Source organism: Pasteurella canis, assembly GCF_900454865.1.
Lineage (GTDB): Bacteria > Pseudomonadota > Gammaproteobacteria > Enterobacterales > Pasteurellaceae > Pasteurella > Pasteurella canis.
The window spans coordinates 230,686-288,356 of sequence record NZ_UGTV01000015.1; the positions used below are offsets into that span (position 1 = coordinate 230,686).

Annotated in this window: 54 protein-coding genes and 5 tRNA genes (2 of these 59 only partly in view); 34 read left to right on the forward strand and 25 right to left on the reverse strand. The window is 35.8% G+C overall.

The features are described 5' to 3' along the window. The 10 genes from tolB to recC all read left to right on the forward strand — a co-directional run. On the forward strand, positions 1 to 163 hold the 3' portion of the coding sequence (gene tolB, locus DYE19_RS01780) for a Tol-Pal system beta propeller repeat protein TolB (protein WP_115322407.1). It extends 1,133 nt beyond the left edge of the window; 163 of the gene's 1,296 nt are visible here — the last part of the coding sequence; the start codon falls outside the window, past its left edge; its stop codon occupies positions 161 to 163. A gap of 20 nt (positions 164 to 183) precedes the next feature. Continuing rightward, complete coding sequence (gene pal / locus DYE19_RS01785) at positions 184 to 636, forward strand: peptidoglycan-associated lipoprotein Pal (RefSeq protein WP_115322408.1); 453 nt, start codon at positions 184 to 186, stop codon at positions 634 to 636. Positions 637 to 846: 210 nt separating this feature from the next. Next, positions 847 to 922: transfer RNA gene (locus DYE19_RS01790), tRNA-Lys, on the forward strand. Positions 923 to 964: 42 nt separating this feature from the next. Further along, positions 965 to 1,040: transfer RNA gene (locus DYE19_RS01795), tRNA-Lys, on the forward strand. 42 nt (positions 1,041 to 1,082) lie between these two features. Next, a tRNA-Lys gene (locus tag DYE19_RS01800) sits at positions 1,083 to 1,158 on the forward strand. Positions 1,159 to 1,341: 183 nt separating this feature from the next. Continuing rightward, positions 1,342 to 1,866 (forward strand): pilus assembly FimT family protein, encoded by a 525-nt coding sequence (locus tag DYE19_RS01805; RefSeq protein WP_049216398.1) that lies wholly within the window; start codon positions 1,342 to 1,344, stop codon positions 1,864 to 1,866. 4 nt (positions 1,867 to 1,870) lie between these two features. Further along, positions 1,871 to 2,578 carry a hypothetical protein gene (locus DYE19_RS01810; protein WP_115322409.1) on the forward strand — a complete coding sequence of 236 codons (708 nt, stop codon included), beginning with the start codon at positions 1,871 to 1,873 and terminating at the stop codon, positions 2,576 to 2,578. Between the two features lie 59 nt (positions 2,579 to 2,637). Continuing rightward, positions 2,638 to 3,240 (forward strand): DUF2572 family protein, encoded by a 603-nt coding sequence (locus tag DYE19_RS01815; RefSeq protein ID WP_049216396.1) that lies wholly within the window; start codon positions 2,638 to 2,640, stop codon positions 3,238 to 3,240. Continuing rightward, positions 3,221 to 3,511 carry a DUF5374 domain-containing protein gene (locus DYE19_RS01820; RefSeq protein WP_049216395.1) on the forward strand — a complete coding sequence of 97 codons (291 nt, stop codon included), beginning with the start codon at positions 3,221 to 3,223 and terminating at the stop codon, positions 3,509 to 3,511. The genes DYE19_RS01815 and DYE19_RS01820 overlap by 20 nt, the downstream gene beginning before the upstream one ends. 70 nt (positions 3,512 to 3,581) lie before the next feature. Further along, entirely contained in the window at positions 3,582 to 6,962 is a 3,381-nt protein-coding gene (recC, locus tag DYE19_RS01825) for an exodeoxyribonuclease V subunit gamma (RefSeq protein WP_115322411.1), read from the forward strand. Positions 6,963 to 7,037: 75 nt separating this feature from the next. On the opposite strand, the gene rimI is transcribed toward recC, so the two are convergent. Together rimI and DYE19_RS01835 are read right to left on the reverse strand one after the other, a co-directional pair. Further along, on the reverse strand, positions 7,038 to 7,478 hold the full coding sequence (gene rimI, locus DYE19_RS01830) for a ribosomal protein S18-alanine N-acetyltransferase (protein ID WP_255313060.1): 441 nt from the start codon (positions 7,476 to 7,478) through the stop codon (positions 7,038 to 7,040). Beyond that, a complete protein-coding gene (locus DYE19_RS01835; RefSeq protein WP_049216392.1) occupies positions 7,478 to 7,888 on the reverse strand; it encodes a DNA polymerase III subunit psi in 411 nt (136 codons plus the stop codon). Before DYE19_RS01835 ends, rimI begins: the two co-directional genes overlap by 1 nt. Before the next feature lie 75 nt (positions 7,889 to 7,963). On the opposite strand from DYE19_RS01835, the gene rsmC reads away from it, so the two are divergent. Beyond that, on the forward strand, positions 7,964 to 8,950 hold the full coding sequence (gene rsmC, locus DYE19_RS01840; protein ID WP_115322413.1) for a 16S rRNA (guanine(1207)-N(2))-methyltransferase RsmC: 987 nt from the start codon (positions 7,964 to 7,966) through the stop codon (positions 8,948 to 8,950). A gap of 63 nt (positions 8,951 to 9,013) precedes the next feature. On the opposite strand, the gene fbpC is transcribed toward rsmC, so the two are convergent. The 5 genes from fbpC to DYE19_RS01865 form a co-directional block, all read right to left on the reverse strand. Further along, positions 9,014 to 10,063, reverse strand: coding sequence for a ferric ABC transporter ATP-binding protein (gene fbpC / locus DYE19_RS01845; protein WP_049216390.1), 1,050 nt, complete (start codon positions 10,061 to 10,063; stop codon positions 9,014 to 9,016). Positions 10,064 to 10,081: 18 nt separating this feature from the next. Further along, a complete protein-coding gene (locus tag DYE19_RS01850) occupies positions 10,082 to 12,139 on the reverse strand; it encodes an ABC transporter permease (RefSeq protein ID WP_115322414.1) in 2,058 nt (685 codons plus the stop codon). Positions 12,140 to 12,301: 162 nt separating this feature from the next. Continuing rightward, a complete protein-coding gene (locus DYE19_RS01855; protein WP_049216388.1) occupies positions 12,302 to 13,336 on the reverse strand; it encodes an ABC transporter substrate-binding protein in 1,035 nt (344 codons plus the stop codon). Positions 13,337 to 13,344: 8 nt separating this feature from the next. Beyond that, entirely contained in the window at positions 13,345 to 14,367 is a 1,023-nt protein-coding gene (locus DYE19_RS01860; RefSeq protein ID WP_115322415.1) for an ABC transporter substrate-binding protein, read from the reverse strand. A 22-nt stretch (positions 14,368 to 14,389) separates the two neighbouring features. Further along, entirely contained in the window at positions 14,390 to 15,427 is a 1,038-nt protein-coding gene (locus tag DYE19_RS01865) for an ABC transporter substrate-binding protein (protein ID WP_049216386.1), read from the reverse strand. Between the two features lie 249 nt (positions 15,428 to 15,676). Here DYE19_RS01865 and udk point away from each other — a divergent pair, with 249 nt between their 5' ends. From udk to DYE19_RS01885, 4 genes are read left to right on the forward strand one after another with little or no spacing between them, the layout of a single operon-like run. Continuing rightward, complete coding sequence (gene udk / locus DYE19_RS01870) at positions 15,677 to 16,327, forward strand: uridine kinase (RefSeq protein WP_049216385.1); 651 nt, start codon at positions 15,677 to 15,679, stop codon at positions 16,325 to 16,327. Between the two features lie 17 nt (positions 16,328 to 16,344). Continuing rightward, positions 16,345 to 16,929, forward strand: a complete 585-nt coding sequence (dcd, locus tag DYE19_RS01875) for a dCTP deaminase (protein ID WP_049216384.1) — start codon at positions 16,345 to 16,347, stop codon at positions 16,927 to 16,929. Between the two features lies 1 nt (position 16,930). Beyond that, complete coding sequence (locus tag DYE19_RS01880) at positions 16,931 to 18,142, forward strand: hypothetical protein (RefSeq protein ID WP_115322416.1); 1,212 nt, start codon at positions 16,931 to 16,933, stop codon at positions 18,140 to 18,142. Between the two features lie 3 nt (positions 18,143 to 18,145). Further along, positions 18,146 to 19,327: a sugar transporter gene (locus DYE19_RS01885; protein ID WP_115322417.1), complete on the forward strand. Its 1,182-nt coding sequence runs from the start codon at positions 18,146 to 18,148 to the stop codon at positions 19,325 to 19,327. Between the two features lie 45 nt (positions 19,328 to 19,372). On the opposite strand, the gene DYE19_RS01890 is transcribed toward DYE19_RS01885, so the two are convergent. After that, positions 19,373 to 19,462 (reverse strand) — tRNA-Ser (locus DYE19_RS01890). 134 nt (positions 19,463 to 19,596) lie between these two features. Between DYE19_RS01890 and dauA the strand changes: the two genes are divergently transcribed. The 3 genes from dauA (at position 19,597) to epmA (ending at position 23,450) form a co-directional block, all read left to right on the forward strand. Continuing rightward, positions 19,597 to 21,336: a C4-dicarboxylic acid transporter DauA gene (gene dauA / locus DYE19_RS01895; RefSeq protein WP_115322418.1), complete on the forward strand. Its 1,740-nt coding sequence runs from the start codon at positions 19,597 to 19,599 to the stop codon at positions 21,334 to 21,336. A 15-nt stretch (positions 21,337 to 21,351) separates the two neighbouring features. Continuing rightward, on the forward strand, positions 21,352 to 21,990 hold the full coding sequence (locus DYE19_RS01900) for a bifunctional 4-hydroxy-2-oxoglutarate aldolase/2-dehydro-3-deoxy-phosphogluconate aldolase (protein WP_115322419.1): 639 nt from the start codon (positions 21,352 to 21,354) through the stop codon (positions 21,988 to 21,990). 488 nt (positions 21,991 to 22,478) lie between these two features. After that, positions 22,479 to 23,450 carry an elongation factor P--(R)-beta-lysine ligase gene (gene epmA / locus DYE19_RS01905; RefSeq protein ID WP_115322420.1) on the forward strand — a complete coding sequence of 324 codons (972 nt, stop codon included), beginning with the start codon at positions 22,479 to 22,481 and terminating at the stop codon, positions 23,448 to 23,450. A gap of 62 nt (positions 23,451 to 23,512) precedes the next feature. Here epmA and DYE19_RS01910 read toward each other — a convergent pair whose 3' ends face one another. The 3 genes from DYE19_RS01910 to acnB form a co-directional block, all read right to left on the reverse strand. Next, entirely contained in the window at positions 23,513 to 24,541 is a 1,029-nt protein-coding gene (locus tag DYE19_RS01910) for an ABC transporter substrate-binding protein (protein ID WP_049216378.1), read from the reverse strand. Positions 24,542 to 24,564: 23 nt separating this feature from the next. Next, positions 24,565 to 25,650 carry a metallophosphoesterase gene (locus DYE19_RS01915; RefSeq protein WP_115322421.1) on the reverse strand — a complete coding sequence of 362 codons (1,086 nt, stop codon included), beginning with the start codon at positions 25,648 to 25,650 and terminating at the stop codon, positions 24,565 to 24,567. Between the two features lie 94 nt (positions 25,651 to 25,744). Further along, the gene (acnB, locus tag DYE19_RS01920; RefSeq protein WP_115322422.1) at positions 25,745 to 28,351 is read right to left on the reverse strand and encodes a bifunctional aconitate hydratase 2/2-methylisocitrate dehydratase; all 2,607 of its coding nucleotides are present in this window, start codon (positions 28,349 to 28,351) and stop codon (positions 25,745 to 25,747) included. Positions 28,352 to 28,574: 223 nt separating this feature from the next. Here acnB and DYE19_RS01925 point away from each other — a divergent pair, with 223 nt between their 5' ends. The 7 genes from DYE19_RS01925 (at position 28,575) to DYE19_RS01955 (ending at position 33,695) form a co-directional block, all read left to right on the forward strand. Then, positions 28,575 to 28,904, forward strand: coding sequence for a YbaB/EbfC family nucleoid-associated protein (locus tag DYE19_RS01925; RefSeq protein WP_049216375.1), 330 nt, complete (start codon positions 28,575 to 28,577; stop codon positions 28,902 to 28,904). A 446-nt stretch (positions 28,905 to 29,350) separates the two neighbouring features. Further along, entirely contained in the window at positions 29,351 to 29,953 is a 603-nt protein-coding gene (recR, locus tag DYE19_RS01930) for a recombination mediator RecR (protein ID WP_115322423.1), read from the forward strand. A 9-nt stretch (positions 29,954 to 29,962) separates the two neighbouring features. Continuing rightward, positions 29,963 to 31,933 carry a DNA topoisomerase III gene (locus tag DYE19_RS01935; RefSeq protein ID WP_115322424.1) on the forward strand — a complete coding sequence of 657 codons (1,971 nt, stop codon included), beginning with the start codon at positions 29,963 to 29,965 and terminating at the stop codon, positions 31,931 to 31,933. A 112-nt stretch (positions 31,934 to 32,045) separates the two neighbouring features. Further along, positions 32,046 to 32,390 (forward strand): preprotein translocase subunit SecG, encoded by a 345-nt coding sequence (gene secG, locus DYE19_RS01940; protein ID WP_115322425.1) that lies wholly within the window; start codon positions 32,046 to 32,048, stop codon positions 32,388 to 32,390. Positions 32,391 to 32,407: 17 nt separating this feature from the next. Continuing rightward, a tRNA-Leu gene (locus DYE19_RS01945) sits at positions 32,408 to 32,493 on the forward strand. Between the two features lie 455 nt (positions 32,494 to 32,948). Then, positions 32,949 to 33,500, forward strand: coding sequence for a sigma-70 family RNA polymerase sigma factor (locus tag DYE19_RS01950; RefSeq protein ID WP_049216371.1), 552 nt, complete (start codon positions 32,949 to 32,951; stop codon positions 33,498 to 33,500). Further along, positions 33,501 to 33,695: an anti-sigma factor family protein gene (locus DYE19_RS01955; RefSeq protein ID WP_049216370.1), complete on the forward strand. Its 195-nt coding sequence runs from the start codon at positions 33,501 to 33,503 to the stop codon at positions 33,693 to 33,695. 90 nt (positions 33,696 to 33,785) lie between these two features. Here DYE19_RS01955 and DYE19_RS01960 read toward each other — a convergent pair whose 3' ends face one another. The 4 genes from DYE19_RS01960 to DYE19_RS01975 all read right to left on the reverse strand — a co-directional run bounded on the left by DYE19_RS01960 (position 33,786) and on the right by DYE19_RS01975 (position 36,324). Further along, entirely contained in the window at positions 33,786 to 34,502 is a 717-nt protein-coding gene (locus DYE19_RS01960) for an HvfC family RiPP maturation protein (RefSeq protein WP_115322426.1), read from the reverse strand. After that, on the reverse strand, positions 34,492 to 35,412 hold the full coding sequence (locus DYE19_RS01965) for an HvfB family MNIO-type RiPP peptide maturase (protein WP_115322427.1): 921 nt from the start codon (positions 35,410 to 35,412) through the stop codon (positions 34,492 to 34,494). The genes DYE19_RS01960 and DYE19_RS01965 overlap by 11 nt, the downstream gene beginning before the upstream one ends. Before the next feature lie 63 nt (positions 35,413 to 35,475). Next, on the reverse strand, positions 35,476 to 35,817 hold the full coding sequence (hvfA, locus tag DYE19_RS01970; protein WP_115322428.1) for an oxazolone/thioamide-modified RiPP metallophore HvfA: 342 nt from the start codon (positions 35,815 to 35,817) through the stop codon (positions 35,476 to 35,478). A 45-nt stretch (positions 35,818 to 35,862) separates the two neighbouring features. Then, the gene (locus tag DYE19_RS01975) at positions 35,863 to 36,324 is read right to left on the reverse strand and encodes an HvfX family Cu-binding RiPP maturation protein (protein WP_049216367.1); all 462 of its coding nucleotides are present in this window, start codon (positions 36,322 to 36,324) and stop codon (positions 35,863 to 35,865) included. A gap of 350 nt (positions 36,325 to 36,674) precedes the next feature. Here DYE19_RS01975 and DYE19_RS01980 point away from each other — a divergent pair, with 350 nt between their 5' ends. The 3 genes from DYE19_RS01980 to DYE19_RS01990 all read left to right on the forward strand — a co-directional run bounded on the left by DYE19_RS01980 (position 36,675) and on the right by DYE19_RS01990 (position 39,032). Continuing rightward, a complete protein-coding gene (locus DYE19_RS01980) occupies positions 36,675 to 37,346 on the forward strand; it encodes a response regulator (protein ID WP_115322429.1) in 672 nt (223 codons plus the stop codon). Continuing rightward, positions 37,330 to 38,730, forward strand: a complete 1,401-nt coding sequence (gene qseC / locus DYE19_RS01985) for a quorum sensing histidine kinase QseC (RefSeq protein WP_115322430.1) — start codon at positions 37,330 to 37,332, stop codon at positions 38,728 to 38,730. Before DYE19_RS01980 ends, qseC begins: the two co-directional genes overlap by 17 nt. A 92-nt stretch (positions 38,731 to 38,822) precedes the next feature. Further along, positions 38,823 to 39,032 (forward strand): TOBE domain-containing protein, encoded by a 210-nt coding sequence (locus DYE19_RS01990; RefSeq protein ID WP_115322431.1) that lies wholly within the window; start codon positions 38,823 to 38,825, stop codon positions 39,030 to 39,032. Between the two features lie 61 nt (positions 39,033 to 39,093). Here the strand turns inward: DYE19_RS01990 and smpB are convergent, their stop codons facing one another. Then, on the reverse strand, positions 39,094 to 39,576 hold the full coding sequence (smpB, locus tag DYE19_RS01995) for an SsrA-binding protein SmpB (protein ID WP_115322432.1): 483 nt from the start codon (positions 39,574 to 39,576) through the stop codon (positions 39,094 to 39,096). Positions 39,577 to 39,794: 218 nt separating this feature from the next. On the opposite strand from smpB, the gene ubiD reads away from it, so the two are divergent. Then, positions 39,795 to 41,267, forward strand: coding sequence for a 4-hydroxy-3-polyprenylbenzoate decarboxylase (gene ubiD, locus DYE19_RS02000; protein WP_115322433.1), 1,473 nt, complete (start codon positions 39,795 to 39,797; stop codon positions 41,265 to 41,267). Positions 41,268 to 41,353: 86 nt separating this feature from the next. Here ubiD and arcA read toward each other — a convergent pair whose 3' ends face one another. Further along, positions 41,354 to 42,064, reverse strand: coding sequence for a two-component system response regulator ArcA (gene arcA, locus DYE19_RS02005; RefSeq protein ID WP_049216361.1), 711 nt, complete (start codon positions 42,062 to 42,064; stop codon positions 41,354 to 41,356). Between the two features lie 471 nt (positions 42,065 to 42,535). On the opposite strand from arcA, the gene DYE19_RS02010 reads away from it, so the two are divergent. The 5 genes from DYE19_RS02010 (at position 42,536) to glyA (ending at position 49,343) form a co-directional block, all read left to right on the forward strand. Next, positions 42,536 to 44,257 carry a protein-disulfide reductase DsbD gene (locus DYE19_RS02010; RefSeq protein ID WP_115322434.1) on the forward strand — a complete coding sequence of 574 codons (1,722 nt, stop codon included), beginning with the start codon at positions 42,536 to 42,538 and terminating at the stop codon, positions 44,255 to 44,257. A gap of 140 nt (positions 44,258 to 44,397) precedes the next feature. Then, positions 44,398 to 44,790, forward strand: coding sequence for a DoxX family protein (locus tag DYE19_RS02015; protein WP_115322435.1), 393 nt, complete (start codon positions 44,398 to 44,400; stop codon positions 44,788 to 44,790). Positions 44,791 to 44,971: 181 nt separating this feature from the next. Further along, positions 44,972 to 46,576, forward strand: a complete 1,605-nt coding sequence (purH, locus tag DYE19_RS02020; protein WP_049216358.1) for a bifunctional phosphoribosylaminoimidazolecarboxamide formyltransferase/IMP cyclohydrolase — start codon at positions 44,972 to 44,974, stop codon at positions 46,574 to 46,576. A 72-nt stretch (positions 46,577 to 46,648) separates the two neighbouring features. Continuing rightward, the gene (gene purD / locus DYE19_RS02025; protein ID WP_115322436.1) at positions 46,649 to 47,932 is read left to right on the forward strand and encodes a phosphoribosylamine--glycine ligase; all 1,284 of its coding nucleotides are present in this window, start codon (positions 46,649 to 46,651) and stop codon (positions 47,930 to 47,932) included. Between the two features lie 148 nt (positions 47,933 to 48,080). After that, positions 48,081 to 49,343 (forward strand): serine hydroxymethyltransferase, encoded by a 1,263-nt coding sequence (gene glyA / locus DYE19_RS02030; RefSeq protein ID WP_115322437.1) that lies wholly within the window; start codon positions 48,081 to 48,083, stop codon positions 49,341 to 49,343. 448 nt (positions 49,344 to 49,791) lie between these two features. Here glyA and secF read toward each other — a convergent pair whose 3' ends face one another. The 8 genes from secF to trhP all read right to left on the reverse strand — a co-directional run. Then, positions 49,792 to 50,763, reverse strand: coding sequence for a protein translocase subunit SecF (gene secF, locus DYE19_RS02035; protein WP_115322438.1), 972 nt, complete (start codon positions 50,761 to 50,763; stop codon positions 49,792 to 49,794). A 10-nt stretch (positions 50,764 to 50,773) separates the two neighbouring features. Next, positions 50,774 to 52,624 (reverse strand): protein translocase subunit SecD, encoded by a 1,851-nt coding sequence (gene secD / locus DYE19_RS02040; protein WP_115322439.1) that lies wholly within the window; start codon positions 52,622 to 52,624, stop codon positions 50,774 to 50,776. A 24-nt stretch (positions 52,625 to 52,648) separates the two neighbouring features. Continuing rightward, a complete protein-coding gene (gene yajC / locus DYE19_RS02045; RefSeq protein WP_115322440.1) occupies positions 52,649 to 52,945 on the reverse strand; it encodes a preprotein translocase subunit YajC in 297 nt (98 codons plus the stop codon). Positions 52,946 to 53,046: 101 nt separating this feature from the next. Then, the gene (locus tag DYE19_RS02050; protein ID WP_115322441.1) at positions 53,047 to 53,268 is read right to left on the reverse strand and encodes a sulfurtransferase TusA family protein; all 222 of its coding nucleotides are present in this window, start codon (positions 53,266 to 53,268) and stop codon (positions 53,047 to 53,049) included. A 17-nt stretch (positions 53,269 to 53,285) separates the two neighbouring features. Continuing rightward, entirely contained in the window at positions 53,286 to 53,801 is a 516-nt protein-coding gene (locus DYE19_RS02055; protein WP_115322442.1) for a hemerythrin domain-containing protein, read from the reverse strand. Further along, complete coding sequence (gene tgt, locus DYE19_RS02060; protein ID WP_115322443.1) at positions 53,794 to 54,945, reverse strand: tRNA guanosine(34) transglycosylase Tgt; 1,152 nt, start codon at positions 54,943 to 54,945, stop codon at positions 53,794 to 53,796. The genes DYE19_RS02055 and tgt overlap by 8 nt, the downstream gene beginning before the upstream one ends. 387 nt (positions 54,946 to 55,332) lie before the next feature. Then, positions 55,333 to 56,424 (reverse strand): tRNA preQ1(34) S-adenosylmethionine ribosyltransferase-isomerase QueA, encoded by a 1,092-nt coding sequence (gene queA, locus DYE19_RS02065; protein ID WP_049216349.1) that lies wholly within the window; start codon positions 56,422 to 56,424, stop codon positions 55,333 to 55,335. A 262-nt stretch (positions 56,425 to 56,686) separates the two neighbouring features. Further along, positions 56,687 to 57,671, reverse strand: the 3' portion of a protein-coding gene (trhP, locus tag DYE19_RS02070; protein ID WP_115322444.1) for a prephenate-dependent tRNA uridine(34) hydroxylase TrhP. It continues 386 nt past the right edge of the window; 985 of the gene's 1,371 nt are visible here — the last part of the coding sequence; the start codon falls outside the window, past its right edge; its stop codon occupies positions 56,687 to 56,689.

Here is a 57,671-nt window from a genome sequence, read left to right on the forward strand (position 1 = left end):
TCCGAGTATTTCGCCAAATGGTATTATGATCATTTACAGTTCTACCCAAGGGCTAGGAAAAGTGCTACAATTGGTATCCGCTGATGGTCGTTTTAAAGCACGGTTACCAGGAAATGATGGACAAGTTAAATTCCCTGCTTGGTCACCATATTTAACTAAATAAAAAACTCTGAGGAGAAAACAATGAAAAAATTAACTAAAGTATTATTAGTTGCTGGTTCTGTTGCTATGTTAGCTGCTTGTGGCTCATCTAAAAAAGATGAAAGCGCAGGTCAAATGTTCGGTGGCTATTCAGTACAAGATTTACAACAACGTTATAATACGGTTTATTTCGGTTTTGATAAATATAATATCGAAGGCGAATATGTTCAGATCTTAGATGCTCATGCGGCATTTTTAAATGCAACTCCAGCAACTAAAGTTGTTGTTGAAGGAAACACAGATGAGCGTGGTACGCCAGAGTATAATATTGCATTAGGTCAACGTCGTGCTGATGCAGTACATAGCTATTTATCATCTAAAGGTGTTCAAGCTGGCCAAGTTTCAACAGTATCTTATGGTGAAGAGAAGCCAGCTGTGTTAGGTCATGATGAAGCAGCATATTCTAAAAATCGTCGTGCAGTGTTAGCATACTAATCCTGATATTCTCGTTTACTAATAGGGGCTGGTTTAAGCCCCTATTTTTTATCATATATTTTTTATTGATTATTGAATTGCCAATAAAATATAGCTGAGTTCTTCTTTTTTGTTGGTTATTCACACAAACGAATAAAAAAATGAAAATTTTTATTGATTATTGAAATAAAATCAGTATTATAAGCCTCCGTTACGCAGTAATATGTAATTGGGTCGTTAGCTCAGTCGGTAGAGCAGCGGACTTTTAATCCGTTGGTCGAAGGTTCGAATCCTTCACGACCCACCACTTAAATTATTCGTAATAAATCCTCAGCAGTAAAATGCAAATGGGTCGTTAGCTCAGTCGGTAGAGCAGCGGACTTTTAATCCGTTGGTCGAAGGTTCGAATCCTTCACGACCCACCACTTAAACTATTCGTAATAAATCCCCAGCAGTAAAATGCAAATGGGTCGTTAGCTCAGTCGGTAGAGCAGCGGACTTTTAATCCGTTGGTCGAAGGTTCGAATCCTTCACGACCCACCACTTAATATTTCTCTTCATCTATTTTGTTATTCTTCATTTATTCTAATATCTTTCATGTTTTCAACATATTTTATTAGTTTTTTCGTCGGTATAGTTTATTTTTGCGATCCACATTCCAATATCGTACTAGTTTTTTTCATCATAACTACGACAAAAACTAAAGTAAGTTAAAAAAGAGGAAATATGAAGAAAGGCTTTACTTTATTAGAAATGTTAGTCGTTTTATTTTTATTAAGTAGTGTTTTAGTTATTACTTTACCTAAGTGGCGCTATCTGTATGATGAGCACCGCTTTGACCAAGAGTTGAATAAATTATATGCATTTTTACGTCTGGCACAGTCACGTGTGGCGAACTCACAAGAAGTTTGGTTATTAGTGGCTAATCGTGATTTAGCTCACAAGCGTTGGTGTCTAAGCGTGCAAAGAAAATTTGAACGTATTTGTGATTGTTTAGATTCAAAGTCCTGTTCGCAAAATGCCTTGGCATTGTTTTATTATCCTCAATTTGCTGATCGAATTATGTTAGTCAGTAAATTTTATTATCCGAGGGAAATGAGTCGTTTAAGTGGAATTAGAGATACATTGGAAACAACTTGTTTTGTTTTGCAAATGGGGAATCAAAGAAGAGTATTCTCGTTATTCAATGTAGGGAGTATTAAGCTGAAAATGCATCAATCGCTAAGTGCCTGTGAAAATAAGGGGAACTAATATAATGTTATATCGTGGTTACACATTATTTAGTTTACTTTTATCTTTATCACTTTCTTCATTTTTATTATTAATATTTATTTCTTTTTATGTACATAGTCAACGTCAGAATCAGCCTCTTTTTTTACAGTTACAGCTGCAATCAGAGTTACAACATGTAGCTAGGTTAATCGCTAAAGATATTCGGAGAGCTGGATTTCGTGCTTTTTCTACTAAAATACAACAAACAAATTTTTCATTATTTGAACAAGACCAGAGCAGTTTACAGTTATTTTCAATAAATGGATCAAATAAAAAAGATTGTGTTTTGTTTTTTTATGATCTAGATGCTAATGGATGTTTAGGCGGTAAATTTAAAGGTAACAGCTGTGTGGTTGGCGGTCGTAATAATACTGCTCATCTTGAGCGAGAACTATTTGGTTATCGGTTAAACAAAGGGATGGTTGAAACACGTCTTACTTATAAAAATGCAGTTAATTCTCGTTGTAAACTAGAAGAGTGTCAGACTTTATTACAAAAGCATGCTTGTACTAAAGGTGGCTGGGTAGATTTATTAGATAAACAAGAATATGTTATTGATCAATTGCAGTTTAGTTGGTTATCTGATAAGCGAGGGATAGAAGTATTTTTAGCTGGTTATAGGCGATCTAAACCAACAATTTTTTATGAAACTTCTGTTGTTGTTCCATTATTGAATAATCATTCATCATGAAAGCTCAATCAGGTATCGTGACATTAAGTATACTGCTATTGTTGAGTGGTATATTAATCATGTTTTTATTTGTTAATGAAGATTTATTACGATTATATTTAATTCAAACGCAACAATATAAATATTACATCAAACAAAGTCTTAATTTACAAATAGATAGTTCTCGGGAAAAGTATAATTTATGTAAAAATTTGCCATTAAATTTAAATAAAAATGCGCATAAATTAGAGTTTGTTAGTCCATCTTTAGAAGATGAATATGCACAATATGTTTGGTGTTCTCGTTTATCTTTATTCAAGGCTGTACCACACTCTGCTTTGAATGAGCAGAAATTTGATTATTTTATCCAGCGTGAAAATATACCTATTTTTTCCGCTCATTTTTCATCTAATCATTTAAATATCTCACAATTTTATTGGTTTACTGCAAAACAAAATGAATGGGAGTTATCAGGAAATAAAAATGCAGTTGTTATTGCAGAAGGGGATTTACATATAAAAGGTAAGGGAAAAATTACAGGTACGGTAATTACGGCTGGCAAGCTGACACTTGATCCGACGATACAAGTGAGTTATAGAAAAACAACAGTAGAATATTGGCAAACTCAATTGAGTCATTGGCGTTTAGTAGAAAAAAGTTGGCATGATTTTAAAGCATTATAAAGGGATGACTCTTTTATCATTATTAGTCACTTTGAGTATTTTTAGTGTGATTTTCCTTTCAATTAATCAATGGTTGGCAATGCAACGTCAATGTATGAATAGAATTTACCATGAAACACAAGTGATACAAATTGCTGAAAATCAAAAGCAACGTCAGTTTTTAGGGCTAGATTGTGAAAAACAAACTAAACAGAATAGTGTGCTGTTCCAGATTAAATGTACATCAGGAAAAATAACAGTAAGTTCTCCTTTTGCTCAAATAACCTTGTAAAAAACCTTGCGATACAATTTAAACTGGTGAAGAATAACTAAATTAGTCATTTATCCGAATAAGGCTTCCTGTGTTTAATATTTACTATTCGAATGATCTTGATGTACAAAAAAATATTCTATTGAGTTTAATGGAAGAAAAGTTAGAGGATCCTTTTCAATCAGAAACTATTTTAGTGCAAAGTCCAGGTATGGCTCAGTGGTTACAGTGGAAAATTGCTGAGCAAAAAGGAATTGCTGCTAATATTAATTTTCCTATGCCTGCAAGCTTTATTTGGCGACAATATGTAGATAATTTGCCTGATGTAGATAGTCAAACTGCATTTCACAAAGCATCAATGACATGGCGCTTAATGCGTTTAATTCCAACTTATTTAACTCAAGCTGAGTTTGAGCCATTACGTCATTATGTATCTTCTTCAACGCAAACTGAGCAACAAAAATTATACCAAGTCGCACACAAAATTGCTGATTTATTTGACCAATATTTAGTTTATCGTCCTGATTGGATTAGACACTGGGAAAATGAGGAAGAACTAGAGGTTATCAAGCAATTTAGACTGCTTTCTACGTCTAAAAATAAAGCAATTTTTAAACAACTTGAAAAAGATATTACTTGGCAAGCTATTTTATGGCGAGCTTTAGTTATGGATATTCAAAAGCAGAGTGAAAGTAACTTTCCTCTTCATCGTGCTAATTTACAAAGTCAATTTTTGCAATTTTTACAGAAAAATCAGCTGGTAAATTTACCTGACCGCATTTTTGTTTTTGGTATTTCTGCTTTGCCTAAAGGTTATTTAGATACTTTATATGCGATAAGTCAACATTGTACAGTACATTTATTCTTTACTAATGGTTGTCGAGAGTATTGGGGAGATTTAATTGATACTCGTTTTATGCAAAATTTAGCCCAATTACAACGTGTATCTTATTCTTTTAATCGGGTTAAACCTGTATTGCCTCCAGAGTTTGAATCTGCATTTGAAGTGAGTTATGAAAATGAAAAATTGCTAGAAGGACACCCGTTACTTTCAAGTTGGGGAAAGCTAGGACGTGATTTTTTATATTTATTAACTGAATTAGAACAGAATGATAATGTCCGTAGTATTGAAGCATATACCGAGCTCTCATCTCCCACTTTATTATCGCAAGTTCAAGCACGCATCCTCCATTTAGATAGACATACTCGATTAAATTTAACAGAAAATGACCGCACTTTAACTTTTCATTCTTGCCATAGTGCGATGCGTGAAGTTGAGGTATTACAAGATTATTTACTACATTTATTCCAACTAAATCCAGAATTAACGCCTAAAGACATTGTTGTTATGGTGGCTGATATTGATAAATATACCCCTTACATTCAGGCAGTATTTGGGCAGCAATATAATGAAAGTAATGCAGCTATTCCATTTTCAATTTCAGATAATAAGTTATCAGAAAGTGATGTGTTAATCGCCAATTTTATTCATTTGTTAAATATTAAGGAGAGTCAGTTTAGCGCTGAAGAAATACTCGCTTTATTAGATGTCCCAGCAATTCGTGCTAAATTTAATATTGAATTATCTGATTTAGAGCAAATTCGACACTGGGTTATAAATTCTGGCATTCGTTTTGGTTTAGAAAAACATAATGGTGAGCAACAGAAAAATTACAATGCATGGCAAGCTGGTTTAGAAAGGATGATTTTAGGTTACGCCATGCGTGAAGAGAATGGTCTCTGGCAAGATAACCTTGGTTTTGATAGTAGTTATGGTTTACAAGGTCAATTGACTGGTCGTTTAGCTGAGTTCGTAGATGTTTTAGTACAATGGACACATTGTATTCAAATAGCACAGCCTATTGAGCAATGGCATAAGAGTTTGAATAATCTTCTATCTGATTTTTTTGAGAGAAATGAAAGTAATATATCGACTTTACTTTATATTCAACAGCAGATTGGCCAGCTTGTTGAAGAGGTTCAAAAAACTGATTTTGAAGAAGCAATCAGTATAGATGTTATCGCAGAAGCATTGGGTACACTTTTAGAAAATGATCCTAATACTATGCGTTTTTTAGCAGGTAAAGTGAATTTTTGTACTTTATTACCTATGCGCTCTATCCCTTTCAAAGTTGTTTGCTTATTAGGGATGAATGATGGGGAATACCCTCGTCAGCAAACACCAAATAGCTTTGATTTAATGCAATATGATCGTCGTAAAGGAGATCGTTTTCGTCGTGATGATGATTGTTATTTATTTCTTGAAGCATTGCTATCGGCACAGGATTATTTTTATGTGAGTTTTATTGGGCGATCAATTATTGATAATCAAGAAAAACAGCCCTCTGTTTTAGTGAGCCAGTTGCTTGATTATTTAGCTGATAAGTTATTTTCAGAAAATGAGGTGGATTGGAAATCAGTTTTAATCAGCCAACATCCGATGACTGCTTTTAGCCCTAAAAACTTTAAATCGCCAAATCCATCTTTTGCAAAACAGTGGCTACCTCTTGCGATACCACAGAAAAATAGAGTAGATGAAGATTTTATACAGCCTATTTCTCATAGCCTAATAGAAGAGGAGTTAGAGATTAACTTATCTGATTTGATTGCTTTTGTACAACATCCCGTAGAATTTTTCTTCAAACGCCGTTTGGGTGTACATTTCGCTCAACAAGAGGATGTTATTGCTGAGAGTGAAAATTTTACTTTAGATGGTTTAACTAAATATCGTATTAATGAAGCACTCTTGAACTATCCTGATCAGGAAATTGAGTCTTTCTTTACTCAGTTAAAAGTTAAAGGTATTTTACCGCGAGGCGAGTTTGCTCAAATTTATGAGTATCAACACGAAGAAGATATTCGACTTTTAAAAGACACGATTGCGATTTATTTATCACAAGAGCAGCAAGTATTACCATTTGATATTGTGTTATCCATTAACCAGAGAAAAGTTCGTTTAATCGGTAATATAGATCGAATATATGATAATCATCGTGTGACTTGGCATGTAGGAAGTATCAAAGATAAACATTTAATTGAGGCATGGATTTATTATCTTGCACAATGTGTCGTGGCTGAGGATAAAGAAGTTGTTCCTCCTATTTGTTATGGTAAAGATGAGCAGAAATCATTTAAGCCTTTAATAGCAAATGCTTCAATGAGTATCAGTACACAGGCATTAAATCAATTACAAATTTATATAGAGAGTTATATCAAAGGTTATCAACAGTTACAACTTGTCCCAACAGTGAATCTTAAAAGTTATTTAAAGCTTATTAATGATGAAAGCGCGGTCGATTTTGAGAAAGTTTTAACTATGTTGCGTAAAATTGGTGAAGGGGATGAGTATGTACAGGGGGATGTTTATTGGAAACGTGTACTAACACAACAACGATTTAGTGATACTTTCTTAAAAGAAATTAATCAACGTACTCAAGATTGGTTTCAGTGTATGCTTGAGCATCTAGTTTAGTTATGACTATACTTGCCATAATACTTTATGAATTACGAATATTGTGGTAAATATTTTTATTTTCTCTCTAATTATTTATAGATATAGAGCCATCACAATTGCATTTTCACGTTTGCCATCGGCAGTAGGGTAATAATTTTTACGTATATCTACTTCATTAAAACCAAATTTTTCGTATAAGGCTTTAGCTGCTAGATTAGATTCTCTTACTTCAAGCCATAATGTTGAAATGTGCTTGTCTTTTAGTTCCTTGATTAACTCATTTAGTAGATGTTTGCCGAAACCTTGTCCTTGAAATTTGGGATCAACAGCAATATTAAACAATGTTGCCTCATCCAATATTGTTTGGCAGATTACAAATGCAACAATTTGCTCATTACTCATTAACTTTAAATTAAGATAACGCTCACCTTGATTATTTTTTAAGATGCCTATTGACCAAGGCACAATATGTGCAGCTTGTTCAATAGTAAAGAGGTGATTAAAGTCAGATTCAACGATCGGTGAAATTTGCATTACGTACTCGCTTGAATTTGTTGCCATAGTTGACGTTTTGCTTGATTACTTTGTTTGAATTTGTGCCAAGTCGGTGACCGCCAAATAGCGCTAGCTGATTGACAGTAAGGTAAAGTGCGGTCGATTTTTTCAGAATTATCACTTAATAACCAGTAAGTGGCATGATGTGTTGTTTTTAGATGTTGTACTTGCTCAAAACTAATGAATAAGCAGTGGCTCTCATTAAGTTCTAAACTGCGTAGTATATCTGCTAAAAGCATATTATCTTGTTTAGAATCCGCTTCTGTAATGACAATTAAACGAATATTTTCATCTACATGAATATTGACAACTCCTCTTAATCGTTCTGGATGCTGTAATTGCCATTCGATTATTCCCATTTCTTGTAATAGAAGATCTCGTCTAGTCATGCTATTTCTTCATTGCGATTCATTTTTCCTTTATAATGCGTTCAATTTTAACTAATAACTGATAGGATTAACAGCGTGATTTCTCTTGAGAGCCAAGTTCTACAACGCCACCTTACATTTTTTGATAATAAGTCAGTACTTTTTGCTGGTGGAATAAGTGATGATTTCCCACAACAAATTAATGCGAAATCAGTAAAAATATGGAGCTGGTATTTCGACTATGCTAAGACACAACATACTGTGGATTTTTGCCTAGAAATAGATACTCAAGCGGATTTAGTCATTTTTTATTGGACTAAAAATAAGCAAGAAGCACAGTTTCAGTTGATGCAATTACTCGCTAATGCACCAGTTGGACAAGAAATACTGATTATTGGTGAAAATCGTTGTGGCGTGCGTTCAGTAGAAAAAATACTAGCGCCTTATGGTGAGATTGCTAAAATTGATTCTGCTCGCCGTTGTGGGTTATATCATTTTTGTTTAAAACATTCTGTGAATTTTATTTTTGAAAAATATTGGAAAACGTATCAACATATGAAGTTAAATGGGCTAACTATTTATAGTCTACCTGGTGTTTTTAGTGCAAATGAGCTTGATGTTGGTACAGATTTATTATTGTCTACTCTTGAGCAGACAATTCGTGGTGATGTATTAGATATGGGATGTGGTGCAGGAGTGATTGGTGCTTATATTAAACAGCACAATCCTAAAGTACACATTACGATGACAGATATACATGCAACGGCGCTTGCTTCAGCTAAACGTACTTTAGTAGAGAATAAGCTAGACGGCGAAGTGGTCGCAAGTGATATATTTTCTCATATCACAGGAAAATTTGATCTTATTATTTCAAATCCACCTTTCCATGATGGCATTGATACGGCTTATCGAGTAGTAACTGAATTAATAGGGCAAGCAAAATGGCATTTGAAACAAGGTGGAGAGTTACGTATTGTAGCAAATGCATTTCTTCCTTATCCCGATTTATTAGATCAACATTTTGGTTCTCATCAAGTATTAGCAAAAACTAATAAATTTAAAGTATATTCAGTAACATATTAAATTATTTTGAATATTGAAAATAAAAAAGCAGATCATTGATCTGCTTTTTTGCTAGAAAGCAATTTACTCCTGTTTCAGTAAAAAGACACCATGTTCTGCTAAATGAACATAGGCTTCGGTTAATTCAGGATTAAATTGCTCAGGGTTTGTATTGATCAATAAATCTTGCCCGCCCCAAGTAGCAACAATTTCCCAATGATTACCCATATAAACAGCGCTTTTGATTATGCAGCGTTGTGCTTCTTCACCTGTTTGTTTTAGTGTGATTGCTTCTGGGCGCACACCAACAAGACAAGGACCATCAGACAGCCCAAATTGTGAAGCTGTTGCTAGCGTGAATTGGTAGCCATTTACTGTGACTTGATCCTGTTGAACAGACCCATTGAAGATACTTGATTCACCCATAAAGTTAGCGAGGAACAATGAATTTGGGCGTAAATATAATTCTTTTGCAGGTGCTTTTTGCATAATTTTCCCTTTATGCATCACGATAACTTCATCAGAAACAGCAAATGCTTCAGTTTGATCATGAGTAACATAAAGTGAAGTGATGCCTAAGCGTTGTTGTAACTCACGAATTTTTTCGCGCATTGAACGGCGTAAATTTGCATCAAGGTTACTTAACGGTTCATCAAAAAGCAGTACTTTTGGTTTCAGAACAAGTGCACGAGCAAGAGCAACACGCTGTTGCTGACCTCCTGAGATTTGGTCAACATAGCGATCTTCAAAGCCAGCAAGATCAACGAGTTCAAGTGCTTCTTTAACACGCTGTGTACGTTCTTCTTTGCTTACACCTTGCATTTTTAAACCATAGCCAACGTTATCTCCAATGGACATATGTGGAAACAAGGCATAAGACTGGAACACAATACAAATATCACGATTTTGAATTGATGATTTAGTGACATCTTCACCATCAATAAAAATCTGTCCTGAGGTTGGGCTTTCTAAACCTGCGACTAAACGTAATACAGTTGTTTTACCACAACCTGATGGTCCTAATAATGTGACCATCGTACCACGTTTGATATTCAAGTTTAAGTCATCAATAACGACCGCTTTACCAAAAGCTTTTGTGATGTTTTTTAATACTAAGAAATCATTATTACTCATAGTTTACTACCTATAAAATTAATTCATTTTTTTTGCTTTAGAACGTGAAATGCGAGTATCGCCTACGATCCAGTCAAAGAATAAGATAATTGCCATCATGACAACGATAAGAATTGAACCATACGCAATTGCAATACCATACTCACCATCTTCTACCCGATTTAAAATATAAGATGTTGCAACACGTGTGTCAGCTGTCACTAAGAAGATGATTGCACTAACTGTTGTCATAGAGCGGACGAAACTGGTGACTAAAGCAGATAATAATGCTGGTTTCAGTAATGGGAAGACAATGTACCAGATAGTTTTAAAAGAGCTGCCTTTTAGTGAAAGTGATGCCTCGTCTAGTGATTTATCTAATTGGCCTAGGCCCGCGATTGCAGCACGCATACCAACAGGCATATTACGCATGACCATAGAAAGAATAATGATCATTGCTGTACCCGTAAGGTAAATTGGTGCGCTGTTAAAAGCAATAATATAAGAAACTCCTGCAACTGTTCCTGGAACTGCAAAGCAAAGTAAAGTTAAAAACTCGAGTGTCTTTTTACCTTTAAACTCACGCCGTACTGTAATATAAGCAATTAACAAACCAAATAATGCAGTGACTGGTGCTGCACTTGCTGCAAAAATAACAGTTTGAATTAATGAAGGCCAAGCACCATCACTAAATCCTTGCCCAAATAAAATTTGATAATTTTTTAAGGTTAGAGTGTAGTCTACCCCCCAGTTTACTGTGAAGCTACCATAGAAAATACTGCCATAAAGTACAATGTTAAATAATGTCCAGAAGCTAAGGAAGAACACGATTAATGCTTTTAAGCCATTTGGTAATTCTTGTACATCACCACGATAGGACTTACCTGATACTGTGACATAAGAGCGTTTGCCAATCCAAAGATATTGAATTACGAAGATAGCGAGTGAGAACATCAATAAGATAGTACCTAATGTACTTGCTGATGCATAATCTAATTGTGAGCCTGCAATATAGAAATAAATTTGTGTTGCAATTACGTCAAAGCTACCGCCAAGTACAAGTGGTGTACTGAAATCTGCTAAAGATTGGATGACGACAACTAAGAAAGAGTTTGCCAATGCAGGTTTTAATAACGGAAAAATAATATGGAAAAATGCTTGGTAACGGTTTGAACGTAATGTGTAAGCCGCTTCTTCAATTGAAGGATGAATAGATTTTAGGGCTCCCTCAAGGATCATAAATGACATTGGTGTTAATGCGAGGGTATGCGCAATGACAATGCCTGTAAATCCATAGAGCCAGTTGCTATTAAAACCTAAATACTCCACTAAAAACGCAGTGACATAACCAGAACGACCTAACATTAAGGTTACACCTAAGCCTACAACAAATGGTGGTGTAACAATTGGTAAAATCGAGAAAATTTTACCAATAAATGCGGTACGTTTCGCAATACGAGTTGTATAAAGAGCAAATGCTAAACCAAAGATAGTGGATAACACCCCAACAACTGAGGAAACGGCTAAAGAATTTCCAACGACTCGTAGTACATAAGGTTGTTGTACGATATCGACCACTTGTTGCGGTGCAAATTGCCCATTATCAAAAAACATGGAAAGCAAGATAGCGAAAGTCGGGTAAACGATAAAGAAGAAAATTGTCATGACAATAGCAATGAGTGAAGCAATGACAAATTTATCTCCTTGCATTATTTTTAAGCGCGCTAGAGCATTTGTTGCTAATGCTAATAATGCAACTATCAGAATAATGATGGAATAGCCGAGGCTAAATTTGCCTATTGTCGCAGAAACAAAAACAAAGAGGAAAATTGCGCTAATAAATCCTAATTCTATTTTGGCTCGTTGAGTATCTGAATGTGGTAAAAAGAAAGAGAGTAATGGAAATACTAACATAGGCAAAAACCATGCCCAACTTAGGTTGAAATTATACCAACCCATAGCTTCTAAGAGTTCATCTGATGTAGATTCCCATAGACCATAATCTAATGCTTTTGATGGTAATAAAGCAAATCCAAGTAATGCTAAAAGTACCCAAAGCATAGAAGAGTTAAAAGAAAATATTTTTTTCTGCTCCATAAAAAACCTCTAATTAAGCAGTAATAAGTCATTCAATAGTGATTTTTCTATTGAATGACAAAATGATTAAATTATTTAAAATTTGATTAACTAATATTATAGTATCTTCTTTTTTAAGAATACTTTAATATTTTTTAAAAAAGCAAAACAAGAGTTCATGCTTTATTTTGCTAATTTAACGTCATCCACCCATTTTTTTATTAAGCGTTTACGTTCTTCTACTGCACCATATTTATCAAAATCATAATCAATCAAATTGATAGATTTGAAGTCGAGAGAATAAGGTGATTGTTTAGCTTGATTATTAGTGAGAATTTGGTGTGTTTCCCCTTTTTGCCAAGATAGTTCTTGAGCTTCTTTGGATAATGCCCAATCAACGAATAATTTTGCATTTTCAGGGTTTCGCGCACCTTTAATGATGCTTACTCCACCAATTTCATAGCCTGTTCCTTCACATGGAACAATTAATTCTACTGGTGCGCCTTTTTCTTTTTCAATAGAATGTTCATGTAAGAAGCCAATGCCAATTGATGCTTCACCACGTGCTGTATTGCGTGTGGCTGTATTACCCGATTTAGTGTATTGCGATACATTTTTATGTAGGGCTTTCAAATAATCAAAGGCTTTTTCCTCCCCCCAAAGTTGAATAAATGTCGCAAGTGCAGTATAAGCTGTTCCCGAACTTTGTGGATCGGCTGCTTGAATTTCATTTTTCAAACGAGGATCTGTTAAGTCCTTCCAACATTTTGGCACGGGAATATTAAGTTTAGCTAGACGTTCGGTATTCACTCCAAAACCAAGTACACCTAAATAAATAGCTGAAGTATAGTTCCCCTTTATTTTAGCTGGGTCTTTGAGTTCATCTGGTATATATTGTAAGTTAGGTGATTTATATGCACTAAGTAATCCCATTTCTCCAGCTTGTGAATGTGGATCAAGTGTTCCTCCATACCATACATCACCTTGTGGATTCGCTTTTTCTGCATCAATTCTTGCTAAGATACTCCCTGTTCCCGCACGAATATGGCTGACTTTAACATCGTATTTCTTGCCAAAGGCTTCCACTTCTTGTTCACACATGGTGTTTTGTGCACTGCAATAAACGGTTAAACGCCCCTCTGCTAGGCTATTGAATGAAACTAAAGCACCACTTAATACAAGTGCGGTTGATATCACCGACGTTTTGAAAGTTATCATGCTTTCTCCTATTTATTCAGTTTGATTTTGTCGACCCATTTATTAATGAGGCGAGCACGCATTTCGTTTGAACCAAATTTATCAAAGTCATAATTAATTAAGTTGAGATCCTTTGGTTTTAGGGCATAAGGCGATGGTTCAGCGTTGACATTTGTAGGTACATGGTGTGATTGAGCTTCTTTCCAGGACAACTCTTGTGCCTCTTTAGACATTACCCAATCAGCAAAAAGCTGTGCATTTTTCAAATTGCGTGCGTTTTTAATAACACTAATTCCACCAAGTTCATAACCTGTTCCCTCGCAAGGAACAATAATCTCTATTGGTGCGCCATTTTCTTTTTCAAAAGAGTAATTTTGCAAGAAACCTATCCCTACTGTCGTTTCACCTCGAGCAGTATTACGTGATGGTGCAGTACCTGCTTTTGGATATTGGGAAATATATTGATCAATTTCTTTTAAATAATTAAAGGCAGCGTCTTCTCCCCAAAGTTGTACGAAAGTTGCAATAGCAGTATATGCAGTACCTGAGCTTTGTGGATCTGCTATTTGAATTTCATTTTTTAAGCGAGGATCAAGTAAGTCTTTCCAACATTTCGGTACTTCATTAATACCGAGTTTTTTTAATCGTTCGGTATTTACTCCAAAACCTAAAACTCCCATATAGACAATAGAACTATTTCCATCTCCTAATGTTTGAAACTGTGGCATCACTTCAGCGAGTTTGGGTGATTTATAAGGAGTCAATAACCCTAACTCTACAGCTTGGAGGTGTGTATCAAAAGGACCACCATACCATACATCTGCTTGTGGATTATTTTTTTCAGCCTCTATTTTAGCTAGAGTGCTACCAGAACTATTGCGAATGAAAGAGGTTTTTACATCATATTTTTCAGCAAAGCCCTGAACAGCCTTTTCACAAACAATATTTTGTGCACTGCAATAAACAACAAGTCTTCCTTCTGCCATCGCTATATTACCAGCGGTAAATCCCGCTAGTAATATGCTTGACAGGGCAATTTTTTTCACTTTCATAAGTTGCCCTCTCTGAACTTAATTATTTAGATAGTTTAATATTTTCAACCCATTTACCGATTAAACGTTTACGTTCATCAGCTGCACCATATTTTTCAAAATCATAGTTGATTAGATTTAGTGTTGTTGGATCAAATGCAGTTGGTGATTGCTGTGCAGTTGTATTTGTTAAAATTTGTAAACTATTTCCTTTTTGCCAAGCCAGCTCTTGTCCCTCTTTTGATAGCACCCAATCTACAAAGAGTTTTGCATTTTCTAAGTTACGAGAACCTTTTAAGATACTGACACCACCGAGTTCATAGCCTGTTCCTTCACAAGGTACAATCATTTCAATAGGCGCACCTTGTTGTTTTTGTAGTGCATAATCATGTAAGAAACCAATACCGATAGTGGTTTCACCACGTGCAGTATTATTTGATGGCGTAATCCCTGACTTAGTATATTGAGAAATATTTGGATGTAATTGTTTGAAGTAATCAAATGCTGCATCTTCTCCCCAAAGTTGAACAAACGTAGCTATTGCTGTATAGGCTGTGCCAGAGCTTTGTGGGTCAGCAATTTGGATTTCGTTTTTTAAACGAGGATCTGTTAAATCTTTCCAACATTTAGGGACTTCATTAATGCCTAATTTTTTTAAACGTTCAGTGTTGACACCAAAGCCTAAAATACCCATGTAAATGGCAGATGTATAGTTCCCTTTGACTTTTGCTGGATCTTGGAAGCGCGGTACAATTTGGTCAATATTCGGTGAGCGGTAAGCATGAAGCAAACCTAATTCACCTGCTTGAGACTGTGGGTCAAAAGTCCCACCATACCAAACATCTGCTTGCGGATTATTTTTTTCAGCTTCAATTTTTGCAAAAGTACTACCAGAACCATTACGAATAAATGAAGTTTTAACATCATGCTTATCGCCGAAAGCTTTAATTTCAGCTTCACACATTTCATTAGTTGCACTACAGTAAACGACTAAACGTCCTTTAGCTAATGCAGATGATGTCATTAATCCCGCGGTTAAAAGTGCAGTTGAAATAGCTAAAGCAAGTGATTTGAATTTCATATTGAGTACCTCTTTTTATAGGATGGTGTTTTATAATGACTTTTATAAAGTATTGGTGATTTATCCTATCTTAAATAAAGAGAGAATACCGTGAGAGTTATCACAAAATAGAGATCATTTACTCCAAATTAACGAGAATGTATAAAATCTCAACTTTCTTAATTGTATGGCTGAGTTGTGGCTATTAAAATGTTCTTTTTTTATTTATAATCTATTGATCAATTCAACAGCTCTTTTAGGTTACTTATTATGTTAAACTCATCAACATCATCTTGTATTATTATTGCAATTGCTGGAGCCTCGGCTTCTGGAAAAAGTTTAATTGCCTCAACTGTTCATCGAGAGCTTTGTGATGAGTTAGGTTGCGAAGAAATTGGTATTATTTCAGAGGATTCATATTATAAAGATCAAAGCCATTTAGATATGGAAGAACGGATTAAAACCAATTATGATCACCCCAATTCGATGGATAGAAGTTTATTAATTGAACACCTTAAAACCCTCAAATCTGGCCAACCCGTTGACATTCCTGTTTATAGCTACGTTGAACATACTCGAACTGATAAAATCATCCATTTTGAACCTAAGAAAGTGATTATATTAGAAGGCATTTTATTGCTAACTGATGAAAAAGTACGGGATGAAGTGAGTGTTTCTGTTTTTGTAGATACACCACTAGATATTTGTTTTATTCGTCGTTTACAACGTGATATGAAAGAGCGTGGTAGAAGTTTGGAATCTGTTGTAGAACAATACCGTAAAACTGTGCGTCCTATGTTTTTACAATTTATTGAACCATCTAAGCAATATGCTGATATTGTTATACCTCGTGGAGGGAAAAATAGGATTGCAATTAATATGCTAAAAGCCCAGATTCGACAGCTTTTGGGAAAACGTTAGTTTGAAAGGAGCCTATAATGAGATTATGTGATACTGATATCGAACGTTATTTAGATGATGGTATTATTGCGCTAGATCCTCGCCCAAGTAATGAAAAAATTAATGGTGCAACGATTGATGTTCGTTTAGGTAATTCTTTTCGTGTTTTTCGAGAACATTCAGCACCTTATATCGATTTAAGTGGTCCAAAAGAAGAAGTATCTGCACAACTTGAATCTGTTATGAGTGAGGAAATTATTATTGCTGATGATGAGGCTTTTTTCTTACATCCAGGTGAGTTGGCACTTGCTACAACATTAGAATCAGTCAAACTACCTGCCAATATTATTGGTTGGTTAGATGGTCGATCTTCACTTGCACGTTTGGGATTGATGGTTCATGTCACTGCACACCGTATCGATCCAGGTTGGGAAGGTAAAATTGTGTTGGAATTTTTTAATTCGGGTAAGTTACCACTTGCGTTACGTCCCAATATGGTGATTGGTGCGTTAAGCTTCGAAATTTTAAGTGGTACAGCAGCACGCCCTTATAGTAGCCGTAAGAATGCAAAGTATAAAAACCAACAAAGCGCAATAGCCAGTCGTATCAACGAGGATAAATAAAATGTGGAAGAAGATCGCCATGAGTTGTATTGTAATAATCTTGGCGATTTTACTCGCTTTGTATTGGCAAATTAATCATGTCAAAACAATATTCGCTCAATCTTTAAATAATAGTCATATCTCTTTCAATCAGTTATCTCTTAATTTTTACCCTCAACCTTACTTTGAATTAACAAATGTTAAATGGTATGGGCAGAAAGAGCGGTCTATTTTTGCAGAGAAAATAAATTTAGAACTTGATGTTACTGCCTTATTGAATCCTCAAAAAAGTCTAAAGCAATTTACTTTTCAACAAGCACAGTTTTGGTATTCAGGACAAGTTGAGCCAGATTTAAAAAATGTGAATGGTGAAGTTATTGGTGAATTTTTTATTGATGAGAAACAAATCCGTTTCGCGAATACTCATTTAAAAATGACTTTTGAGCACCCTACTTTATTTAATACAAAACAGTTACAAATATCTGTGCAAAAAGGTGTTATTCAGCAATTGTCGGAAACAGAGTTTAAAGTGGTATTAGATTATTGCAAAATTAATGGTGAGGACTTTGCTTTTGTTAATGCCACTTTCTCGAAAAGTAAAGAGAGCTCATTGTTTTCTTCCCAAGTCGCTTATTTAGATAATCACCCGGAGTTACAAGTCAGCTTTAGTATTAAAAACCTTGGAGAAAACCAGCAGGCCGTTTTTACAGGTAAAAATATTGCATTAGCATCATGGCAAAATGTGCTTAGTTTACCTCAACTATTTACAGGTTATATGGATGCTTCTGGTGAAGTCATTTTGCAAAATAATAAAGTTCAGTCTGGGCATATAGAAATGGATATTCCAGAAGGACAATTTAAAGGGATTAATTTACTTGCTTTAGTCGCAAGATATTTACCGATTAACTATGACGAACAGCGTTTAAAAGAGAAAGCGTTAACTACCTCTTTTCAGAATTTACGTTCACGTTTTAGCTGGGATACAAGACAGTTATTATTAAAGCAATTCACATTTATTAGTGATAAGTTAGCTGTAGAAGGAAAAGGAGATATTAATTTAACCAATATGCAATGTGAAATAGTATTAAATTTAGGATTGACTTATCCGCAATATCAGCAATTTAAACTGCCAATTCGTTTTTTTGACCACTGCTATTCACCACAATATAAAGTGGAAGTTAATCAGCATTTACGTCATCAGTTAAAAGATCTACTCAAAGAAAAATTTAAGTAATTTATGTTGCCATTTCAAGCGGTACGTCGTCGCCAATTCGCTCGGGTGCTCAGTTTAGCTTTTGCAGGATTTATTTTTAATACCACAGAGTTTATTCCTGTTGCTTTACTATCTGATATTGCACAAAGTTTTGCTATTCCTGTTTCTCAAACAGGTTTAATGATTACTGTTTATGCTTGGATTGTTTCGTTAATGTCTTTGCCTTTTATGTTATTAACAGCAAAATTAGAGCGAAAAAGTTTATTAATTAAGTTACTTATTTTATTTATTATTAGTCATATTTTATCAGTAATTGCATGGAATTTTTGGATATTAGTTATAGCAAGAGCAGGCGTAGCAATAGCACATTCTGTATTTTGGGCAATTACTGCTTCTTTGGCGATTCGAGTTGCACCGAAAGATAAAAAAGCACAAGCAATAGGATTAATTGCTATTGGTTGTTCACTCGCGATGATCCTAGGATTACCATTAGGGAGAATAATTGGGCAGTTATTCGGTTGGCGTGCTACATTTGGTATTATTGCTTTAATAGCAACAATCATTTTAGTTTTGTTTTATCTCTTACTTCCTTATTTACCAAGTAAAAATGCAGGCTCATTAAGTAGTATCCCTAGTTTATTTAAACGACCATTGCTTGTGGGGCTATATCTATTAACTGCGCTAGTGATTACTGCTCATTTTACAGCATACAGTTATATTGAGCCCTTCATGTTAGAAATTAGTCATATGAGTAATACTATGACAACAATGATGTTATTTGTTTTTGGTTTATCTGGTATTACAGCAAGTTTGTTGTTTAATCGTTATTATAATACTGGACCTATACGTTTTATTCTGACTTCTATTGTTATTCTGAGTATGACATTACTCTTTTTGCTATTATCGAGCCACTATAACTGGACTATGTTTTTACTGATATTCCTGTGGGGGATTGGTATTTCTGGGATCGGATTAGGTTTGCAAATTCGTGTTCTACATTTAGCACCTGATGCGACTGATGTTGCTATGGCTATTTATTCTGGTATTTATAATATAGGTATCGGTAGTGGTGCATTACTTGGTAATCAAGTTATGCTATATCTAGGCTTACCAAACATTGGCTTTGTTGGTGCGAGTTTAGCTATTATTAGCTTATTATTTTTCGTTGGAGTTCAGTATCGGTATGGGCATTTAGCATCACGTTAAATGAGTTTAAGTGCGGTCTATTTTGGATGTTTTTTAAACTTGAAATGGCGGTGAGAGAGGGATTCGAACCCTCGATGCACTTTCGCACATACACGCTTTCCAGGCGTGCTCCTTCAACCACTCGGACATCTCACCATTCTGAATAGGCTGTGCACTATAAAAATTTAACGTAATTTAGTCAAGTATTTTTTGCGTTAACGCATGAAAGTTATCCACGATTTGCGATAAAATAAGCAATCTTATTTTCTTAGTTTCAGGTCTTATGTGATATGTTGAAGAAATGGTTTCTCAGCAAAAATGTCTTTTTGGCAGTTAAGCCTTTTAGTGCATTAAAAGATAGTTTTCGTGTTGGTTATACTCGTCAATCTCTAATTAAGGATATTATCGCAGGATTAACTGTGGGAGTAATTGCTATTCCATTATCTATGGCATTAGCAATTGCAAGTGGGGTAGCGCCACAACATGGATTATATACTGCAATTGTCGCAGGTATGCTTATTGCATTAACTGGCGGTTCTCGTTTTAATGTTTCGGGACCAACAGCTGCATTTGTTGTTATTTTGTATCCAGTGACTCAACAATTTGGTCTTTCTGGATTATTAATGGCGACATTGTTGTCTGGTATTATTTTAGTCTTGATGGCGTTGTTTCGGCTAGGGCGTTTAATTGAATACATCCCATTGCCTGTGACCTTAGGTTTTACTTGTGGCATTGGGATTGTGATTGCGACATTACAGATTAAAGATTTTCTTGGTCTAGCTATTGATGAAATGCCAGCACATTATATTGAAAAAGTACAAACACTAGTGATGGCTTTGCCTACTATCAATTGGGCAGATGCTACAGTCGGTGTACTCACTTTATTTGTGTTAACACAGTGGCATAAGCTTCGTTTACCCATTCCTGGGCATTTACCTGCGGTCATTTTAGCGACTTTTTTATCTTTGATCTTTATTTCTTTCGATTATGATGTAGCGACGATTGGATCGGCCTTCCAATATACTTTGCCTGATGGTTCTATGGGATTTGGGATTCCAAATACACTACCTGAATTCATTCTACCTTGGTCGATTCCCAATGCACAAGGCAAGCTAATTGAGTGGAATTTGGATACGATACAAGCATTGCTACCTGCTGCGTTTTCAATGGCTGTATTAGGTGCGATTGAATCCTTATTGTGTGCTGTCATTTTAGACAATATGACAGATACGAAGCACCACTCCAATGATGAATTATTAGCACAAGGTCTAGGCAATATTACTGCGCCATTTTTAGGTGGTATTACTGCGACTGCTGCGATCGCACGTTCCGTTGCTAATGTCAAAGCAGGCGCGGTCTCACCAATTGCAAGTATTGTGCATGCATTGATGGTCTTATTCGCATTACTCTTTTTCGCTAAGGCATTGTCTTATTTACCTTTATCTTCTATGGCAGCTCTGTTATTAGTAGTAGCATGGAATATGGCCAATGTGCAGCAGATTATTCAATTAGTTCGTCGTTCAGGGCGCAATGAAATTGCAGTTTTATTGACTTGCTTAGTGCTCACTGTGATTTTTGATATGGTTATTGCGATTACTGTAGGTGTGTTATTAGCGAGTTTATTATTTATTCGTACTATTGCTGAAATGACGAAGTCGATAGAAATAACACATCCAGAAGATTTAAATGATGTATTAGTTTATCGTATCAGTGGACCGCTCTTTTTTGCTGCTGCAGATAATTTATTTGCTGATTTACATGATAAAACAGTACATACTGATCATGAAATTCGCCATATAGTGTTGCAATGTGATGCGGTGACAGTGTTGGATTCTGGTGGAATTCATGCGTTAACTCGATTTGTACAACATATGTTACCACATCAACAACTTTATATGTGTAATATGCAATTCCAACCATTACGTATGATTGTAAAATCTAATACAGTCACGGAGATTCAAAGAATTAATTTCGCTTCTGACTTAACGGATGCCTTTACAAAAATTCGTACTTTTGAACAAAATGCTTGATCGTAAGGAGATAAGATGCGTTATAACCATGTGCAATTAATAGAAAAATTACGCCAGTTACGTATCATTCCTGTCATTGCTTTAGAACAGGCTGAAGATATTATTCCTTTAGCTGAAACATTAGTAAATAATGGCTTACCTGTTGTTGAAATTACTTTTCGCTCTACAGCTGCCGTGCAAGCGATTCAACTATTGAGGGAGAGGAAACCTGATATATTGATTGCTGCGGGAACAGTTTTGACTACAGAACAAGTTGTACAGGCCAAAAAGGCGGGTGTTGATTGTATTGTAACTCCAAGTTTTAATCCGAAAATTGTACAGCTTTGCCAGGACTTAGATTTACCAATTATACCTGGTGTGAATAACCCTATGGCAATTGAAGCGGTATTAGAAATGGGTATTGATACAGTTAAATTCTTTCCAGCCCAAGCTTCTGGCGGTGTAGGGATGATTAAAGCATTATTAGGTCCGTATAGTATGCTCCAGGTAATGCCAACTGGTGGGATTAATTTAAATAACTTGCAGGACTATTTATCAATTCCGAATGTTATTGCTTGTGGTGGTTCATGGTTTGTAGAAAGTACATTAATTAAAGCTCAAAATTGGAATGAAATAGGCCGTTTAACTCGAGAGGTTGTGGCGAGTATTAGGTAGTTATTTGAAATCTATGCTATGTTGTTTCCTGAAAATTAAATAGCTAATTTAGTTTATATGTTGAGCCTTGTAGTCCACAAGGCTCGAATTATTTAAAACCAAATCGAATATATTTTCGGTATAGCAACTAACCTATACAAGAGATATTTCTTGCCCTTCGGTCCTACTCGTAGGCAACTGCGAATAAGAAAAGACTTATTTTAATCAACTGAAAAATTCTATCACTATATTATCATGACAATTAATTTTGTAGTCCATATTGGAGATTATATAGGGGTAGGATGGGGCATTTTCCCTATAAACAGCGTTTAACAAATGTATAAGAAAATTTTTGCATTAATTAGTTCATTTAATGTCTAATTTGCATATTTAGGAAAATCTAGAGAAATTAAGCAAAATGAGAATATTATTTTACTGATAGCTTAATTTGAAATAAATAAGCTAGCTCGTTAGAATAAGCTATTCAATTTATATTGTGGATAAAGTTTATGTTTGAATCTGAAAATTGGCAGCCTACTGCTTCAATTAAAAATTTACTTGCACGTGCAAAAATCATTGCTGAAATTCGACGTTTCTTTACGGACCGTGGCTTGCTTGAAGTTGAAACCCCCATATTAAGCGAGTTTGGTGTAACAGATGTCCATTTATCTACTTTTGATACAGAATTTAATTCACCCTTCGCAGAACAATCAAAAAAATTATGGCTTTCGACGAGTCCTGAATATCATATGAAGCGTTTATTGGCAGCAGGGAGCGGACCTATTTTCCAGCTTTGCCATGTATTTAGAAATGAAGAGTCAGGACAACATCATAATCCCGAGTTTACAATGCTGGAATGGTATCGTCCCCATTTTGATATGTACCGTTTAATCAATGAAGTTGATGACTTATTACAGCAGATTTTAGATTGCCCTCCAACAGAGAGTTTAAGTTACCAATTCGTTTTTCAAGAATATGTTGGTTTAGATCCTCTTTCTGTGGATAGAGAAGAATTAATTGCTAAGGCTAAAGAATATAATTTATTGAGTGCAGCGGAAGAGGATAGAGATACATTGTTACAGTTCTTGTTTAGCACGATAGTTGAACCTAATATCGGTAAAGAACATCCCATCGCTGTTTATCATTTCCCTGCAACACAGGCTGCATTAGCACAGATTAGTTCTGAAGATCATCGTGTTGCAGAACGCTTTGAATTCTATTATCAAGGCTTAGAGTTAGCTAATGGGTTTCATGAGCTAACCGATGTAAATGAACAACTTCGCCGATTTGAACAAGACAACGTACAACGACAAAAAATAGGATTACCGCAACGCGCAATTGATAAACGATTATTAGCTGCATTACAAGCAGGTGTACCAAATTGTTCTGGTGTAGCTTTGGGTGTAGATAGATTATTGATGATCGCATTGCAAGCACAAACAATCAAAGATGTGATTGCCTTTGGTATTGAAAATGCTTAGTGTATTGGTTATTGTTATAAAAATAGGCAGCGTATATTCGCTGCCTATTTCTTTTTACCCTGTTATTTGGCTAGTTTTACTTCTTTAAGCCATTTGTCAGTCAAACGTTTTCCTTCTGAGCTCTTACCAAAGCGATCGAAGTCATAGCTGATTAATTTCAAGTGTTTTGGACTAACTGACTGAGGAGATGCCTCTGCATGAATATTCGTTGGAATTTGATAAACTTTAGTTTCTCGCCAGACAAGTTCTTGAGCTTCTTTACTTAATGCCCAATCGGCAAATAATTTAGCATTATCTAAATTACGTGCATTTTTGATAATACTCATCCCACCTAAGGAATAGCCATCACCCTCACAAGGTAAAATGCTTTCAACTGGCGCTCCTTTTTCTTTTTCAGTAGCATAGCTATGGATAAATCCCACAGCAACAGCAGATTCGCCACGTGAAAGATTTGTTGTGACTAAAGCACTCTTTACGTATTCAGATACGTTGGCATTTAATTTTTTGAGATACTCAAATGCTTTTTGTTCCCCCCATAATTCCATTAATGTCGCAATGGCAGTATAAGTTGTACCTGAAATTTGAGGATCTGGCATTTGAACATAGCCTTGTAAGCGAGGATCAAGGAGATCTGACCAACATTTTGGTGGTTCAGTGATACCTAGTTGTTTTAGTTTTTCTGTATTCACGCCAAAACCAAGTACTAAAAGATAAACGATTGAAGTTAGCTCGCCATGTTTGTCTATTAATGTCTTAAATTGAGGCATAATTTCAGCTTGGCGTGGAGAACGATAAGGAGCTAATAACCCTAAATCACCCGCTTGAAAGTGATGTTCAATGGTACCGCCATACCAAATGTCTGCTTGTGGATTATTTTTTTCGGCAATGAGTTTAGCTAATGTCGCCCCAGTACTGTTACGAACAAATTGAGCGTTTATATTATAGTTTTCACTAAACCTTTGTACCATTTTCTCGCAAGTAGCATGTTGAACACTACAGTATACTGTCAATTTTTTTTCGGCAATAGCATTGTGAGAGAAGAAAGATAGAAGTGTTAAGCCAAGTGCGGTTAATTTTGAAGATGTCTTCATTTTAAGAATTCCTTTTTCAATTGTTACTTAACATCAATGATAACGATTTCAGATTGAGAACCTAAACGCATTGGTATCCCCCAGAAACCATAACCAGAGGTGACGAAGAAATGTCCGTTGCCTATTTTCTCATAACCGTAATCTAAAGGGTAGAGTAGATTGGTAATCAAGTTAGCTGGAAAAATCTGACCTTTGTGAGCATGTCCAGATACTTGAATATCAATAGGTAATTTTGCATGTTTTTCTATTTCAGTTGGACGGTGATCAAGCAAAATAATAGGAAGTCTTGTATCTACTTTCTCTAAAAGTTGTTCCGCACTTGGACGAGTTCTTAATAAATCATCATTACGTCCAACTAAGACAAAAGTATTATTGATTACTTTGGTTTGATCGAATAAAACTTCAATACCTGCAAGTTCTAATTCTTGCTTGATTGCTTGTTGATGACCAAAAAAATCATGATTACCTAATGTCGCATAAACACCTAATGGTGCAGTAAGTTTTGCTAAGTGAGGTCGCATATTTTCAGTTACATAAGCCTCGGTATTATCGTCCATAATATCCCCTGGCATGAGGATGATATCGACCTTATTCTGAGTCATTAATTCAGCAAGTTTATCTAATTGGCGACGACCAAATAAAATCCCTAAATGTAAATCACTTGCCATGCCAATTCGCATTGGTTTAATAGGTTTGTCGAGTGTGATTTCATAATGAATTACTGTTGGAGTATAGGCGTTATAAATACTTATTCCAAGTAAGCCTGAAAGTGCAATAGGATATGTAATGCGTAATATTTTATGTAATTTGGCTAATGGGATATAAGGTTTAAGAATAAAATGGCAGAGTAAACAGCCTAAACTAACGAATGATGCAAATAATAAAAATGCTAAAAGAAAAGCACTTAGGCGGAATAAAGGGAAAATACGAAATATCGTGAGTAAAATCAGAAAATTAGCAATTAAATAATTGTTTATAAATAAGATCTTACGTTTTTTACTTGTTAACTTTGATGCGAAAAGCCAGTTTAATGTACGATTAAATATGAAAATAAATAATTGGAGGATAAGTACTGCAGCAAAAAACGTAATATAGTGACGTAATTCCAAGATATTTACCTATGAATGAAAGATATTTTAAATTGAATAAAAGGGGAACATCGTTCCCCTTTTGTTTAATTTATTTTTACCAAAAGTGTGTAAATTATACCGTACTTTGAAAGATAACGTTATTAGCTTTTTGCATATAACTATTAATCTTATCAAAATTCATGTAGCGATAAGTATCGTCTTTGTCTTGTTGCAAATCAGCAGCGAAAGACAGATATTCCTCTAATGTTGGTAGTTTACCCAAGATAGCTGATACTGCTGCTAGTTCAGCTGAGGCGAGATAAACATTTGCTCCTTGGCCTAAACGGTTTGGAAAGTTACGGGTCGAAGTAGATACGACAGTCGCATTATTAGCAACACGTGCCTGGTTACCCATACATAACGAACAACCTGGTACTTCAATTCTTGCCCCGCTTTTGCCGTAAATACTGTAATATCCTTCTTCGCTGAGTAATGCTGCATCCATTTTGGTAGGAGGGGCTATCCATAAGCGAGTAGGAATCATCTCTTTGAATTTTGATAATAATTTACCTGCAGCACGGAAGTGACCAATATTAGTCATACATGAACCAATAAAGACTTCATCAATTTTATCACCTTGTACTTCAGATAATAAACGAGCATCATCAGGATCATTAGGTGCGCATAAAATTGGTTCTTTAATATCTGCTAAATTGATTTCAATCACTGCTGCGTATTCTGCATCTTTATCTGCTTCTAGCAATTCTGGGTTAGCCAGCCACTGTTCCATTGCGTTGATACGGCGTTCTAAAGTACGTGCATCACCATAACCTTCAGAAATCATATATTTCAATAACACAATATTAGATTGTAAGTATTCAATAATAGGTTCTTTCGCAAGTTTAATGGTACAAGCTGCTGCTGAACGTTCAGCAGATGCATCAGAAAGCTCAAAAGCTTGCTCAACTTTTAGGTTTTCTAATCCTTCAATTTCTAAAATTTTGCCAGAAAAAATATTTTTCTTCCCTTTTTTCTCAACAGTAAGCAGCCCTTGTTTAATAGCATAGTAAGGAATAGCATGGACTAAGTCGCGTAAAGTGATGCCTGGTTGCATTTCGCCTTTAAAACGAACTAATACGGATTCAGGCATATCTAAAGGCATCACGCCAGTTGCCGCGGCAAAAGCAACTAAGCCAGAGCCAGCAGGAAAAGAAATACCAATAGGGAAGCGAGTATGTGAATCGCCTCCTGTACCCACTGTATCAGGTAAAAGCATACGGTTTAACCATGAGTGAATAACACCATCTCCAGGACGTAATGAGACACCCCCTCGGTTCATGATAAAATCTGGTAACGTATGGTGTGTTACGACATCAACTGGTTTTGGATAAGCCGCAGTATGACAGAAGGATTGCATCACAAGATCAGAAGAAAAACCTAAACATGCGAGATCTTTTAATTCATCACGTGTCATTGGCCCTGTCGTATCTTGTGAACCAACAGATGTCATACGTGGTTCACAATATTGTCCAGGACGAATACCTTCTACACCACAAGCTCGACCAACCATTTTTTGTGCGAGTGTAAAGCCTTTATCACTCGTTAATGTACTTTGTGGTTTAGCGAAAACATCTGTTTCTGCTAAGCCGAGTTCACAACGTGCTTTATGTGTTAAGCCTCGCCCAATAATTAATGGAATACGACCACCTGCACGAACTTCATCCAATAAAACATTAGTTTTTAAAGTAAACTCCGCTAATACCTCATCTGTATTATGTCGACAGATTTTTCCCTCATATGGATAAATATCAATAACATCGCCCATATTCAGCAAACTGACATCTACTTCGATTGGTAATGAACCTGCATCCTCCATAGTATTGAAAAATATAGGTGCAATTTTTCCACCAAGAACAACTCCCCCTGCTCGTTTATTTGGAATATATGGAATATCTTCTCCCATAAACCAGAGCACAGAGTTTGTTGCTGATTTACGTGAAGAGCCTGTTCCTACTACATCGCCAACGTAAGCTAATGGGAACCCTTTTTCTTTTAATTTTTCAAGTTGTTTAATCGGACCTACATTACCAGCATCATCTGGTTCAATTCCATCACGTGGATTTTTTAGCATGGCAAGCGCATGTAATGGGATATCTGGACGAGACCATGCGTCTTGTGCTGGTGAGAGATCATCAGTATTTGTTTCCCCTGTAACTTTAAATACGGTTACTGTAATTTTATCGCTTAATTTGGGACGGGATAAATACCATTCTGCATCAGCCCAAGATTGTAGAACTTGTTGGGCATAGTGATTTCCTTTTTTAGCTTTTTCGGCAACATCATGAAAATTATCGAACATGAGTAATGTAAATGACAATGCTTTCGCAGCAATAGGAGCAAGTTCTTCATCATCTAAGGCGTGTAATAAAGGTTCTATATTATAACCACCTTGCATTGTGCCAAGTAATTCGACAGCTTTTTTAGGACAAATCAATGGAGAAGTGCTCTCTCTTTTAGCAATAGCAGCAAGGAAGGATGCTTTTACATAAGCTGCCTCATCAACGCCAGCAGGAATACGAGTTTCAAATAAATTCAGTAAATAATCGTCTTTATCTTTAGGGGGATTTTTTAATAATTCAATGAGTTGTGCTGTTTGTTCTGCATTTAAAGGTTTCGGCACAATGCCTAATGCCGCACGTTCATCAATATGTTGTTGATAGGATTGTAGAAAGTTAGACATAGGTTACCTCGTTGGGTTTATTTTATCTGTTAAGGGAAGCCGCATTAGGGTAAAGTGCGGTAGGGTTTCGTTACGAAATTGTTAAAACATAATAATACGGAAAAAAGTCACTCTCAATAGGAAAAAGTTGAATTTTCAGCCTAGATCACGTTTATTTATTTTCAACGTAGTAATTTTTAGTTAAAATGCCAACCACTTTTTTAATTAACAAATGGAAAAAATTATGTTTGGAAAAGGCGGTTTAGGTAACTTAATGAAACAAGCCCAACAAATGCAAGATCGTATGCAAAAAATGCAAGAAGAGATTGCTCAGCTGGAAGTAACTGGCGAATCTGGTGCAGGTCTAGTTAAGATCACGATTAATGGTGCACATAATTGTCGTCGTGTGGAAATTGATCCTTCTTTAATGGAAGACGATAAAGAAATGTTAGAGGATTTGATTGCAGCAGCCTTTAACGATGCAGTTCGTCGTGCGGAAGAGTTACAAAAAGAAAAAATGGCATCGGTGACAGCAGGAATGCAATTGCCTCCTGGCTTTAAAATGCCATTTTAATTTGTTATTTTTTGTTCTTGTAGAAAAGACAGTAAAACATATTTTGAGTCAATTGCTGATTTTGCCTTACAGAAGTTTTTTATATTAAAAGTACTTTCATTAGGTAATCATTAGAAACAACAAAATATATTGAGTCTTAATCAACTATAAGAATGTCTGTTAAGCTTGACCGCACTTTTGAAAGTGCGGTCTGTTTTTTATCACTATTTTAACAATATTATTATTGATAATTTAAATTTTTCATTATTCTTACAGTGGTCTGTTTTTCAAGACAATTGTTTATAAATATAACATAAATGAGCAAGGTCAGTTTTTTATAAACAGCTCTTTATATAATAACGATTTGCTTAATTACAGAGGATGTTTTACTTATTTTATTTGATGAGCAAAGAAAAATAGTTTCCTCTAAGATGAACTCTTCTAAATCTTAATTAAGAGAAAAAACAATGCAAACAAGCCCATTACTCGAGCATCTTATTGAAAGTTTACGCTGTCTTCCTGGTATTGGACCAAAATCTGCTCAGCGTATGGCCTATCATCTTTTACAGCGTAATCGTAATGGTGGTATAGATTTAGCACGAGCATTAACAGAAGCAATGTCTAAAATTGGTCATTGTTCTCATTGTCGTACTTTTACTGAGGAAGACATTTGTACTATTTGTAATAACCCCCGTCGTCAACATTCAGGGTTACTTTGTGTAGTTGAGCAACCCTCTGATATCCAAGCAATTGAGCAAACAGGACAATTTTCAGGGCGTTATTTTGTGTTAATGGGGCATTTATCTCCTCTTGATGGTATCGGTCCTAAAGAAATCGGGTTGCATATATTGCAAAAGCGTTTGCAAGAGGAAAGTTTTCATGAGGTCATTTTAGCCACTAATCCAACTGTTGAGGGAGATGCTACTGCTAATTACATCGCAGATCTGTGTGTACAACAAAATATTAAAGTCACGCGTATTGCACATGGTATTCCTGTTGGTGGTGAATTAGAGATGGTCGATGGAACTACTTTAACCCATTCTTTTTTAGGGCGTCGTCAACTTGGGTAAGAGCAGATAATGAGACTTTTCATCGCAGAAAAACCAAGCCTTGCAAGAGCTATTGCTGATGTGCTGCCCACACCGCATCAGCGTAATGAAGGATTCATTAAATGCGGGAATGAAGATTATGTCACCTGGTGTGTGGGACACTTATTAGAGCAAGCGGAACCCGATGCCTACGATCCTCGCTTTAAACAATGGCGCTTAGAGCATTTGCCTATTATCCCTGAAAAATGGCGACTTATTCCACGTAAAGCAGTATATAAACAACTCAAAATCGTAGAAAAACTTATTCGTCAGGCAGATCTATTAATTAATGCGGGTGACCCTGATCGCGAGGGACAGTTACTAGTAGATGAAGTCTTTAGTTATGCACAATTAAGTGCGGATAAATTGAATCAAATTCAACGCTGCTTAATTAGTGATTTGAATCCAAGTGCGGTAGGAAAAGCCATCAATAAATTGCAATCAAATCGCAATTTTATCCCTCTTGCGACTTCCGCATTAGCTCGTGCTCGAGCAGATTGGCTATATGGTATTAATATGACTAGGGCTTATACGATCCGTGGTCGACAAGCAGGTTATAATGGTGTGCTTTCTGTAGGGCGTGTACAAACACCTGTGTTGGGGTTGATTGTGCGGCGTGATCTGGAAATTGAAAATTTTCAACCTAAAGATTTTTATGAAGTGTTAGCGCACATTCAGCCTGAAACACCTGAAAAAGTGACTGCACTTTCTAAGCAAGAACAAGAAAATATTCCTATATTTAAAGCCTTATGGCAACCAAGCAAAGCCTGTGAAGATTATCAAGATGAAGATGGGCGAGTGTTGTCATTAGGATTGGCAGAAAATGTAGTGAAACGCATTACTGAGCAGCCAGCTGAAGTGGTGGAATATGTGGATAAGTGTGAAAAAGAAACAGCGCCTCTCCCTTATTCTTTGTCTGCTTTGCAAATTGATGCAGCTAAGCGTTATGGCTTGTCTGCTCAAGAAGTACTCGATATTTGCCAACGCTTATATGAAACACATCGTTTAATTACTTACCCTCGTTCAGATTGTCGCTATTTACCTGAGGAACATTTTGCTGAACGCTTGAACGTATTAAAAGCTATTTCAACGCATGTTAATGGATATCAATTATTACCAGATATTGTTCAACCTGAACAAAAAAATCGTTGTTGGAATGATAAAAAAGTGGAGGCTCATCATGCGATTATTCCAACAGCAAAAAATAAATCGGTAACCTTAACACAGCAAGAGTGGCAAATTTATCATTTAATTGCACGTCAATATTTAATGCAATTTTGTCCAGATGCGGAATATCGTAAAAGCAAAATTACGCTTAATATTGCAGGTGGAATATTTATTGCTCAAGCCCGAAATTTACAAGTTGCAGGCTGGAAACAACTTTGGGGAAAAGAAGATCAGGATGAGCAACAAGAGCCTTTATTGCCAATAGTTAAAAAAGGACAGATTCTGTTTTGTAAACAAGGTGAAATTGTATGTAAAAAAACACAACCACCAAAACCTTTTACTGATGCAACATTATTGTCTGCTATGACTGGTATTGCGCGTTTTGTTCAAGATAAAGAATTGAAAAAAATTTTACGTGAAACAGATGGACTCGGTACAGAAGCAACACGAGCTGGTATTATTGAGCTGTTATTTAAGCGAGGTTTTTTATATAAAAAAGGGCGTAATATTCATAGCACAGAAACAGGTCGGATTTTGATTGCGGCTTTACCTGAAATTGCAACACAGCCTGATATGACTGCACACTGGGAATCTCAGTTAACAAGTATTAGCCAAAAAGAAATGAGCTATCAGCAATTTATGTCAGTATTAATCCGTTCTTTGCCTGAATTAATACAACATGTTAATTTTGATGCGTTACGTCAATTAAGCCAAATTACTCAAAAGACTTATCAAAATATTCCTAAAAAGCAAAAAAATTCGGTTAAAAAAGAGAAAAAAGAAGTCGTTGAGTGAAATACCATCAAATAATATCTATTTTTATGAAAAAACTTGCAAAATTCATAGATGTCCGTTAATATCCGCACGTTATTTTCAATGCTAATTTGCGAATGTAGAGAAGAGTATAATGTATCAAGCACTATTAATTAGTTATGGATTAATTTCACTTGCTGTGATTGTTCTGATTTTACTTCAACAAGGTAAAGGCGCAGATGCAGGTGCATCTTTTGGTGGTGGCGCTTCTGGTACAATCTTTGGTTCAGCTGGCTCAGGCAATTTTCTCTCTAAAATGACAGCAATTTTAGCAACTGTATTCTTTGTTATTAGTATTATGATTGGTAATATCAATTCACATCGTCATAATGTAACACAAGGTAAATTTGATGATTTATCTTCAACTGCAGAACAAATTCAGCAGCAAAAATTAGAGATACCAGCAGTTGAAAATAAGAATAGTGATATCCCTCAATAAGTTAGAAATTTAAATCTGCTCTGGTGGTGGAATTGGTAGACACGCTATCTTGAGGGGGTAGTGTCCATAGGACGTGCGAGTTCAAGTCTCGCCCAGAGCACCACTTGATGTTTCGTAGCTAAACATAACTAAACAAAAATCTTAGAAAAAGCCTGTAAAATCAACGTTTACGGGCTTTTTTGTTATTACACATTCTATCTCCAAATAGATTTTAGCAACCAAGAGAGTAACCATATAGTAATTACCATTTTGCTAGGGAATTAAAAATAATTAAACGTTTATTAAATGTGGGTGTAGAGAAATGAAGAAGTCAATGAGAGAGAATATTGTTTAGTAGATGAGAATATTTTTTACTGATGTTACTAGAGGAGACTAAAAGTTAGCATTTAAATTATTCTAATTTTTATTAGTAAGCTATATTACTAATTTGCTGATTATATAAACTTATCTAGTCTAAATGCATAGATTTTTATCAATATGAGTTGAGTAATAAACGAGTTTATGACATAGGGAAAATTTGATAAAATGACATAAATTGAATAAAGAGTGGATACAAATATGCAAAATATTTCATCGGAAGAGCTTGAAAAAATCCGTGGACAAATGTTGAAGTTTGCAGAGTTGCAGATAAAAGATCCCATTTTAGCTGAAGATCTTGTACAAGAGACATTCGTGAGTGCATTGAAAAATATCGAGAGTTTTAAGCGTCAATCTGCGTTAAAAACATGGATTTTTGCTATTTTAAAAAATAAAATTATTGATTATTTACGTGTGAATAACCGCTTTGTTGTAGAAAGTGATTTGGTCAATGATGAAGACGAAAATAGTTTTTTTGAAAGTGGTCGTTGGAAAAAAGAATATTCCCCATCACGCTTACAGGATGATGAAAATACAGTTTATTCAGAACAATTTTGGGTATTATTTGAAATTTGTTTAACTCGTTTACCTGCTGTACAAGCTAAAGTATTTATGATGCGCGAATATTTAGAATGTACAACAGATGATATTTGTTCATCAGAGCAAATCACAGTATCGAATTTACATGTTTTGCTCTATCGAGCTCGTTTGCAATTACAACATTGTTTGACAACAAAAATGGGGGAGAGATAAATGAAATATTGTTTTAAAGTCACTAAATTAATTTCAGAATCTCATGAAAGACCACTCTCATTTGCAGAAAGCGTCGGAGTACGTCTACATCGTTTAATGTGTCCACGATGTGATAATTTTGGTAAGAACTGTGAAAGTTTAAGCAAAATGATGAAAGATTTTGCTACAAAACCAGATAACGTAAAGAATAAATAATCCATATTCAAAATAAAAAGTGCGGTAAAAATTTTAGAAACTTTTACCGCACTTGAATTCAAATCCTTTTAAAATCAGCCTTAGCTGAATTTACCCTTCCATTGGATAAATTACTTCTGCATTTACCCATTTAATCCAAGCTTGTTCTAATAAAGGTTTCAATGACTCACTATTATCAATAATTGTATTTAATTCATTTAATAGCTTTTTTAAGGATGTAGGTTGTTCTGAAAGGTAAGTAAGCAACCAGAAATCAAGCTCTGATAGCAGTTGTTGATTTACTATGAAATTACTATCTCGCCATACTAATAGTTGGCTAGGTTTTTTCTCAAAACTGATAAAATCACTAGATAAAAAATCTACATCATAGTTTTTCAGAAAGGCTACTTTTGATAATCCCATTTCAGTATTTGTATCCCATACAAAAGTCTCTGGCACAGTAGCAGTTGAAACTTCAGCAATAAGTTGCGTGTTTTCAAAATCCATTAAGGAAAGAATATTCTTATCAAATACTTGCCTTTCTTGACAAAACGTAAGAAATTCACTTGCGATATCCTGAAAATAAGGAGAATGTGCCTTACCTTCCCTAATAAAGGTTTCTTTTATTTCTTGCCAAGTTTCTTTTGAAATATAGCGAGGGGCTTCGACAAAACAACGGTCAATAAAACTAAATGTATTGTTACGTACTAAACGTGCATAAATAGCTAAACGATTTGGTGCATAATTATTAAGGGGGGCTGCATTACCTAAACGAACAGCTTGCGCCAAAGCATTTTGGGTTTCGATAAGCGTTGATTTAGGCTGCATAACGATTTTCCTGCATTGGTTTAGAATATTTTTGCTGTAATTTAGCAATATGTTCGACTTCTGCATATAATTCAGCAAATGGTGGAAAATTAAAATCACGCTCTAATAATGTTGGTGGAATTTGAGGTAAGCGCTGATAAGTGTATTCAAGTAAATCCCAGACACTTCCTTTAACTGCTTCACCGTGCGTATCTACTAATAGCTCAGGTAAATGACGATATTCACCTTTTACTTTATTAAATGATTCCTCTGTTTTTTGGATTGGTTTAGCAGCAGCATGTTCTTCATCGTGACCTGCAATGTGAATATAATTTACACGATGGACATCAACTTTATCTAGAAAAACATAAGGGTCAAGTAAACCATGATTGACACCATTGACATAAATATTATTCACATCCAAGTGAATTCCACAGTCTGCCTCTTGAGCAATTGCATTTAAGAATTCAACTTCATTCATTGTACTAGTTGGTGAATGTAAGTAATAAGATGTATTTTCAAGTGAAATACGTAACCCTAAAAAATCTTGTACATCTTGAATACGTTTTGCAACGTGTTTAACGGCTTCATCTGTGAATGGCATTGGTAATAAATCATAAAGATGACCTTCGCATTCGCAATAACTCAGATGTTCAGAAAAAAAGACTGAATTATATTGAGTCATTAATGTTTTGATGCCTTTTAATAATTGTTTATCTAAAGGAGCTTGACCACCTAGAGAAAGTGATAGACCATGTACAGCTAACGGAAAACGTTCAGCGGCTTGATCAAATTTATATCGTGCAGCGCCTCCCATTTTTATCCAGTTCTCGGGAGCCACTTCCATAAATTGGATGACATTTTCTGTTGGAAGTGATAAAAAATCATCGGCTAAATCACGACGATAGCCTAATCCAGCACCTTTTAACATTGTATTAACTCCATGAATATTTATATAGAGCTGGTGTAAAAACATTACACCAGCAAAATAGTATTATTTAGAACCGCATTTACCTTCGCCACACTTCCCTTCGCCCGCTTTTGCTTTTTTGTGATCATGAGCGCCACATTTGCCTTCACCACATTTCCCTTCGCCAGCTTTTGCTTTTTTATGGTCATGAGCACCACATTTCCCTTCGCCAGCTTTTGCTTTTTTATGGTCATGAGCACCACATTTGCCTTCACCACATTTGCCTTCGCCTACTTTAGTTTTCATGCATTTGCCTTCTACGCATTGTTCAGCATTATCTGCCATTTTTGTTTCAGCATTTACTGGTGCAGATACGGCCATTGTTAATGCGCTTGCTAATGCAGCTAAAGTTGCTAATTTTTTCATGCTTAATCTCCTATTAATTAATATGTGATATGTTGAACTAAATGATTAAATAAACTTCAACCATTTTATGGCTGAAAATTTTCTCTGTAAGAGAGAATCTAAAGAGAGCATCCCTGCTCCTTGTGTAAGTAATGGTAGTAATGCCACTAAATAAATTAATGCCATTTTGTAGCCATTATTACACACGTTATAACCTGCATCTGCATGTACGGTATACCATGCAACGACAGTTAAAATTGCTAAACTTAAAGCGCTAAAACGCGTTGATAACCCTAGAATAAGCAAAACTGGCAATAACAATTCTGCTCCCATGGCTAACAACCAACTTAAATCTGCAGGGAGTAAATTGAATGGGAATGGAAAACTGTCTTGTACTTCCATAAACCAATTTTCTCCATTCAACTTTTCCATACCCGATTCAAAAAACTCCCAAGCAAGAAATAAGCGTAAACCTAATAAGCCAATCCCTGTGCTTATATCCTGAAAATAACATCTCTGTTTGTCCATTTTGTCCTCATAAATCCATTTGCGTTAAATTAGTCGAATGAAAAAGATTTTTCTTACAAACTTTTTTAATTTTTCTGATGGAATTTCCTTATTCTGGAGTATTAGTCGAGATGCTCATCTTTTTCTTACAGATTTTTTTAATTTTTTATATCGAGAATGTGTACAAGTTTGACTCAGTACGGTTAATTGGGGGGGAAGACTCTGTTATAGTGCTAGGCATACTACAAAGAGTACTTTATGATTTTATTAAGTATTTCTTCAGTTTTATTTGTTATGCTTTGTATTAGATTGAGATATTTGTGTCTACTTTGTGTACAATTAAATAATGCTCTAAAAGTGCGGTGTAAAATATGCGAATTTTATTAATAGAAGATGATACTTTGATTGGTAATGGGCTTCAGATTGGTTTAACTAAATCAGGTTTCACAGTTGACTGGTTTAAAGATGGTAAAATGGGCGTAGAGGCTGTGAAAACAGCTCCTTATGATGCGGTTGTACTTGATTTGACGTTACCTAAAATGGATGGACTAGATATTTTGCAAAGTTGGCGTAGAGAAAAATACGATGTGCCTGTATTAATTTTGACTGCTCGTGATACTCTAGATGAGCGTATTACAGGTTTACAGCGTGGGGCGGATGATTATTTGTGCAAGCCTTTTGCTTTGGCTGAGGTAGTTGCGCGTTTACAAGCTTTAATTCGTCGTCGTTATGGACAAACTAACCCTGTGATTGAACACAGTTTAGTGAAATTTGATCCTAACCAACGTAAAGTATTTTTAAAAGATAAAGAAATCTCACTGACAACTAGAGAATATAAGTTACTTGAGCTGTTTATGCTGAATAAAGAACGTGTTCTTGCTCGTACATTCATTGAAGAAAAATTATATACATGGGATGATGAAGTAAGCAGTAATGCATTGGAAGTTCATATCTATAATTTACGTCAAAAATTAGGTAAGCAATTCATTCGTACAGTACATGGTGTAGGATATACATTGGGGAAAAATGATGAGGCTCGCTAATCACTGGAAAAAAAGAGTGGTCTCAAATAAAAGCTTACGCTTTCGTTTAACTCTTGTGTTGTCATTAACCGCATTGACGATTTGGCTAATTTCTACAGCAGTGGCTTGGTTTCAAGTTCGTCATGAAGTGAATGAGGTTTTTGATGCACAGCAAGTGTTATTTGCACAGCGTCTAGCTTCATCAAATTTACGTAATATCTTAGTTGATAATAAATCATCAAAATATCAACATACAAAATTTAAAAAAGGCGGATTTGATGATGATGCGCTTGGTTTTGCGATCTTTACACAAGATGGAAACATCTTATTGAGTGATGGTCATAATGGTGATAATTTCATTTTTACATCTAAAAAAGGTTTTTCCATCAGCCATATTTTAGGGGATGATGATAAATGGCGCATCTTTTGGTTACCAGTTAATAATGGACGTTTAGTGATTGCGGTAGGTCAAGAGCTTGATTATCGTAATGACTTAATTAATAAGATGGTTTTTAGCCAAATGTGGATTTGGTTTGCAAGTTTGCCTCTCTTGTTAGGAATTATTGTTTGGGTCGTCACTCGTGAGCTACAAAGTGTAAAGCGAGTTAGTGAACAACTCGAACAACGTAGTCCAGATGATAATACATTAATTACAACAGCTCATTTACCAAAAGAAATTTTACCTTTAGTACAGAATTTGAACCAATTTTTTGAGCGTACTGCGACAATGTTATTGCGTGAACGACAATTTACTTCTGATGCCGCACATGAATTAAGAAGCCCTTTGGCTGCCTTACGGATTCAAACTGAAGTAGCGCAGATGGTTGGGGATGATGCAGCATTGCGGCAAGAGGCACTAGAGAATCTGACTAAAGGTATTGATCGTGCAAGTCAGCTGATTGATCAGCTACTCACACTTTCTCGTTTAGATAGTCTAAATGAGTTAGAAAATGTTGAAAATATAGATTGGCAGGCATTAATAACCTCATTGATAGGAGAGCGGTATTTTGCTGCACAAAAACGTCAAATTGACTTACAATTTGAACTTATGTCTAAGCCTGACCCTACGCAAGGACAGCCCCTATTATTATCTTTGATGTTGCGTAATTTGATCGATAATGCCATTAAATATTGTCCAAATGGCAGTACAGTTAAAGTGATTTTACAACGAGAGAACTTATTAGTTGAGGATAATGGAGAAGGCGTCAAAGAAACTGACTTAGCGAAATTAGGGCAGCGCTTTTATCGCCCAGCAGGACAAAATGAAAAAGGGAGTGGACTGGGGCTCTCTATTGTATATCGTATTGCTGCATTACACCATTATCAGGTTCGTTTAGAAAATGTGAAAAATATTCAAGGAGATATTACTGGATTTAGGGCCTTAATTTTATTCAAAAAAGTTTAAAGAGAATGATTGTTTAGTTTTTATTACCAATTATCATCAATAGGCTTTTTTATTGACTTTTATTCACTTATTAATTAAAGAGGAAATGTATAATGAAAATCAGTGCGAGAAACCAATTTAAAGGTAAAGTTGTTAGCTTAGAAAAAGGAGCAGTAAATGCTGTCGTGAGTATTGATATTGGTGCAGGTAATATTATTACATCGACAATTTCTCTTGCTGCTGCACAAGAATTACAACTCGAGGTTGGTAAAGAGGCTTATGCAGTTATCAAAGCGACTTCTGTCATGGTTGGTGTTGAATAATAATCTACTAATATATAAAAAAGCCTTGTATATAGTGGCAAGACTTTTTAATTGTTATGATTTAACCAAGGCGAGCATTCTTCATTATCCGATCTTTTGTGACTTTCCATTCTCGTTCTTTGATGTCTTCGCGTTTATCATGTTGTTTTTTTCCTTTAGCTAAACCAATTTTTATTTTTGCCCAAGCGCCTTTCCAATAAAGAGAAAGTGCAACGATAGTATAGCCATCTCGATTTGCCTTACCAAATAAGGAGGCTAATTCTTTTTGATTTAGTAGTAGTTTGCGAGTTCGAGCTGGGTCACACACAATATGTGTAGAGGCAAGGCTTAATGGTTGAATAGTTGCACCAAATAAATAGGCTTCCCCATTTTTGAAAATAATATAGCTGTCGCTGATATTCGCTTTACCAGCACGCATTGACTTGACTTCCCAGCCTTGTAATGAAAGTCCTGCTTCAATTTCGTCTTCAATAAAGTAGTCATGTCTTGCACGTTTATTCAGTGCAATCGTATTTGACGCTACTTTGGCTTTTTTCTTTGTCATGGTTATCCGCTTATTCAATATTAATTGGCAAATTCTACCTAAACTTTGTGTAGATAGCAAAATTAGATGGATTGATATAATATAACTAGCATTAATAAATAGATGTTACAAACCAGCAATACGTGTGGGTGTTCAAGTATTAGCACACTTTATTTTGTATATAGCTTATTAAAGGTGCGGTATGTTTTGCAACATTTTGAAATAAAAAGGTAATAAACATGAAATATAAAGATTTACGTGATTTTTTGGATCTACTTGAGCAACGTGGCGAACTGAAACGTATCAAACAAGAAGTTGATCCCTACTTAGAAATGACGGAAATTTCTGACCGCACTTTACGTGTGGGGGGACCTGCATTGTTATTTGAGAATCCAAAAGGGTTTGATATCCCTGTTTTATGTAATTTATTTGGTACCCCAAAACGTGTTGCAATGGGGATGGGACAAGAGGATGTTACTGCATTACGTGATGTTGGTAAGTTACTCGCTTTTTTGAAAGAACCTGAACCACCAAAAGGGTTTAAGGATTTTTTGTCCAATCTACCCCAGTTTAAACAAGTGTTGAATATGCCGACTAAAGTCTTAGGTAAAGCTGATTGTCAACAAGTTGTATTTAAAGGTGATGATGTCAATTTATATAGATTACCGATTATGCAATGTTGGAAAGATGATGTAGCACCTTTAGTTACATGGGGATTAACGATTACTAAAGGCCCACTGAAAAAACGGCAAAATTTAGGTATTTATCGGCAACAATTAATTGCTAAAAACAAATTAATCATGCGTTGGCTTTCTCACCGAGGAGGCGCATTAGATTTCCAAGAATGGAAAGAAATACGTCCAAATGAACCTTTCCCAGTATCTGTCGCATTAGGTGCCGATCCTGCCACAATTTTGGGAGCTGTAACGCCAGTACCTGATACTTTATCAGAATATGCCTTTGCTGGATTATTGCGTGGCACAAAAACATCAGTTGTAAAGTCAATTAGTAATGATTTGGAAGTACCTGCGAGCGCAGAAATTGTTTTAGAAGGTTATATTGATCCAAATGAAACCGCTCTTGAAGGCCCCTATGGTGATCATACTGGCTATTATAATGAACAAGAATATTTCCCCGTCTTTACTGTTACTCATATTACGATGCGTAAAAATCCAATTTATCATTCTACTTACACAGGGCGTCCACCTGATGAGCCAGCAGTTTTGGGAGAAGCACTAAACGAAGTGTTTATTCCTATTTTACAAAAACAATTTCCTGAAATCGTTGATTTTTACTTACCGCCTGAAGGGTGCTCTTATCGTTTAGCAGTCGTAACAATCAAGAAACAATATGCAGGGCATGCGAAACGTGTAATGATGGGGGTTTGGTCGTTTTTAAGACAATTCATGTATACTAAATTTGTGATTGTCTGTGATGATGATGTCAATGCACGTGATTGGAAAGATGTGATTTGGGCAATTACAACGCGCTGTGATCCTGCTCGTGATTTGACATTAGTCGAAAATACACCGATTGATTACCTTGATTTTGCCTCTCCAGTGGCAGGGTTGGGTTCCAAAATGGGGATTGATGCAACAAATAAATGGGCTGGTGAAACACAACGAGAGTGGGGAGTTCCTATTAAGAAAGATCCTGAAGTGGTAAAACGTGTCGATCAAATTTGGGAAAGCTTGGGAATTTTATCTGATTAATTAACATAATAGTGATGAAGTAATAGAAGAAAAAGCCTGTTAGATATTTAAAGTCTGACAGGCTTTATTTTACTTTTAGCTTCTATTTACTCTAAATCACCACAAAAGCGATATCCTTCACCATGAATAGTAGTAATAATTTCAGGTGTATTTGGATGATCTTCAAAATGTTTTCGGATACGGCGAATAGTAACATCAACTGTACGATCTTGTGGCTTTAATTCACGTCCAGTCATTTTTTTCAGTAATTCTTCACGTGTTTGAATTTTGCCAGGGTTTTCACAAAAATGTAACATTGCACGAAATTCACTACGAGGCAATTTATATTCTTCCCCTTCAGGGTTAATTAATGTGCGGCTATTGAGATCAAGTGTCCAACCATTGAAACGATATTGTTCAATTGTTTGTGTTACTTCTTTACTACTATCTGGCATAGTACGTTGTAGTAAATTCCTTGCACGAATTGTGAGTTCTCTAGGATTAAATGGTTTAGTGATATAGTCATCGGCACCAATTTCTAAACCGAGAATTTTATCAACTTCGTTATCGCGTCCAGTTAAGAACATTAATGCAGTATTTGTAGTTTCACGTAATTCACGAGCTAGCATTAAACCATTTTTACCTGGTAAGTTAATATCCATGATAACAAGATTAATGACTTTATTAGACAGAATACGGTGCATCTGTGCACCATCTGCCGCCTCAAATACTTCATAACCCTCAGCTTCAAAAATACTTTTTAATGTATTTCTTGTGATTGCTTCGTCTTCAACAATTAAAATTTGTGGCGTTCCCATTTGTATTTCCTATTACAATTTTATAAAAGTGAATAATTTTGTTAGCAAGATAAGCACAAAATTAACGTACTCATTGTATAGTTGCAACATAATTGTAACAATAGAAAAAATGAGTTTTGTTAAATTAGATAGTCATTTTATGACCTAGATCATAAAAAAATCCCTCAATAGAGTGAGAGTATTGAGGGAGTAAATAGAGCCGAATGCTCGTTTAAGTTACATACAAAATTGCGAATTACGTGATATTTTATCGAGTATTTTCACTACTTTTGTCGTAAGAAAATAAGATTATTTTGAGAAACATCACTATAGAATGTTATCCTACAATAATTTTTTATCATGATCAAAACTTATTTTTATAAAAAAAATAAGTTGCTGAATTTTTTATCGTAATTAGCGGATAGTTTTCGACTTAAATCTTGCTTATGCTAGAATGCAGCTTATGACGTTTGTTTTAATCATGTATTTATTATGAAAAAGATTTTTTCAATTTTGTTACTTTTATCAATTACTTTGATAGCAGAAGCGAGTTTTTTTAATAAAAAATCTCGTTTTTTAACAGTAGATCAAGCGTTTATTTTCTCTAGTATACAGCAACAAGATAAGATAGAGCTCAATTGGTTAATTGCAGAAGATTATTATTTATATAAACAATTTTTTGACTTAAATGGCATCAATATAGATCTTGGAGAAGTAGAATTTCCTATTGCTGAAAAATATCATGATGATTTTTTTGGCGAAGTAGAGATTTATCGTAATCAAGTTACTTTAACTATTCCTTTATCCCATTTTACTCAGCAGTCTTCACTAGAAGTCACTTTTCAAGGCTGTACTAAAGGGTTTTGTTATCCTCCAGAAACCAAAATACTTAATTTGAACTCTCCATCAAATGTACATATAAATGAGGACAAAGGGAGCCCAAGGAAAAGTCATATTCCTACATCAACGGAACAAGATCGGCTGGCTGAGAGTTTATTTCATAGTAAATATGCCATGTTCTGGTTTTTTGTTTTGGGTTTAGGATTAGCATTTACTCCTTGTGTTCTACCTATGCTCCCTTTATTGTCTGCAATAGTTATTGGGGGGCAAACTAGACCAAATACCTTGCGGGCATTAACATTGAGTATAGTTTATGTGCAAGGTATGGCTCTTACTTATACTTTACTCGGTTTGATTGTTGCTGCAATTGGGTTACCTTTTCAAGTTGCTCTGCAAAGTCCTTATGTACTTTTAACATTATCTCTTATTTTCGTACTATTAGCTTTATCAATGTTTGGCTTCTTTAATTTACAACTCCCAGTAAGTTGGCAAACGAAATTAACACAATATAGTCAACAGCAAAAGAGCGGTGCATTTAGTGGTGTTTTTGTTATGGGAATGATTGCTGGGTTAGTCGCTTCGCCTTGTACTTCTGCACCACTTTCTGGCGCGTTACTTTATGTTGCGCAAAGTGGTGATCTCTTTACGGGAGCTATCACATTGTATTTATTGGCATTAGGTATGGGAGTGCCATTAATTTTGATTACGGTATTTGGTAATAAAATTTTACCAAAATCAGGGAATTGGATGTTACATGTCAAACATGCTTTTGGTTTTGTTTTGCTCGCATTACCTGTCTTTTTAGTTTCTCGTGTTTTCCCAAATGTAGAAAATCACTTATGGTTTATACTAGCCATAGGTTTCTGTTTGTGGATATTTTTCCACCTAAGAAATTATAAATGGGCATGGATAGCTGTTTTTATCATGTTAGTTTTTAGCACATTTTTTCCAAATCTTATTGGAATAGGATTTTTGAGTGGAAATGCTATCGAACAATTAGGACATCCTCAACGTATTGAATTTAAACAAATAAAAACATATGAGGAATTACAACAAGTTTTACGAACTAATCATAAAAGCCTAGCTATGCTAGATTTATATGCCGATTGGTGCGTGGCTTGTAAAGAATTTGAAAAATATACATTTCATGCGCCTGAAGTCATGTCTACATTTAATGATGTGTTGTTATTACAAATTGATATGACAAAAAATACATCAGAAAATAAAATGTTATTAGATAAACTCAATATATTAGGATTACCCACCATTTTATTTTTTAATAGTGAAGGTAGTGAGATACCTCATTCACGTATTACAGGTTTTATGGAGGCTAGTATATTTAATGAGCATTTGACAGGGCTAAAAGATTATTAACTCTGAGTAGAATATTTTTTTCTTTTTTGATGGTTTTTTTCCTTTTTGTATATCGTTATGATAGCACCAGTTTTTAGCGAGAGAGCCTCACTAGAAATTCTGATTATCTTAAATTTAATTATATTCATTAAGGAAAGCACATGATTTCATTAGAAAAATATCGTCCACAAGTATTAGGTTTATTGCGTATTATTGCGGCTTACATGTTTTTATTACATGGTACAGATAAAGTTTTTGGTGTGCCAGCCGTTTTTGGTGCACAACCATTATTCTCATTATTTGGTATTGGTGGTGTCATTGAAATTATTGGTGGTGTGTTAATGATTTTAGGTCTGTTCACTCGTCCTGTTGCTTTTATTCTTTCAGGTCAAATGGCAGTCGCTTATTTTTATGTTCATGCTTCTGTTTCTAATGTGTTATTACCAATTTTAAACCAAGGTGAATTGGCAGCACTGTATTCATTAGTATTTTTATACTTTGTTGTTGCGGGTTCAGGCGCTTTTGCATTGGATAACAAAATTAGCAAAAAATAAATCATCTCACTTGTTGTTGGAAACCGCCTATTATATCTAGGCGGTTTTTTTATAAATATTTTAACTCGTGAATATAGATCATTTCTTATTAATTTTTTGACACAAGCGCAAACGTTTGCGTTATAATGCTCACCTCTCTTTTATTATTCATTTTAAACGCTAAATTTTAAGGATTTTTTCAATGCAAGCTAATCGTCCTATTCGTCAGGCATTACTGAGTGTTTCAGATAAAACTGGTATCGTTGAATTTGCCCAAGGTTTGATACAACGGGGAGTAAAATTACTTTCAACAGGTGGTACTGCAAAGTTATTAGCAGATAATGGTTTACCTGTAATTGAAGTCTCAGATTATACTGGTTTTCCTGAAATGATGGATGGGCGTGTAAAAACATTACATCCTAAAGTGCATGGTGGTATTTTAGGCCGTCGTGGTATTGATGATGAAATCATGCATCAGCATGGTATTGAAAGTATTGATATGGTCGTTGTGAATTTATATCCGTTTGCAGCGACAGTGGCAAAACCAAATTGCACATTAGAGGACGCAGTAGAGAATATTGATATTGGCGGACCAACAATGGTGCGCTCTGCTGCTAAAAACCATAAAGATGTGGCGATTGTAGTCAATAATAAGGATTTTGATGCTATTCTCACTGAAATGGATCAACACCAAAATAGCTTAACTTTAGAAACACGATTTGATTTAGCGATTAAGGCTTTCGAACATACCGCGCAATATGACGCTATGATTGCTAACTACTTCGGACAAAAAGTACCACCGTATCAAGGTGCTGCTGAAGAAGATTTAACCCAAGAATGTGGTCAATTCCCTCGTACTTTAAACCTGAATTTTACCCGTAAACAAACAATGCGTTATGGCGAAAATAGCCACCAGCAAGCAGCTTTTTATGTGGAAAATGAATTAAAAGAAGCCAGCGTTTCTACTGCTGTTCAACTGCAAGGTAAAGCACTTTCCTATAATAACATTGCAGATACGGATGCGGCGTTGGAATGTGTGAAAGAGTTCCACGAGCCAGCTTGCGTGATTGTGAAACACGCAAACCCTTGTGGTGTGGCATTAGGTGAAAACATTTTAGAAGCCTATGATCGTGCTTATCAAACTGATCCTACTTCGGCATTTGGCGGTATTATCGCCTTTAATCGAGAGCTTGATGTACAAACTGCTCAAGCAATTATTGAGCGTCAATTCGTTGAAGTGATTATTGCTCCAAAGGTTGCTGAGGATGCACAACAAATCCTTGCGACTAAGAAAAATGTGCGTGTGCTAGCTTGTGGTGAGTGGGAAGAAGAGCCTATTGCTCGTTTAGATTTCAAACGAGTCAATGGTGGCTTGTTAGTACAAGAAGCAGATTTAGGTCATGTTGATATTGAGGATTTAGAGTTTGTGACGGAACGTAAACCAACCGTAGAAGAGATGTTCGATCTATTGTTCTGTTGGAAAGTGGCGAAATATGTGAAGTCTAATGCGATTGTTTATGCGAAAAATAAACAGACTATCGGTATTGGTGCAGGGCAGATGAGTCGAGTTTATTCTGCGAAAATCGCAGCAATTAAAGCAGAAGATGAAGGCTTACAAGTGGCTGGTTGTGTGATGGCATCTGACGCTTTCTTCCCATTCCGAGATGGTATTGATGCAGCTGCGAAAGCTGGCATTACTTGCGTTATCCATCCAGGTGGCTCAATGCGTGATCAAGAAGTGATTGATGCGGCTAATGAACATGGTATGGCGATGGTATTGACGGGAATGCGTCATTTTAGACATTAAGATTTAATGTATTTATCAAAATGTTCCATTTTAAATAAATGTATCAATTTCAAATAACACAGGAAAATCATTATGAACATTCTCATCATCGGAAATGGCGGTCGGGAACATGCATTAGCTTGGAAAGTTGCGCAATCTCCATTAGCAGATAAAGTATTTGTTGCTCCAGGTAATGCTGGAACAGCATTAGAAGATAAAGTTGAAAACGTAGCAATTTCTGCGACCGATGTCGAAAAATTAGTAGCGTTTGCACAAGAAAATCAAATTGGTTTAACTATTGTTGGACCTGAAGCACCATTAGTAATTGGTGTTGTAGATGCATTTCGCGCAGCAGGTTTGAAAATTTTTGGACCAACTCAAGCCGCTGCACAATTAGAAGGTTCAAAAGCCTTTACTAAAGATTTTTTAGCGCGTCATAAAATTCCAACTGCAGAATATCAAAACTTTACTGAAGTTGAGCCTGCTTTGGCGTATTTACGTGAAAAAGGTGCACCAATCGTAGTTAAAGCAGATGGTTTAGCAGCAGGCAAAGGCGTGATTGTTGCGATGACTTTAGAAGAAGCAGAAATAGCAGTAAAAGATATGCTTTCAGGTAATGCCTTTGGTGAAGCTGGGAGCCGTGTAGTTATTGAAGAATTTTTAGATGGTGAAGAGGCGAGTTTCATCGTGATGGTGGACGGTAAAAACGTTGAGCCAATGGCAACCAGTCAAGACCATAAGCGTGTGGGTGAAAATGACACCGGTTTAAATACGGGCGGTATGGGGGCATATTCACCTGCACCTGTTGTAACTGCTGAAATTCATGATCGTATTATGCAAGAAGTGATTTATCCGACAGTAAATGGAATGTCTGCAGAAGGCAACGTGTATACAGGTTTTCTTTATGCAGGCTTGATGATTATGCCTAATGGTCAGCCAAAAGTGATTGAATTTAACTGCCGTTTCGGTGATCCTGAAACACAGCCAATTATGTTGCGTCTAGAGTCAGATTTAGTTGAGCTTTGCCTTGCTGCTTGCGAAGGTAAATTGGATAAGAAAAAATCACAGTGGTGTGAAAAGGCTTCACTTGGAATTGTTCTTGCTGCGGAAGGTTATCCCGGTGATTATCGCAAAGGTGACGAAATTACAGGCATCGAAAGTGCGGTCGAAAATCAAAAAGTTTTTTTAGCTGGTGTGGAAAATAAAGACGGTAAATTAGTTACCAATGGTGGCCGTGTCGTTTGTGTAACGGCATTAGGCGATAGTGTTTATGATGCACAACAACAAGCGCTGATGTTAGCCGAAAAAGTGAAATGGGCTGGTCGTTTCTATCGTCGTGATATTGGTTATCGCGCAGTTGCAAGAGAACAACAATAAAGCGCGGTATCTTTTTCATCGATTTGATAAGATGAAATTTTTTCATTAAAAAATGAAAAATTAACAACCAAATTTTAATTAAAAAATCCTGTGGAAACAGGTACACTAACTGAATTCACAATCATCTTTACTAAAAGAGGAAATCATAATGTTAAAAAGAAGTATGAACATCGCTGATTACGATCCGGTTTTATGGCAAGCTATTCAAGATGAAAATCGTCGTCAAGAAGAACATATCGAATTAATCGCATCTGAAAACTATGCAAGCCCACGTGTAATGGAAGCGCAAGGTTCTCAATTCACTAATAAATATGCAGAAGGTTACCCAGGCAAACGTTATTATGGTGGTTGTGAGTATGCGGATATTGTTGAGCAGTTAGCAATTGATCGTGCGAAAGAATTATTTGATGCAGATTATGTGAATGTACAACCTCACTCCGGTTCACAAGCAAACGCAGCTGTTTATGGCGCATTATTACAGCCACACGATACTATTCTAGGGATGAGTCTTGCACACGGTGGTCACTTAACGCACGGCGCATCAGTGAGCTTTTCTGGTAAAATCTATAACGCAGTTCAATATGGGATCACTGCAGATGGTTTAATTGATTATGAAGATGTTCGCCAAAAAGCATTAGAATGCAAACCTAAAATGATCGTAGCGGGTTTCTCTGCTTACTCTCAAGTGGTTGATTGGGCGAAAATGCGTGAAATCGCTGATGAAGTAGGTGCATACCTTTTCGTTGATATGGCACACGTTGCTGGTCTTATCGCAGCTGGTGTTTACCCAAGCCCGTTACCACACGCACATATCGTAACGACAACAACACACAAAACATTAGGTGGTCCACGTGGTGGTTTAATTCTTTCTTCAGCGAAAGATGAGGAGCTTTATAAAAAATTACAAAGTTCGGTATTCCCTGCTAATCAAGGTGGTCCATTAGTACATGTAATTGCGGCAAAAGCCGTATGCTTTAAAGAAGCACTTGAACCTGAATACAAAGTATACCAACAACAAGTTGTAAAAAATGCTAAAGCAATGGTAGAGGTGTTTAAACAACGTGGTTATAACGTTGTATCAAATGGGACTGAAAACCATTTATTTTTAGTTGATTTAGTTAGTCATGGCTTAACAGGTAAAGCTGCGGATGCTGCATTAGGGAGTGCGAATATCACTGTCAATAAAAATGCCGTGCCAAATGATCCACAAAAACCATTTGTGACATCAGGTATTCGTGTAGGAACACCTTCAATTACTCGTCGTGGTTTTAAAGAAACAGAATCTGCTGAATTAGCAAGTTGGATGTGTGATGTATTAGATGCGATGGGTAAAGAAAATGAAGCACAAGTGATTGCAGAAACAAAAGAAAAAGTATTAGCAATTTGTAAGCGCCTTCCTGTTTATGCTTAATCTAATACTTTAACTATTGACTATTTTACGGTGGCAAATGCCACCGTTTCTTTTTTTATGAAAAATAAATAACAGAATGCGATAAGAACTATTGAGGATTTATTTTGATTCTGTTATTTGACGAGTAGATTGATTAGAGATAGGGTTGATTAGCCAAGATTTTCAACATCAAATAGCATAACTGGTCTTTAAAAGTGCGGTCAGTTTTATGGGGACTTTGTTGATTATGTGAGTGATATTATCTTTTGATTTTAAAACATAAAAGTAAAATTTTACCTAAATGGACCGCACTTTAATTTGAAATATCGTCCCTTGTTTACTAGAGGATAATTTCATTTTGCTAGACCATAGACTTTTCGATGTAGTTGAATAGTATCATTCTTTGGGCTATATCATTCAAGAAAAAGGTAGAACAACTGTTCTACCTTTTATTACGTTAAAGAATGCTTTATGGCATATCATCTAGATCATCATTATCAATTTTTGGTGGTAGCATATGTTCACGTTTTAAACCCAAATCATAAGCTAACGCGATAGCGACAAAGATAGAAGAATAAGTACCAAAAGCAATCCCGATTAATAATGCGACAGAAAAACTATGGATACTTGGACCGCCAAATAAGATTAATGATACAACAACAATCACTGTTGTTACGGATGTCATTAACGTTCTCGATAAAGTTTGTGAAAGAGAAATATTGATAATATCAATAACGTCAGTACGTCTAATTTTACGCATATTCTCTCTTACACGGTCAAATACAACGATACTATCGTTTAATGAATAACCGACAACGGTTAAGATTGCTGCAACAAAAGTAAGATTCACCTCAATCTGTAATAACGAGAAAAAACCAAGTGTAACGATCACATCATGAGTTAATGAGGCAACAGCACCAACTGCTAAACGCCACTCAAATCGCATACCAATATAGACGAGTAGCATGAGTAACGTTGCTAAAGTAGCATAAATAGCCGATTGTGTTAATTCCTCACCTACATTGGGTCCAACAAATTCAATACTATGTACTATCACATTTTTATCCACTGCAACAGCAAGTATTTCTTTCACATTGTTACCAATATTGGCATCACTAATCGCAGCAGGTAAACGAATGATAATATCTCTTATACTGCCTGAGCTTTGCACAATAGCACCTTGAATACCATTTTGTTCCAAAGTAACGCGTACTTTATCAAGATCAGCAGGTTGTGAAAAGCTCATATCAATTACTGTTCCACCAGTAAAGTCTAATCCCCAATTAAAGCCTTTAGTCACAATAAAGAAGAGAGAGGCAGCCATAACTAATACAGAAACGAGATAACCCCATTTACGAAAGTCCATAAAGCGAATTAAACGATATGGTAGTTTGATATTTCCTACTTCAGAGGTTTCTTTTTTATTTGTAAATAAACTCACAGCATCCTCTCTAAATTGACAATTTGTTTACACGTTTGCCACCGTATAAGAAGTTTACGATAGCACGAGTGCCTATAATGGCAGTAAACATAGAAATACCTACTCCAAGCGCAAGTGTAATTGCAAAGCCTTTTACTGGACCTGAGCCTACTGCATAAAGAATAATAGAGGTTAGGATCGTGGTCAGGTTTGCATCAAAAATACTGGTGAATGCACCAGAATAACCTTCATGTATTGCCTGCTGGATTGGTCTACCATTACGAATTTCCTCTTTGATGCGTTCAAAAATAAGCACGTTAGCATCAATTGACATCCCTACGGAAAGAACAATACCCGCAATACCAGGCATAGAAAGGGTTGCTCCAGGTAATAATGACATTAAACCCACAACTAATACTATATTAGCGATAAGCGCTATATTAGCAATCAGCCCAAATTTGCGATAGTAAATTGTCATAAATACTATAACAGCAAGCAATCCCCAGAAACTTGCTTCTAATCCTTGGCGAACGTTTTCAGCACCAAGTGATGGACCGATGGTACGCTCTTCAACAATTTGAATAGGTGCAATTAAAGCACCAGAACGTAATAATACAGCAAGATTTAATGCTTCTGCAGGGCTATCAATACCTGTAATTTGGAACTGGCTACCAAAGCGTCCTTGAATCGTAGCAACATTAATGACTTCTTCATGTTTTTCTAAAATAGCTTTCCCATTTTCATCTTTTTTACCACTGTCTTTATATTCAACATATAAGGTTGCCATTGGTTTTTTGAGATTTAAACGCGTTGCTTGCGACATAATTTCGCCACCTTCACTGTCTAAAGTGACACTTACTTGTGGGCGTGAAGTTTGTTGATCAATTCCAGAACTAGCATTAGTTATATGTTCACCACCTAGCACTGCACGTTTATAAAGTACGACAGGGCGACCATGGCGATCAAGTTTTACTTCAGAATCATTTGGCACAAAACCACGTGTTGCTGAGTCAAGATTGACATTTTCATTAACCAAGCGGAATTCTAAAGTTGCAGTCGCCCCTAAAATTTCTTTTGCACGAGCAGTATCTTGCACCCCGGGTAATTCTACTACAATACGTTCAGCGCCTTGACGTTGAATAACTGCCTCAGATACCCCTAATTCAGATACACGCTTACGCAATATTGTTAAGTTTTGCTCAATTGCGCTTTCGCGGGATTCATTTAGTGCCGCCTCAGAGAGCTCAAGAGAAAGTGTATTTTCTGAAATCGCTTTAATATCTAAATTATGATGCTGTTTACGTAAGAAACGTTGTACTTCATCGGATTGTTCTGGTTTTAGTAATGTGATCAGAGTACTGAAATTATCACCAGATTTGATTGACGTATATTGATATTTTTCTTTACGTAATTGAGTGCGTAAGGCATCTTGTAATTGTTCTTGACGTTTAGTCAGAGCCGAATTCATATCAACTTCCATTAAGAAGCGTACACCACCACGTAAGTCCAGCCCCCATTTCATTGGGTAAGCACCTACAGATGTTAGCCATTTTGGCGTCGCAGGTGCAAGGTTAAGTGCGACAGAGTAACTATTGCCGAGCTTTTCAGATAATTTATCTTTAGCAAGGAGTTGAGCATCAGTATTGTGAAAACGTGCAAGGATAGAGCCGTTTTCTAGAATAATAGATTTTGTTTCTAAATTATTTTGATTTAATAAAGTTTGTACTTCACTAAATATTTGTGTGTTGGCTTCTTGTCCTCGTGTTCCTGAAATTTGAACAGCGGGATCTTCACCATAAAGATTTGGAAGAGAATATAAAACACCAATGGCGATCACAAGGATCACCATTAGGTTCTTCCAAAGAGGGTAACGATTTAACATAGTTTTCCCTTTAGGAATAAAAAATTAAGATTTTAATGAGCCTTTCGGTAACACTGCAACAACGTAGTTACGGTTGATTGTGACTTCAGTAGAGTCATTTAATGCAATGATGATGCTGTCACTATCAGGCGATACTTTGGTAATACGACCAATTAACCCGCCTGCGATTAATACTTCAGTACCTTTTGCTAATTCAGACATTAACTTTTTGTGTTCTTTATTACGTTTTGCTTGCGGACGATAGATCATAAAATAGAAAATCAATCCGAAGATTACGAAAATAAATAACATTGACATTGGACTACCTTGTTGAGCTTCCATTTGTTATTTCCCTTCTTAAAAGTAAAATTAAAACATAAATTTGACGAAAAAATCGCTTGCTAAAAATACCATAAAATCAGGTGAAGTGAAAGGAATTGCCATTATTTTTGGATGGTTAGTTGATAAGCGCAACGATTGATTTGTTTAATATTGAGAAATTGATAATTTTGTTGTTGGCACAGCAATTTAATCTCATCTATCGTACTTCGATTATTAAGTATAAGAGTGAGTGTTTCAGTTTGATTTAATTGTTTTAATGCTTTTTGACTCATTAACAGAGGTAAAGGGCAAGTAAATGGTGTCAAATCAAGAAAATAGTTCATGTTACTTGCCTTTTTATTTATTTTACACAACGACGTGCAAACATGACTTTGCCCATATTAGTTAATTCTTCAATAGATAAATACTGTTTACCTAATTCAAATAGGGGCTCTTCAATTGCAATATGTTGCTCATAGCTAGCAATAAATTTGTTTATCAGTTCAGCATCAATATCAGTACGTTGGTTCGCCAGTAATTCGCGCAGCTGTACTGATAATTTCTCCCAAGTTTGATGTAATAAGCTATGTTGAATAGCTAGTTTTGCAATTTCTGACCGCACTTGGGGTACCTTTTTTAATAGAGCAGGGAAAAAATCCTCCTCTTCATCTTGATGATGTAGTGGGGCAGATTGATTAAAATAAGTCAGAATTTGTTGAACATCATTTTTTACTGCTTGGTTACAACCGTATTCTGCCAAATAATTTGGTAATATACTCAACTGATGGCAAAAGTGCTTGACTTTGTTGTGGCAAGCATAAAGCATTTCAATCGGTTGTTCCCAACTAGCAAATTGTTGTGCTGACAGATTAAGCATTTTCAGTATCTAGCTGCATTGGTGGAACAGGTTTGCCAATTTTTGCGTAAAACTCATGTACAAAATCATCAAATCTATCTTGCTCAATTGCCTCACGAATTTGTGCCATTAAACGCTGATAATAACGCAAATTATGAATAGTATTTAATCTTGCACCAAGAATTTCATTACATTTATCTAAGTGGTATAAATAGGCTTTAGTGTAGTTTTTGCATGTATAACAGTCACATTCAGAATCTAGTGGAGTTGTATCATCGCGATATTTGGCATTACGTATTTTGACGATGCCATTACTGACAAATAAATGACCATTACGTGCATTACGAGTTGGCATAACGCAATCAAACATATCTATCCCACGACGTACGCCTTCGACTAGATCTTCAGGTTTCCCTACACCCATTAAATAACGAGGTTTGTTTGTCGGAATTTGCGGACAAACATATTCTAATATACGGTGCATATCTTCTTTAGGTTCACCAACAGCTAAGCCACCAACAGCATAACCATCAAAACCAATATCGATTAAGCCTTCTACAGACACTTTGCGTAATTCTTCATACACACCACCTTGGATAATACCAAACAGTGCATTTTTATTACCAAGTTCATCGAAGCGATCACGACTCCTTTTAGCCCAACGTAAGGACATTTCCATCGATTTCTTAGCATAATCAAATGTAGCTGGATAAGGCGTGCATTCATCGAAAATCATCACAATATCTGAACCAAGATCGTATTGAATTTCCATTGATTTTTCTGGAGATAAAAAAATACGTTCACCATTAATTGGATTTTGGAATTTCACTCCTTCTTCAGTAATTTTACGCAATTTACCTAAGCTGAAGACTTGGAAACCGCCAGAGTCAGTTAAAATAGGACGATACCATTGCATGAAGTCGTGTAAATCACCATGCTTACGCATAACGTCTTGACCTGGTCGTAGCCATAGATGGAAAGTGTTGCCTAATAAAATTTCTGCACCAGTAGCACGGACTTCTTCAGGGGTCATGCCTTTTACTGTACCATAAGTACCGACGGGCATGAAAGCTGGTGTTTCAACGGTAAATGTACCCTGTGGGCGTTCAAAAACAAGACGCCCACGTCTTGCATTGCCACTTGTTTTATCAAGTTCGTATTTCATTTTGTGTCCTTTCAACGAATAAACAGTTCGAAGTATTTTATGAACAAAAAAGCCTGTGTTAGTCAACAGGCTTTCTATTATTACCTTTTTCAATGTTCTGACTAGAATAAGTGAGAACAGAGACAGATTCTACAGTGATAGCCCATTAGTCGAGATAGAATAGGCTACATAAGTGGAGGCTTATTTCTATGACTAGAAAAAGGATAAAATTTGTTTAGTCACTATGACGCTTCTATATTCCTTATTTAAAGGTAACGCGAATATATAGTAGTTGATCTCAATAAGAAACCATTAGCATACAGCCTCATTTTTCATTGTATGTGCTCGGTTCTTATAAGTCAAATTTCCGAAGTACGCATTAGTCTTGGATTTGAATAGTAAAAATTATTAATCTAACCCCGTGACATTTGGATTTTTTGTAATAAACATCGCATCGCCATAACTAAAGAAGCGATAGCGATTTTCGACCGCGCTTTGATATGCTGTCATTGTATGTTTATATCCAGCAAACGCTGACACTAGCATAATTAATGTACTTTCAGGTAAATGAAAGTTAGTAATTAAACAGTCCACAATGCGAAATGGTTTACCTGGATACAGAAAAATAGAGGTATCCGAAAAATAAGGTTCAATTAACTGTTTACTGCCTTGTTCTTCAGCGTTTAAAGCAGCACTTTCTACTGAGCGAACCGAAGTTGTTCCGACAGCAATGACACGTTTACCTGCTTGTTTCGTTTCTAGAATTGCATGGCAAACGTCTTGTGGTACTTCGACATACTCTGCGTGCATTTTATGATCTTCAATTTGTTCTACACGTACAGGTTGGAAGGTTCCCGCACCAACATGTAGCGTGACAAATGCAAAATTTACACCTTTTGTTTTTAATTGTGCTAATAGTTCATCATCAAAGTGTAAACCTGCAGTCGGTGCAGCCACTGCACCAGGTACTTTGTTATAGACTGTTTGATAGCGCTCTTGATCTGCGTCTTCATCAGGACGATCGATGTAAGGAGGAAGAGGCATATGTCCAATTTGTTGTAATACATCTAAAAGTGTTGTTTGTTTTTCCACAATTTCGACTTCGAATAATGTATCATGGCGATCAAGCATGACCATTTTGATTCCGTTATTCTCACCTAATTTATCTTCGCCTAAAAAGAGCTCTGTACCTGCTTTAGGTGCCTTTGAGGAGCGAATATGAGCGAGAAAACGTGTATCTGTCAAAATACGTTCGACTAATACCTCGACTTTTCCACCACTTGCTTTTCGCCCAAACATACGGGCAGGGATGACTCGGGTATTGTTAAAGATAAGTAAGTCTCCTGGATTGATTTGCTCAATAATATCCGCAAAAGTATGATGCGAAAGTTCGCCATTTTCACCATTGAGTTGAAGTAAACGGCTAGACGTACGTTCAGTTTTAGGATAGCGAGCAATAAGCTCATCTGGTAAATTGAAATGGAAATCAGCAACACGCATAAAAATGTTATAACTGTTATGTAAAAAAGGTGGGCGTAAGTCTATTGCGAATTTTGCGATTGTACAAGGAAAAATCCCTTATTTCTGAGAAGAACCGCTTTTATTTGATTTCAAGGTAAAAAAAAGCCCTTTCAACACGAAAGGGCCAAAATATATTTGGAGTCATACTTTTTAGGGTATGTGATGCATTATATACACAAAAATAACAAATGCAACATTTTTTTAACAAAACATTAAATAATACTTTTTATTTTTTTAGCATTTAGACAGCGTGCGGTTGACGAGTATTAGTATTGACTAAATTACGCATCAGTAATGCATAATCTAATTGCACATCTTCTGGGACATCTAAAAATACAAAATGACCATCGCCTAATCCTGCTTCTATAGCTTCATCTTTACGATTAAGCATACGCTGAATTTTGAACACAACGTTTCCTTTTGGTGTCATCATTTCAACTTCATCACCAAGTAAGAACTTATTTTTTACAGCCACTTCCGCCATACCTTGTTGATTACGTTTGCCCGTAAACTCACCAACAAATTGTTGACGTTCTGAAATCGAGTAGCCATAGTCATAATTTTGGTATTCATCGTGCGTATGACGGCGTAAGAAACCTTCTGTATAGCCACGGTGAGCAAGTGATTCTAGCGTGTCCATTAAACCTTCATCAAATGGTTTGCCTGCCACTGCATCGTCAATTGCTTTACGATATACTTGTGCTGTTCTTGCACAATAATAGAAAGATTTAGTGCGTCCTTCTATTTTGAGTGAATGTACGCCAAGTGCGGTCAGTTTTTCTACATGTTGTACGGCACGTAGATCTTTAGAGTTCATGATATAAGTGCCATGCTCATCTTCAAATGCCGACATTTGTTCTTCTGGGCGCTGGCTTTCTGCAAGTAAAAATACTTTGCTAGTTGTATCACCCTCACCTAAAGTAGGGGCAACATTTTTAACTGGAATTTCTTCGCCTATATTGACGATATTTCCAATATCATCTTCTTTGCCTTCTGTAACACTATATTCCCAACGACAAGCATTAGTACAAGTACCTTGGTTTGGATCACGTTTATTGATATAGCCAGATAGTAGACAACGCCCTGAGTAAGCCATACATAATGCACCATGTACAAAAACTTCAATTTCCATATCGGGTACATGTTGGCGAATTTCAGCAATTTCATCCAGTGAAAGTTCCCGTGATAAAATTACTCGGGTTAACCCCATTTGTTTCCAGAATTTC

Coding starts and splice junctions, on each gene's coding strand:
- DYE19_RS01865 (WP_049216386.1), bottom strand. CDS start 15,427: ATGAAATTCAAATCACTTGCTTTAGCTATTTCAACTGCACTTTTAACC.
- DYE19_RS02010 (WP_115322434.1), top strand. CDS start 42,536: ATGAAAAAGATTTTTTCAATTTTGTTACTTTTATCAATTACTTTGATA.
- qseC (WP_115322430.1), top strand. CDS start 37,330: ATGATGAGGCTCGCTAATCACTGGAAAAAAAGAGTGGTCTCAAATAAA.
- udk (WP_049216385.1), top strand. CDS start 15,677: ATGTTAAACTCATCAACATCATCTTGTATTATTATTGCAATTGCTGGA.
- secG (WP_115322425.1), top strand. CDS start 32,046: ATGTATCAAGCACTATTAATTAGTTATGGATTAATTTCACTTGCTGTG.
- DYE19_RS01990 (WP_115322431.1), top strand. CDS start 38,823: ATGAAAATCAGTGCGAGAAACCAATTTAAAGGTAAAGTTGTTAGCTTA.
- purD (WP_115322436.1), top strand. CDS start 46,649: ATGAACATTCTCATCATCGGAAATGGCGGTCGGGAACATGCATTAGCT.
- DYE19_RS01820 (WP_049216395.1), top strand. CDS start 3,221: ATGATTTTAAAGCATTATAAAGGGATGACTCTTTTATCATTATTAGTC.
- tgt (WP_115322443.1), bottom strand. CDS start 54,945: ATGAAATACGAACTTGATAAAACAAGTGGCAATGCAAGACGTGGGCGT.
- DYE19_RS01900 (WP_115322419.1), top strand. CDS start 21,352: ATGCGTTATAACCATGTGCAATTAATAGAAAAATTACGCCAGTTACGT.
- glyA (WP_115322437.1), top strand. CDS start 48,081: ATGTTAAAAAGAAGTATGAACATCGCTGATTACGATCCGGTTTTATGG.
- DYE19_RS01815 (WP_049216396.1), top strand. CDS start 2,638: ATGTTTTTATTTGTTAATGAAGATTTATTACGATTATATTTAATTCAA.
- DYE19_RS01860 (WP_115322415.1), bottom strand. CDS start 14,367: ATGAAAGTGAAAAAAATTGCCCTGTCAAGCATATTACTAGCGGGATTT.
- fbpC (WP_049216390.1), bottom strand. CDS start 10,063: ATGAGTAATAATGATTTCTTAGTATTAAAAAACATCACAAAAGCTTTT.
- DYE19_RS01810 (WP_115322409.1), top strand. CDS start 1,871: ATGTTATATCGTGGTTACACATTATTTAGTTTACTTTTATCTTTATCA.
- DYE19_RS01965 (WP_115322427.1), bottom strand. CDS start 35,412: ATGTTAAAAGGTGCTGGATTAGGCTATCGTCGTGATTTAGCCGATGAT.
- secD (WP_115322439.1), bottom strand. CDS start 52,624: ATGTTAAATCGTTACCCTCTTTGGAAGAACCTAATGGTGATCCTTGTG.
- DYE19_RS01955 (WP_049216370.1), top strand. CDS start 33,501: ATGAAATATTGTTTTAAAGTCACTAAATTAATTTCAGAATCTCATGAA.
- dauA (WP_115322418.1), top strand. CDS start 19,597: ATGTTGAAGAAATGGTTTCTCAGCAAAAATGTCTTTTTGGCAGTTAAG.
- DYE19_RS01960 (WP_115322426.1), bottom strand. CDS start 34,502: ATGCAGCCTAAATCAACGCTTATCGAAACCCAAAATGCTTTGGCGCAA.
- DYE19_RS01835 (WP_049216392.1), bottom strand. CDS start 7,888: ATGACTAGACGAGATCTTCTATTACAAGAAATGGGAATAATCGAATGG.
- DYE19_RS01925 (WP_049216375.1), top strand. CDS start 28,575: ATGTTTGGAAAAGGCGGTTTAGGTAACTTAATGAAACAAGCCCAACAA.
- DYE19_RS01950 (WP_049216371.1), top strand. CDS start 32,949: ATGCAAAATATTTCATCGGAAGAGCTTGAAAAAATCCGTGGACAAATG.
- DYE19_RS01885 (WP_115322417.1), top strand. CDS start 18,146: ATGTTGCCATTTCAAGCGGTACGTCGTCGCCAATTCGCTCGGGTGCTC.
- hvfA (WP_115322428.1), bottom strand. CDS start 35,817: ATGAAAAAATTAGCAACTTTAGCTGCATTAGCAAGCGCATTAACAATG.
- ubiD (WP_115322433.1), top strand. CDS start 39,795: ATGAAATATAAAGATTTACGTGATTTTTTGGATCTACTTGAGCAACGT.
- DYE19_RS01935 (WP_115322424.1), top strand. CDS start 29,963: ATGAGACTTTTCATCGCAGAAAAACCAAGCCTTGCAAGAGCTATTGCT.
- purH (WP_049216358.1), top strand. CDS start 44,972: ATGCAAGCTAATCGTCCTATTCGTCAGGCATTACTGAGTGTTTCAGAT.
- epmA (WP_115322420.1), top strand. CDS start 22,479: ATGTTTGAATCTGAAAATTGGCAGCCTACTGCTTCAATTAAAAATTTA.
- arcA (WP_049216361.1), bottom strand. CDS start 42,064: ATGGGAACGCCACAAATTTTAATTGTTGAAGACGAAGCAATCACAAGA.
- DYE19_RS02015 (WP_115322435.1), top strand. CDS start 44,398: ATGATTTCATTAGAAAAATATCGTCCACAAGTATTAGGTTTATTGCGT.
- DYE19_RS01805 (WP_049216398.1), top strand. CDS start 1,342: ATGAAGAAAGGCTTTACTTTATTAGAAATGTTAGTCGTTTTATTTTTA.
- yajC (WP_115322440.1), bottom strand. CDS start 52,945: ATGGAAGCTCAACAAGGTAGTCCAATGTCAATGTTATTTATTTTCGTA.
- DYE19_RS01975 (WP_049216367.1), bottom strand. CDS start 36,324: ATGGACAAACAGAGATGTTATTTTCAGGATATAAGCACAGGGATTGGC.
- pal (WP_115322408.1), top strand. CDS start 184: ATGAAAAAATTAACTAAAGTATTATTAGTTGCTGGTTCTGTTGCTATG.
- DYE19_RS02050 (WP_115322441.1), bottom strand. CDS start 53,268: ATGAACTATTTTCTTGATTTGACACCATTTACTTGCCCTTTACCTCTG.
- dcd (WP_049216384.1), top strand. CDS start 16,345: ATGAGATTATGTGATACTGATATCGAACGTTATTTAGATGATGGTATT.
- DYE19_RS01855 (WP_049216388.1), bottom strand. CDS start 13,336: ATGATAACTTTCAAAACGTCGGTGATATCAACCGCACTTGTATTAAGT.
- DYE19_RS01910 (WP_049216378.1), bottom strand. CDS start 24,541: ATGAAGACATCTTCAAAATTAACCGCACTTGGCTTAACACTTCTATCT.
- recR (WP_115322423.1), top strand. CDS start 29,351: ATGCAAACAAGCCCATTACTCGAGCATCTTATTGAAAGTTTACGCTGT.
- DYE19_RS02055 (WP_115322442.1), bottom strand. CDS start 53,801: ATGCTTAATCTGTCAGCACAACAATTTGCTAGTTGGGAACAACCGATT.
- DYE19_RS01850 (WP_115322414.1), bottom strand. CDS start 12,139: ATGGAGCAGAAAAAAATATTTTCTTTTAACTCTTCTATGCTTTGGGTA.
- acnB (WP_115322422.1), bottom strand. CDS start 28,351: ATGTCTAACTTTCTACAATCCTATCAACAACATATTGATGAACGTGCG.
- queA (WP_049216349.1), bottom strand. CDS start 56,424: ATGCGTGTTGCTGATTTCCATTTCAATTTACCAGATGAGCTTATTGCT.
- rimI (WP_255313060.1), bottom strand. CDS start 7,478: ATGCAAATTTCACCGATCGTTGAATCTGACTTTAATCACCTCTTTACT.
- smpB (WP_115322432.1), bottom strand. CDS start 39,576: ATGACAAAGAAAAAAGCCAAAGTAGCGTCAAATACGATTGCACTGAAT.
- DYE19_RS01880 (WP_115322416.1), top strand. CDS start 16,931: ATGTGGAAGAAGATCGCCATGAGTTGTATTGTAATAATCTTGGCGATT.
- DYE19_RS01980 (WP_115322429.1), top strand. CDS start 36,675: ATGCGAATTTTATTAATAGAAGATGATACTTTGATTGGTAATGGGCTT.